The 50,714-nt window shown below is 43.4% G+C and carries 47 protein-coding genes; 19 read left to right on the top strand and 28 right to left on the bottom strand.

The genetic code is table 11. The features are described 5' to 3' along the window. Positions 1–70: 70 nt before the first annotated feature. Entirely contained in the window at positions 71–565 is a 495-nt protein-coding gene (locus PN499_RS13875; RefSeq protein WP_272032553.1) for a DUF427 domain-containing protein, read from the bottom strand. Positions 566–857: 292 nt separating this feature from the next. On the opposite strand from PN499_RS13875, the gene PN499_RS13870 reads away from it, so the two are divergent. Beyond that, complete coding sequence (locus PN499_RS13870; protein ID WP_272032551.1) at positions 858–2,180, top strand: GH25 family lysozyme; 1,323 nt, start codon at positions 858–860, stop codon at positions 2,178–2,180. Between the two features lie 366 nt (positions 2,181–2,546). On the opposite strand, the gene PN499_RS13865 is transcribed toward PN499_RS13870, so the two are convergent. From PN499_RS13865 to PN499_RS13835, 7 genes are all read right to left on the bottom strand, one after another. Next, positions 2,547–3,494: a PleD family two-component system response regulator gene (locus tag PN499_RS13865; protein ID WP_272032550.1), complete on the bottom strand. Its 948-nt coding sequence runs from the start codon at positions 3,492–3,494 to the stop codon at positions 2,547–2,549. Continuing rightward, positions 3,491–9,451, bottom strand: a complete 5,961-nt coding sequence (locus PN499_RS13860) for a PAS domain S-box protein (protein ID WP_272032549.1) — start codon at positions 9,449–9,451, stop codon at positions 3,491–3,493. Before PN499_RS13860 ends, PN499_RS13865 begins: the two co-directional genes overlap by 4 nt. Positions 9,452–9,478: 27 nt before the next feature. Next, entirely contained in the window at positions 9,479–9,850 is a 372-nt protein-coding gene (locus tag PN499_RS13855; RefSeq protein WP_272032548.1) for a circadian clock KaiB family protein, read from the bottom strand. Positions 9,851–9,889: 39 nt separating this feature from the next. Continuing rightward, positions 9,890–10,204, bottom strand: a complete 315-nt coding sequence (locus tag PN499_RS13850; protein ID WP_272032546.1) for a circadian clock KaiB family protein — start codon at positions 10,202–10,204, stop codon at positions 9,890–9,892. Between the two features lie 37 nt (positions 10,205–10,241). Further along, a complete protein-coding gene (kaiC, locus tag PN499_RS13845) occupies positions 10,242–11,954 on the bottom strand; it encodes a circadian clock protein KaiC (protein WP_272032545.1) in 1,713 nt (570 codons plus the stop codon). 44 nt (positions 11,955–11,998) lie between these two features. Then, the gene (gene asnS, locus PN499_RS13840) at positions 11,999–13,390 is read right to left on the bottom strand and encodes an asparagine--tRNA ligase (RefSeq protein ID WP_272032544.1); all 1,392 of its coding nucleotides are present in this window, start codon (positions 13,388–13,390) and stop codon (positions 11,999–12,001) included. A 304-nt stretch (positions 13,391–13,694) separates the two neighbouring features. Continuing rightward, positions 13,695–14,300, bottom strand: coding sequence for a Uma2 family endonuclease (locus tag PN499_RS13835; protein WP_272032543.1), 606 nt, complete (start codon positions 14,298–14,300; stop codon positions 13,695–13,697). A gap of 257 nt (positions 14,301–14,557) precedes the next feature. Between PN499_RS13835 and PN499_RS13830 the strand changes: the two genes are divergently transcribed. The 4 genes from PN499_RS13830 (at position 14,558) to PN499_RS13815 (ending at position 15,785) form a co-directional block, all read left to right on the top strand. After that, positions 14,558–14,926: a XisI protein gene (locus PN499_RS13830; RefSeq protein WP_272032542.1), complete on the top strand. Its 369-nt coding sequence runs from the start codon at positions 14,558–14,560 to the stop codon at positions 14,924–14,926. A 116-nt stretch (positions 14,927–15,042) separates the two neighbouring features. Further along, on the top strand, positions 15,043–15,255 hold the full coding sequence (locus tag PN499_RS13825; protein ID WP_272032541.1) for a hypothetical protein: 213 nt from the start codon (positions 15,043–15,045) through the stop codon (positions 15,253–15,255). 90 nt (positions 15,256–15,345) lie between these two features. Further along, positions 15,346–15,570, top strand: a complete 225-nt coding sequence (locus PN499_RS13820; RefSeq protein ID WP_272032540.1) for a type II toxin-antitoxin system HicA family toxin — start codon at positions 15,346–15,348, stop codon at positions 15,568–15,570. Beyond that, the gene (locus tag PN499_RS13815) at positions 15,567–15,785 is read left to right on the top strand and encodes a type II toxin-antitoxin system HicB family antitoxin (RefSeq protein ID WP_272032539.1); all 219 of its coding nucleotides are present in this window, start codon (positions 15,567–15,569) and stop codon (positions 15,783–15,785) included. Before PN499_RS13820 ends, PN499_RS13815 begins: the two co-directional genes overlap by 4 nt. 138 nt (positions 15,786–15,923) lie before the next feature. On the opposite strand, the gene PN499_RS13810 is transcribed toward PN499_RS13815, so the two are convergent. The 6 genes from PN499_RS13810 to PN499_RS13785 form a co-directional block, all read right to left on the bottom strand. Beyond that, entirely contained in the window at positions 15,924–16,202 is a 279-nt protein-coding gene (locus tag PN499_RS13810) for a type II toxin-antitoxin system RelE family toxin (RefSeq protein WP_272032538.1), read from the bottom strand. After that, positions 16,189–16,458 carry a type II toxin-antitoxin system prevent-host-death family antitoxin gene (locus PN499_RS13805; RefSeq protein ID WP_272032536.1) on the bottom strand — a complete coding sequence of 90 codons (270 nt, stop codon included), beginning with the start codon at positions 16,456–16,458 and terminating at the stop codon, positions 16,189–16,191. The genes PN499_RS13810 and PN499_RS13805 overlap by 14 nt, the downstream gene beginning before the upstream one ends. 183 nt (positions 16,459–16,641) lie before the next feature. Beyond that, complete coding sequence (locus tag PN499_RS13800; protein WP_272032535.1) at positions 16,642–17,892, bottom strand: hypothetical protein; 1,251 nt, start codon at positions 17,890–17,892, stop codon at positions 16,642–16,644. A gap of 65 nt (positions 17,893–17,957) precedes the next feature. Beyond that, entirely contained in the window at positions 17,958–19,703 is a 1,746-nt protein-coding gene (locus tag PN499_RS13795; RefSeq protein ID WP_272032534.1) for an ATP-binding protein, read from the bottom strand. Next, on the bottom strand, positions 19,700–20,791 hold the full coding sequence (locus PN499_RS13790; RefSeq protein ID WP_272032533.1) for a hypothetical protein: 1,092 nt from the start codon (positions 20,789–20,791) through the stop codon (positions 19,700–19,702). The genes PN499_RS13795 and PN499_RS13790 overlap by 4 nt, the downstream gene beginning before the upstream one ends. A 101-nt stretch (positions 20,792–20,892) precedes the next feature. Beyond that, positions 20,893–21,252, bottom strand: a complete 360-nt coding sequence (locus PN499_RS13785; protein WP_272032532.1) for a sll0565 family protein — start codon at positions 21,250–21,252, stop codon at positions 20,893–20,895. 138 nt (positions 21,253–21,390) lie between these two features. Between PN499_RS13785 and PN499_RS13780 the strand changes: the two genes are divergently transcribed. Next, complete coding sequence (locus PN499_RS13780) at positions 21,391–21,672, top strand: DUF6439 family protein (RefSeq protein WP_007357444.1); 282 nt, start codon at positions 21,391–21,393, stop codon at positions 21,670–21,672. 105 nt (positions 21,673–21,777) lie between these two features. On the opposite strand, the gene PN499_RS13775 is transcribed toward PN499_RS13780, so the two are convergent. Next, the gene (locus PN499_RS13775) at positions 21,778–22,251 is read right to left on the bottom strand and encodes an ATP-binding protein (protein ID WP_007357443.1); all 474 of its coding nucleotides are present in this window, start codon (positions 22,249–22,251) and stop codon (positions 21,778–21,780) included. Positions 22,252–22,501: 250 nt separating this feature from the next. On the opposite strand from PN499_RS13775, the gene PN499_RS13770 reads away from it, so the two are divergent. After that, positions 22,502–23,404, top strand: coding sequence for an alpha/beta fold hydrolase (locus PN499_RS13770; protein ID WP_272032555.1), 903 nt, complete (start codon positions 22,502–22,504; stop codon positions 23,402–23,404). Between the two features lie 272 nt (positions 23,405–23,676). On the opposite strand, the gene pyrR is transcribed toward PN499_RS13770, so the two are convergent. Genes pyrR through PN499_RS13755 form a run of 3 tightly spaced genes read right to left on the bottom strand, consistent with a single transcriptional unit; the run spans position 23,677 to position 25,814 of the window. Continuing rightward, positions 23,677–24,210 (bottom strand): bifunctional pyr operon transcriptional regulator/uracil phosphoribosyltransferase PyrR, encoded by a 534-nt coding sequence (gene pyrR, locus PN499_RS13765; protein ID WP_019487233.1) that lies wholly within the window; start codon positions 24,208–24,210, stop codon positions 23,677–23,679. A 43-nt stretch (positions 24,211–24,253) separates the two neighbouring features. Then, positions 24,254–25,315 (bottom strand): adenosylcobinamide-phosphate synthase CbiB, encoded by a 1,062-nt coding sequence (cbiB, locus tag PN499_RS13760; RefSeq protein ID WP_272032530.1) that lies wholly within the window; start codon positions 25,313–25,315, stop codon positions 24,254–24,256. A gap of 55 nt (positions 25,316–25,370) precedes the next feature. Further along, the gene (locus PN499_RS13755) at positions 25,371–25,814 is read right to left on the bottom strand and encodes an Rrf2 family transcriptional regulator (RefSeq protein ID WP_272032529.1); all 444 of its coding nucleotides are present in this window, start codon (positions 25,812–25,814) and stop codon (positions 25,371–25,373) included. 264 nt (positions 25,815–26,078) lie between these two features. Between PN499_RS13755 and PN499_RS13750 the strand changes: the two genes are divergently transcribed. Both PN499_RS13750 and PN499_RS13745 read left to right on the top strand, forming a co-directional pair. Then, complete coding sequence (locus tag PN499_RS13750; protein ID WP_007354722.1) at positions 26,079–26,471, top strand: AbrB family transcriptional regulator; 393 nt, start codon at positions 26,079–26,081, stop codon at positions 26,469–26,471. Positions 26,472–26,917: 446 nt separating this feature from the next. After that, complete coding sequence (locus tag PN499_RS13745; protein ID WP_272032528.1) at positions 26,918–27,055, top strand: hypothetical protein; 138 nt, start codon at positions 26,918–26,920, stop codon at positions 27,053–27,055. A gap of 171 nt (positions 27,056–27,226) precedes the next feature. On the opposite strand, the gene PN499_RS13740 is transcribed toward PN499_RS13745, so the two are convergent. The 4 genes from PN499_RS13740 to PN499_RS13725 all read right to left on the bottom strand — a co-directional run bounded on the left by PN499_RS13740 (position 27,227) and on the right by PN499_RS13725 (position 32,213). Continuing rightward, a complete protein-coding gene (locus PN499_RS13740) occupies positions 27,227–28,135 on the bottom strand; it encodes an AAA family ATPase (protein WP_272032527.1) in 909 nt (302 codons plus the stop codon). A 95-nt stretch (positions 28,136–28,230) separates the two neighbouring features. Beyond that, complete coding sequence (locus PN499_RS13735; RefSeq protein WP_417063879.1) at positions 28,231–29,421, bottom strand: bifunctional riboflavin kinase/FAD synthetase; 1,191 nt, start codon at positions 29,419–29,421, stop codon at positions 28,231–28,233. 171 nt (positions 29,422–29,592) lie between these two features. After that, a complete protein-coding gene (locus PN499_RS13730; RefSeq protein ID WP_272032525.1) occupies positions 29,593–30,498 on the bottom strand; it encodes an MBL fold metallo-hydrolase in 906 nt (301 codons plus the stop codon). A 632-nt stretch (positions 30,499–31,130) separates the two neighbouring features. Continuing rightward, positions 31,131–32,213: a class I fructose-bisphosphate aldolase gene (locus tag PN499_RS13725; protein WP_272032524.1), complete on the bottom strand. Its 1,083-nt coding sequence runs from the start codon at positions 32,211–32,213 to the stop codon at positions 31,131–31,133. A 419-nt stretch (positions 32,214–32,632) separates the two neighbouring features. On the opposite strand from PN499_RS13725, the gene PN499_RS13720 reads away from it, so the two are divergent. Both PN499_RS13720 and PN499_RS13715 read left to right on the top strand, forming a co-directional pair. Next, positions 32,633–35,266, top strand: a complete 2,634-nt coding sequence (locus PN499_RS13720) for a M1 family metallopeptidase (RefSeq protein ID WP_272032554.1) — start codon at positions 32,633–32,635, stop codon at positions 35,264–35,266. A 92-nt stretch (positions 35,267–35,358) separates the two neighbouring features. Further along, entirely contained in the window at positions 35,359–35,778 is a 420-nt protein-coding gene (locus PN499_RS13715; protein ID WP_007354714.1) for an NUDIX hydrolase, read from the top strand. 79 nt (positions 35,779–35,857) lie between these two features. On the opposite strand, the gene PN499_RS13710 is transcribed toward PN499_RS13715, so the two are convergent. After that, the gene (locus PN499_RS13710; protein ID WP_272032523.1) at positions 35,858–37,516 is read right to left on the bottom strand and encodes an adenylate/guanylate cyclase domain-containing protein; all 1,659 of its coding nucleotides are present in this window, start codon (positions 37,514–37,516) and stop codon (positions 35,858–35,860) included. A 145-nt stretch (positions 37,517–37,661) separates the two neighbouring features. On the opposite strand from PN499_RS13710, the gene rpmI reads away from it, so the two are divergent. The 3 genes from rpmI to PN499_RS13695 all read left to right on the top strand — a co-directional run bounded on the left by rpmI (position 37,662) and on the right by PN499_RS13695 (position 39,093). Continuing rightward, on the top strand, positions 37,662–37,859 hold the full coding sequence (gene rpmI / locus PN499_RS13705; protein ID WP_007354712.1) for a 50S ribosomal protein L35: 198 nt from the start codon (positions 37,662–37,664) through the stop codon (positions 37,857–37,859). 19 nt (positions 37,860–37,878) lie between these two features. Then, the gene (rplT, locus tag PN499_RS13700) at positions 37,879–38,235 is read left to right on the top strand and encodes a 50S ribosomal protein L20 (RefSeq protein WP_007354711.1); all 357 of its coding nucleotides are present in this window, start codon (positions 37,879–37,881) and stop codon (positions 38,233–38,235) included. 327 nt (positions 38,236–38,562) lie between these two features. Then, positions 38,563–39,093: a tetratricopeptide repeat protein gene (locus PN499_RS13695; protein WP_007354710.1), complete on the top strand. Its 531-nt coding sequence runs from the start codon at positions 38,563–38,565 to the stop codon at positions 39,091–39,093. 215 nt (positions 39,094–39,308) lie between these two features. Here the strand turns inward: PN499_RS13695 and PN499_RS13690 are convergent, their stop codons facing one another. Further along, the gene (locus PN499_RS13690; protein WP_272032522.1) at positions 39,309–40,439 is read right to left on the bottom strand and encodes a hypothetical protein; all 1,131 of its coding nucleotides are present in this window, start codon (positions 40,437–40,439) and stop codon (positions 39,309–39,311) included. A 610-nt stretch (positions 40,440–41,049) separates the two neighbouring features. After that, the gene (gene holA / locus PN499_RS13685; RefSeq protein ID WP_272032521.1) at positions 41,050–42,027 is read right to left on the bottom strand and encodes a DNA polymerase III subunit delta; all 978 of its coding nucleotides are present in this window, start codon (positions 42,025–42,027) and stop codon (positions 41,050–41,052) included. A 231-nt stretch (positions 42,028–42,258) separates the two neighbouring features. On the opposite strand from holA, the gene PN499_RS13680 reads away from it, so the two are divergent. After that, positions 42,259–43,041, top strand: a complete 783-nt coding sequence (locus PN499_RS13680) for a DUF1868 domain-containing protein (protein ID WP_272032520.1) — start codon at positions 42,259–42,261, stop codon at positions 43,039–43,041. A gap of 266 nt (positions 43,042–43,307) precedes the next feature. Continuing rightward, a complete protein-coding gene (gene cbiE / locus PN499_RS13675; protein ID WP_272032519.1) occupies positions 43,308–44,567 on the top strand; it encodes a precorrin-6y C5,15-methyltransferase (decarboxylating) subunit CbiE in 1,260 nt (419 codons plus the stop codon). 149 nt (positions 44,568–44,716) lie between these two features. On the opposite strand, the gene PN499_RS13670 is transcribed toward cbiE, so the two are convergent. Beyond that, the gene (locus PN499_RS13670) at positions 44,717–45,418 is read right to left on the bottom strand and encodes a glycoside hydrolase family 24 protein (RefSeq protein ID WP_272032518.1); all 702 of its coding nucleotides are present in this window, start codon (positions 45,416–45,418) and stop codon (positions 44,717–44,719) included. A 127-nt stretch (positions 45,419–45,545) separates the two neighbouring features. After that, the gene (locus PN499_RS13665; RefSeq protein WP_272032517.1) at positions 45,546–46,205 is read right to left on the bottom strand and encodes an SDR family oxidoreductase; all 660 of its coding nucleotides are present in this window, start codon (positions 46,203–46,205) and stop codon (positions 45,546–45,548) included. A 254-nt stretch (positions 46,206–46,459) separates the two neighbouring features. Between PN499_RS13665 and PN499_RS13660 the strand changes: the two genes are divergently transcribed. Then, entirely contained in the window at positions 46,460–47,179 is a 720-nt protein-coding gene (locus PN499_RS13660; RefSeq protein ID WP_272032516.1) for a DUF1997 domain-containing protein, read from the top strand. Positions 47,180–47,331: 152 nt separating this feature from the next. Next, complete coding sequence (locus PN499_RS13655; protein ID WP_272032515.1) at positions 47,332–48,288, top strand: glycosyltransferase family 2 protein; 957 nt, start codon at positions 47,332–47,334, stop codon at positions 48,286–48,288. A 326-nt stretch (positions 48,289–48,614) separates the two neighbouring features. Here PN499_RS13655 and PN499_RS13650 read toward each other — a convergent pair whose 3' ends face one another. Further along, complete coding sequence (locus PN499_RS13650) at positions 48,615–49,085, bottom strand: DUF4079 domain-containing protein (protein ID WP_272032514.1); 471 nt, start codon at positions 49,083–49,085, stop codon at positions 48,615–48,617. Positions 49,086–49,180: 95 nt separating this feature from the next. Between PN499_RS13650 and PN499_RS13645 the strand changes: the two genes are divergently transcribed. After that, complete coding sequence (locus tag PN499_RS13645) at positions 49,181–50,665, top strand: ankyrin repeat domain-containing protein (protein WP_272032513.1); 1,485 nt, start codon at positions 49,181–49,183, stop codon at positions 50,663–50,665. The last annotated feature ends 49 nt before the right edge of the window (positions 50,666–50,714 follow it).

Here is a 50,714-nt window from a genome sequence, read left to right as displayed (position 1 = left end):
TACCAATTACCAATTACCAATTACCATGATGTATCCCTAATTCAAGCGCAAGTTGCGATATTTTTATTACCTACCAACCCCAAGTACCAAGCCCGCCTTTAAACGGCCCCACAATATCCTTAGTAATCCAACCACCATAAAAATCGCCCAACTGCCCTTGTACCAATTCCCCATCCACATAACAGGCATCCATCAAACCGGGGTAAAAAGCTACATAATCCTGAATAGACTCAAAAGCTGGAATTGGATTAGGATAAAACCAAGCAGCATCAGGAACCTGCTTATCCCCCACACTAATAGTGTAATATCCCGCTTGTCCCTTCCACTCGCACCAAGATGTCCTCGAAGTTCTGAGCAAATAACTCATCTGAATGTCACTAGGAGGGATATAGTAAATAGGAGGATGACTCGTTTCTAGTATCCGCCTGCTGGAATGAGTATCAGCAATAACCATACCATTAAAAATTACCTGGACGTGCTTGCTTGAGTCATCAATCCGAGGTGGACGCGGATAATCCCAGACAGACTCTTGACCAGGCCCCGGTTCAATACGACTGATGTTCACTTTTACAAACTCCTGTAAAATCACAATATTGGTTGTTAATCCTATTCTGTGAGCCCTAACACTTTATAGTACAGAATTTAGTGGTTTAGTGGGGGGATGCCACAGTTCAGGGAGCAGGTTTAACATAGAATTTAGCAAAACTCAAAACCGTATTAGGTAGCGTACTTGCCGGGTTTAGCGTTGAGAGGAACGAAGCAATCTCAAAACTCAAAACTTTCCGTCCCCTTCAATGTACCCTTAATCTTGTGTCACCTTCAGACAAACAAACTTTTAAAACATTTCTGCAAACTTTATGAGCATTCGCGGTATAGATGTTTCCGACTACCAACCAAACGTAAACTGGCAAGCAGTTGCCAACAGCGGCATCACCTTCGCCTTTGTCAAATCAACAGAAGGTACAACCTTCGTAGCCGAAACCTTCGCCCGGAATTGGGCGGCGATGAAAGCAGCGGGTATTCAGCGCGGCGCTTACCACTTCTTTCGACCGGCCAGCAGCATTCAAGGGCAAATTGATTTGTTCCTAAAAACAGTCAAGCTAGAACCGGGGGATATGCCCGCAGTTTTAGACGTAGAGAGTACAGGCGGTTTGGGGGCAACGGAGATTTGCGATCGCATGGCAATTTGGCTCGAAGCAGTCGAAAAAGCCACCAAAATGCGACCGATCATCTACACCTACCCTGGTTTCTGGGACAACTTAGGCACCAAACGTTTTGGCGATTACCCTCTATGGATAGCCCATTACACTACGGCCCAAGAACCTTGGGTTCCTGGCGGTTGGAATACCTGGACATTCTGGCAATATACAGACAAAGGCAGTGTCGGCGGAGTAGCGGGGTCGGTAGACGTTAACATCTTTGAAAGCTTGCGAGAAGGTAGCCCCGCCCCCAAAGTCCAAGAAATCCAGAAACACTTAAAAAATAAAGGATTCTATCAGGGGACTATAGATGGTAACTACAGTACCAGCACCAAATCCGCTGCGATCGCCTTTCAAAAATCTCAGGGACTAGAAGCCGACGGCATCGTTGGCCTGAAAACACTAACAGCCCTCCTGAGTAAATTTCCCAGCGGTACCTTCCCCACTCCCTCACCATCCCCAGCCCCGTCACCCGTACCCGCCCCCAAACCCACACCATTACCCACCCCCACTCCCACCCCATTACCCATGGGGGGAATCCGCCTAATTGACGTATGCCTGAGTTATAAAGCCAACACCAACCAAGATATTGCCCTGATCTGGTTACAAAGCCAAATTGCCCCCTCACTCATGGCCGAATTTACTCAAAGGTGGCGCAATCAATCCTTACCCCAAGTTACTTTCGTGCGGCTTTTGGACGTTTGCAAGTATTATCGCGGCTTACCCAACCAAGACCAGTCCTTAGACTGGCTGCAATCGCAACTTTCCGCCAAAATTTTGACTGAATTTGCCCAAAGGTGGCGGGGTCAAGTACCCGTACCCGAAACCACAGCTAGCATCCGACTGATCGACGTTTGCAAATATTATCGCGGCTTAGCCAACCAAGATCAGTCCTTAGACTGGCTACAATCGCAACTTTCTCCAACGGTGCTCGCAGACTTTGACCGCAGGTGGCGGGCGGCCACTGGCAGTAATCCTTGAGGAGTTTGAAGTTATGAGTTATGAATTTGAAGTTATGAGTTACAACGGATTACATAACCAGGACTTACGCACCCAACCAAAGAAGCCGGGTTTTTTACAAAAATACTTCGTTCTCAGCTACAGATTCTCTCAAAAACCCGGCTTCTGGGGCCATAAGCGTAAGTCCTAATGGCTAAGGGCTTATGGCTCATGGCTAATTACCCATCCTCCCCTCCGATTAATTAAAAGTTAAAAATTAAAAATTAAAAATTCAATCTCACAATTTTTAATTTTGCATTTTTTTTAATTTTGCATTTTTAATTTTTAATTGATTAAGTTGCTCCCCCTCTCTTCCCCTAGCCCCTAGCCCCTAACCGCCGAAAGCGGTTACTGATCGGCAACAACTCGGTTGCGCCCTTGATTTTTGGCTTGATAAAGGGCCTTGTCAGCTCGTTGAAGTACCAGATCGATCTTTTGATCCTCCAATTGATAGGTAGAGACTCCAATACTAACTGTAATTTTCACCTGTTTTTCTTGAATCGGAAACTCTGCCTTTTCCAGGGTTTCGCGGATACGTTCAGCCACGCCTACGGCCGAATCCAGATTAGTCTCTGGTAGAATTACGACAAATTCTTCTCCCCCAAAGCGTCCCCAAAAATCTACTTTTCGTAAAGAATTTTTGACAATATTTGTCATCCCGATCAGCACTTCATCTCCTACAGCGTGTCCGTAAATATCATTAACTTGTTTGAATCTATCCAGATCCAGCATTAATACAGAAAACAAATGATTGTATCGGCAAGCTCGGTCGATCTCTGCCTCACATAAAGTTAACAAATAACGACGGTTCCACACTCCCGTTAATGGATCTGTATTAGCTAAATTTTGTAACTCTTTAGTTAATTGTGCTTGCTCCTGTAACGACTTTTTCAATTGCTCTCGCATATATTTTAACTCTAAGTGCGTTCGCACCCGGACGAGTAGCTCTGCTTTACTAAAGGGTTTGGTAATGTAATCAACTGCCCCTTTTTCAAAGGCTTGGATTAAATGCTCTTGCTCGTGGCTAGCAGTGAGAAAAATGATCGGTATTTCTGCTACATCAGGATTAGCTTTCAGTTGTTCGCAAACTTCCAAGCCATTCATATGTGGCATCATAAAATCTAATAAAATTAGATCGGGATGGGCAGTTTGAACGCGCTCTAAAGCTTGCTGTCCGCTAGTAGCAAAAGTGGTTTCATAACCTCTTTTTTCTAGGATTAAAGCAATTAGTTGCAGATTCTCGCTAACATCATCTACGACTAAAATTAAGCAGTTTTCTGGTTTGAATGATGTCATAATAATTGAAGTCTCACTTCGGGAAATTTTTCTATGGTCTTAGGCAATAGCTCCCAGTCAAAGGTTTCTAGCTGACTTTCTAAGGTAGTCGTATAATCGAGGAGTGCTTGACATTGGTATTCGTGCCCCCACTCTCGCAAACGTTCCATAAAGGTCTGGATATCTCGCCGTTTCATGGTTTTACACAATTCTAACCAAGTGCTTTCTTCTTCTTGGTGGAGTTTTTCGACTAATTCTGGAAGCTTTGCTAAGGCTTTGGGATCTGCTTGAATTCGCTCGATTTGGTTAGGATTTATGGGCGCTTCATCAAGAGTAAAATAATTAGTTTCCTGGGGTAAAATTTGCTTTAACGCGGAGACAAGTTGCGAACGGCTAACGGGTTTGCGTAAGAATCCTTGGGAGAGAGGGCGCACGGTAATTTCGTCCTCTAGTCGCAAAACGGCAGTTACGATCAAAATGGGAATATTTTGAGTTCTTTTGTTTTGTTTCAGCAATTGTATCGCTTGTAGTCCGTCCATGTTCGGCATCCACAAGTCCATGAGAATCGCATCGGGGCAATTTGTTTGCGCGACTTCGATCGCTTCTTGTCCATCTTGTGCAAACAACAGGCGGTGTTTGCTACCTGCAAAATATCCCGCAATCAAATCGAGGTTATATTGAACATCATCCACCACTAGCACCGTTGCAGTTCCAAATTGATTTAAATCTTCATCTAATTTTGAAGGCACAACCGATCGCGTTTCTATCGCTGTAATTATAAGATTGGGGAAGATAAAAGTAAAGGCACTCCCTTTGCCCAGTTCGCTTTCGAGCCTGACTGTGCCACCGAGCATTTCTGTAAGACGTTTAGTAATTGCTAAACCTAAACCTGTACCTCCATATTTACGAGTGCTTTGTCCTTCGCTTTGTTTAAAGGCTTCAAAAATACTCTGTTGTTGCTCTAAGCAAATGCCAATCCCGCTATCTGCGATGGTAATTTCTATCTGTACTCGATTCGATCCAGGGGATAAATCTAGTTGCGCGCGTACAGATATTTTGACAAATCCTGCTTCTGTAAACTTCAGGGCATTACCAACTGTGTTGAACAGAATTTGGCGCAGGCGTATGGGGTCAAATAGAATGGCTGTGGGTACGTTTTCATCGATTTCTACTAGGAGAGACAAACTTTTTTTAAGGGCTTTCTGGTCTAAAATTTCCTGAATTTCCCGAACTAGCGATCGCACATCAACTGGTTCGTATTGGAGTTGTAGCTTACCTGCTTCGATTTTGGAAAGATCGAGTATATCATTAATCAGGGCAAGTAACGTTCTGCCACTGGCAGTAATTGAGTTAAGATAAGCACGAGGTTGGGGGTCAGAGATCGATCCTTGTAACAATTCACTAAAACCTAGAATAGCATTCATGGGGGTGCGAATTTCGTGGCTCATGTTGGCAAGAAATTCACTTTTAGCACGGTTGGCCCGAACGGCTGCTTCTTTAGCAGCAGCGAGTTCTGCCTCAGCTTGTTTGCGTTCGGTGATATCCTTCATAAAACAGTAATGACCCACAAACTTATTTTGTCTATCGTAGGCACAGATCATTACTAATTCCTTGTAAAAAGTAGATCCGTCTTTGCGTAAGCCTTTGGCTTCAGTTTCTACCTTACCTTTAGTTAGCATCTCTTGATAAGCAGCTAACATTTTGGGTCGATCTTCAGGGTGTACAGTTGGCGACCATTGCATACCAAGCATTTCATTAACTTGATAACCGCATTTCTCTGCATAAGCTCGGTTGACGGAGATGTAGCATCCACGATCGTCTAATCGTGCAATTCCTTCTACCGCATTTTCCAAAGCAAGATTGAGTTCGCGCAGTTCTGCCTCAGTTTGCTTGCGATCGCTAATGTCTTCGGCAATACCAGTCATCCGTATGATGTTGCCGGCTTCGTCTCTAATCGGAAATCCGCGATCGCGAATCCAGCGGATGGAATTGTCTGGTCGCACAATCCGATATTCTCGATCGTAAATTCCTGTTTTTTGCTGTTCAATATACGCAGCTTCGACTTGTGGGCGATCGTCTGGGTGAATAGTCGCTAACCAATTTAATGGGTTTGAATAGAGGGTTTCACAACTACGTTGCCAAATAATTTCATAAGCAGGGCTCACATAAAGAAGTTGTTGCGTTTGGTTGTCTGTCATCCAGAACACATCCTGAATATTCTCTGCAAACTGACGAAACTTTTCTTCACTATCGCGCAAAGCTGCTTCTGCTTGTTTGCGATCGGTGATATCTTGATGGACTGCGACCATAACATTGCCATATTCAGGATGCTTAAATACAGAGCAAGTTGCACTACACCAAAATGGAGTACCATCTTTCTTGACATTATGAACTTGATATGAAAATTCCCCATTTTGTAAAACAGCAGTGCGAATGGCTTGATTTACCTCTTCGGGATCTATCTGTTCATTCCCATAGTTCACGATCGAAACGTGCTGACCGTTCATTTCCCCAGCATCATAACCAAACATCTGCTCAAATTTAGGATTAGTATAGACAAATAATCCATTATCGGCTCTTACTAAACAAATACCTTCTCCCATGCTGCGGGTAATTACAGCCTGAAGTTCTAACCTTTGTTCTGCAAGTTTGCGATCGCTGACATCGAAAATTACCCCCAGCATTCTCAGCGGTTCACCCGCTTCGTTATAGATCCCGCGTCCTTTCCCCACCAGCCAGCGAACTGTACCATCGGGATAGACAACCCGGTATTCAGCTTCATAATCAGTATGCTGGAATAGCGCATTTGATAACGCCTGTTCGATTCTGTCGAGATCCTCTGGATGAATTGCTTTGCGCCATAGCTGATAAGGATCGCTTGCTTGTTGTCGTTCTACTCCTAGCAAACGAAAATGGTTGTCATTCCAGTTCACTTCATTTGTAGGCACATTCCAGTCCCAAGTGCCGATATGGGTAAAATCCAACGTCAACCGCAGTTGTTCCTCACTTTTGGCTAAAGCAGCTTCGGTGCGTTTGCGATCGGTAATATCTTTAGCCACATAGCAAAATCGGGGATATCCACTGGGACTAACTTCGATCGGGCAAACACTCATAGAAAGCCATCCTTGCTTTGTCGAAGTCTCATAGAAATGTTCAAATCGAACTGGAGCTTGAATTTGTTGAGATTGTTGGTAATAGGTAGTCCATTCCTCTATAGTGGTTGATGGCGATCCCAGCGCACTAGCAAACTGATTTTGCATAGCTTCTGGGGTACTCTCAAAAAACTGAGCCGCCGCCCAATTATCGGAAATGTGCAAGATATCTCCATTATGAAGTTCAACAATACCCATCGGCATTGCACCACTGTTGAAGAAACTTCGCAGCGTTGATTCGCTCTCCTGTAAAGAATTCTCTGCTTCTTTAAGTTTAGTAAGGTCGCGCAGGCTAACTAACACTCCTGAAATATCTTGTTCTGCTGCAAAATAAGGTGTAAAAGTAACGCTCAGAAATTTTTTGCCCCCTGGCAAATGCTCAAACCATTTTTCAAACTGAATAGTTTCTCCCGCTAAAGCTCGATCTAGCGAAGGCCTCAAAGTTTCAAATATCTGTTGACCCGCGATCTCTATCACTGAATGTCCGATAATTTCGTGAGAGGATTTGTTGTACCAAGACAGGTAAGCTGGATTAGCAATTTGATAAATGTAATTGCGATTAAGCAGTGCTATTCCATCAAGGGTTGTGGATACTATGCGCTCATATTGTCGCAAAGATTTTTCAGCGCGTTTGCGAGCGGTGATATCCTCAATCATCGCCAGATAGTAAATAGGCTGGGCATCTTCATCGCGAACGATAGAACCTGTTAGCGAAATCCAAAGAATTTCTTGGTTCTTTTTAAAGTAACGTTTTTCAATTTGGTAAAACGGTATCTCTCCTTGAAATAACTGCTGTGCTAATTGCACATCTTTTTCTAAATCATCGGGATGGGTAATATCGGTAAACGTCAGTGGGAGCAGTTCTGACTCTGAGTACCCCACCATCTGACACAGCATTGGATTAACTTTAATAAACCGATAATCCAAACCAACAATTGCCATGCCAATTGGCCCTTCTTCAAAAACTTTGCGGAAGCGTTCTTCTCGCTCTCTCAGTGATGTTTCAGCAATCTTGCGTTCTGTAATATCGTGCAGAATGGCAGTGTATATTTTTTCTCCATTTAATTCCAGCTTAGAAATAGAAGCTTCAGCCGGGAATACAGTACCATCTTTGCGGCGACCAAAAACTTCATTCCGCTCTTCCATCCTGCGGGTTCTCTCACCAGACTGAGGAACATTAGTAAATTTCTCGCTATAAACAGAGTCAAACCGAGAAGGTAATAACAAAGTCAGGGATTTTCCCAATACCTCAGCAGCCCTATAGCCAAAAATCTTTTCTGCTCCTTTATTAAATAGAGTAATTGTTTGAAGATTGTCAACTGAAATAATCGCATCTTTAGCAATATCTAAAATTTTAGATAGCCGTAAACTAGAATAAATTAACGCTTTTTCTGCTTGCTTACTTTTAGTAATATCTGCGTTAATTTTCATGATTCCTTTCGGTTTACCTGCTAAATCCCGTTGCACTGTCCAACGGCTAGCGACAAATATTAATGTACCATCTCCTCTCTGTTGAATAAGTTCGCCTTCCCAACGCCCATACTCAAATAGTTCTTTCTTGATTTCTGTTAAGGGCTTAGGAAAGTTGGTTGACAGCAATTGCGCTAGAGTTTTTCCCAAAGCTTCGGTTTTAGAAAAGCCATACAATACCGTCGCACCGTAATTCCAAAAAGTAATGACATCGTTCAAATCGACAGTGAGAATGGCATCGTGAGCTAAATCGATTAATTGTGCTTGGTCTTGAAGGATTTTCTCTCGTCTTTCCCGTTCCAAGAGTTCGAGTTGTAAGCGATAGTTTGCTACCTGCAATTCCTGGGTACGCTCTACAACTTTTATTTCTAGATTGTTCTTGACTGCTTGCAAGGCATTCTCAGCCTGTTTGCGTTGGGTAATATTAGTAAGAATTACAACTGCTCCTCTAAAGTTATTGTCCTGGTCAGCTAGAGGGCGAGCATTTAAGACCAGATTTAAAACTTGTCCATCCCGGCGTTCAAATTCAACCTCAAGCCCCTTATAGGTTTCTCCATGCAGCACCGGTGTAATTGAAAAGGGAACTTTAACCGGGGAATTACGGGCAATATCTGCCGCTGATAAGATTTTTTCCTGACTTATAACTAAGGAAAAATTGGATTGAAAAAAACTGAAAATTCCCAGTCTATCAAAGGGTTGAAATAGTAGATTTTCTCCCCAGAGTTGTTGGGCGATTGCACTAGCACGAATAATTTGTCCGGTATCGTCACAAACGAGAATGGCTTCTCCCGCCTGTTCTAGAATTAAACGCGCCAATCTTTCGGCAGCAAGAGTCTTTTCATGGTGCTTTTGTTCGGTTAAATCAGTAATCACAAGACAGTCGATTGGGGTGTCATCAAGGAGCAGATGATTGATGGATAAATAAACAGGAATTTCAACGCCATCGCGGGTATTTAGAAACAGCTCTACAGGATGCCGTTCGCCCTTTTCTGCTTGTTGAACTCGTGCCTGGAATAGAGGGGTGTCATGGGGGGAAATTAACAATTGAAAATATGAACCTATCAGCTTCTCTAACGGTTGTTTCAATAAATTGGAAAAACTTTTATTGCAGTACAAAATTAGCCCATCGGTCGAAAGGACTACAGCCCCTTGTTGCATCTCCTCAACTAACAATCGGTAGGACAGGTCAGCACTCTGAAGGGTAAAAACTTTTCGACCCTGGGGAGTAGAAATAACCAAGGCATCCACTTCACCTTGCTGAATCGCTCGCACGATATCCTCGCTTGCGGTCAGCCGTTCGCGCAAAGATTGAATTTCAGCTAATAGTTCTGTTCGGGATTTATTGGTGTTTTCCATTGTCAGTACCAGGGTTAAGAGAGTATTTTATTTAGGTACAATATCTAATCCAAACAACACTTTTTCGGTATCAGACAGATCCCCAATCATGCGTTGCAGGGGGAGAGGCAGTTGCTTGATTAAGGTGGGGATGGCAACGATGTTATCTAGGTGCATCTGTTCCGAGGACTGATAAACATCAATCACTTCTAAGTCATAGCGTCCTTGTAAATAAGTTTCACAGATAGATTTGATGCGTTGTAGCGCCCTCGTCGAACGGGGAGTTGTGCCCGCAATATATAAGCGGAGACAGTAATGTTGCTGTTCCAGTTCCGCGATCGCTTGTTCAAAATTTGCCATCAAATTATTGTTGTCTTCTTCCACTAGCTGATTGTCTTCCGGCGGTACTTCATTCACCATTACTGTTTCCTATCAATTGTCTGTGTTCAGAGTGTTTTTTCATTCCTCAACCTTTGCGATATCAAGTCCTAGTAAAACTTTTTCCTGATTAGATAAATCCCCAATGATTTGCCGAATCGGTTGCGGCAGTTTTCGCACTAGGGTGGGAATTGCCAGAATTTGATCTTGCTTTGCTAACTCCGGGTTCTGTAATAAATCAATGACTTCAATTCGATATTGAGCGTGGAGGTATTCTTCACAGAGCTTTTTCAGGTTGGCAAAAGCTCTCACTGATTTGGGAGTCTGGCCAGCAATGTACAATCGCAGTTCCCATCTCTCTAATTTAGGTGAATTCAGTTCACTCTGTTGATTCATGATTGCTATTTCCCTGTTTTCTAAATGTAGTAACTGGTTAATCAGCCCGACGGAGTTGCGCGATGATCTTTTGATCCTGAAGAAACCCGACTTTATTCATATTCTCCTCTTGATTTAGGCGATCGAGTTCTGCTTTTTCTGCCTCCATCTGCATTTGTAGTGTAACAATTTGAGTTTGAATGACTTGCCGTTGCTGTTCTAAATCTCGCCGTCGGTTAGCAATCTCTTGCTGCCGTCGTATATTTGCTTGTTTGTCGGCTAACTCCTGAATTGCCCTGGCGGTTCCAGTTAGTACCTTGTCCTGTCCTAAGTAAACATCTACCAATTCCACGCCTTGAGCGGTCAACCGGAATTCTCTCACCTGGTTTGAGTGTTCCATCCCGCGAGACTTGATCACTTGCAGGATGCGATTCCGCTCGCCGTTGCTTTCAATTACGCGCACCTCTAGCCAGGTATCCATCAGCGAAGAAATCCCGATCTCTGTATTTTCAAGGGGAGTTCCGCCACTAATTAAGTTGTTCATTAAGACTGTGATTTGTTGCGATTTTAAGTAGTCAATTACGCGCATAAAGAAGGCTTTGACTTGCAGAAGACTGCCAGTTAAAGTTAGGTTGCTGATCGGATCGATGATGACGGTAGTAGGCTGAAAATAGTTGATCCATCGATGAATTTGTACTAAATGTACTTCTAAACCATGAGCGGTGGGACGTAATGCTTGAATCTGTAGCAATCCCTGTTGAATATAAAGCTCTAAATCCATACCGATCGATCTCATGTTACGGAGAATTTGTTGGGGGGCTTCCTCAAAGGCGAGATACAAGCACTTTTCTCCGCGCTGACAGGTGGCGGCGGCGAAAGCAGCGGCGATCGTACTTTTGCCTGTCCCAGCCATCCCCGTGATCAAAATGCTACTACCGCGAAAGTAGCCCTCTCCTCCCAGCATGGCATCTAGACGCGGGATGCCACTGGAGATGCGATCGCTAGAAACGTTATGATTTAGTCCAATGGAGGTAATTGGTAAGACAGAAATACCATTTTCTTCTATTAAGAAAGGATATTCGTTACTACCATGTTGAGAACCTCGATATTTAAAAATTTGCAGCCGCCGAGTAGAGAGTTCTTCATAAACTCGCTGATCTAAACGAATGACGCAATCAGAGACGTATTCTTCTATGCCTTGACGAGTTAGGCTATTATCACCTCGTTCACCTGTGATAATAGCAGTAACACCTTTGGTTTTGAGCCAACGAAACAGACGACGCAATTCGGCCCGGACAATGCCAGTATTGGATAAACCGGAAAATAATACTTCAATTGTATCTAGAACTACCCGTTTCGCACCAATGCTATCGATCGCATAGCCCAAGCGAATGAATATCCCTTCTAAATCGTATTCACCAGTTTCTTGAATTTCGGAAGGATCGATATACAAACAGTCAATACTGAGCTTTTTTTCGGCTACCAATCGATCTAAATCCCATCCCAAAGAAGTGACATTTTGGGTGAGTTCTTCTACGGTTTCTTCAAAGGATATAAATACCCCTGCTTCGTTGTATTCTGTCGCGCCACGAACTAGAAACTCCATTGCTAGTAGAGTTTTACCGCAGCCAGCAGAACCACAAACCAAGGTAGGTCGTCCTTTTGGTAGTCCACCTCCAGTAATTTCGTCTAGTCCCTGAATTCCCGTGGGACATTTGGGTAATTGGATATTGGTGGACTTGCTTGTTTTTTTATGATTGAGTTGAGTCATTTTGGTTGATTGAATTAAGTCATCAAGTATTGTAAATCCCGAATCTAAAAATCGATCGTCAAAGGTGCTCTAGGAAAAGGAATTACATCTCTAATATTCCCCATTCCTGTCATAAACTGCACCACCCTTTCAAATCCTAAACCAAAGCCTGCATGAGGCACTGTGCCATAGCGCCGCAAATCTAAGTACCACCACAAATCCTCTTTATTCATTCCCTGCGCTTCGATGCGTCGTTCGAGTACATCTAATCTTTCTTCCCGCTGGGAACCGCCGATGATTTCTCCAATTTTCGGCGCTAAAACATCCATTGCCCGCACTGTTTTTTCATCGTCGCTCAAGCGCATATAAAATGCTTTGATTTCTACTGGATAGTCGGTGACAATTGTAGGCTTTTTAAACAGGTCTTCTGCTAAATAGCGCTCGTGTTCTGACTGCAAATCTAAACCCCATTTTACAGGAAATTCAAATTGCTTATCTGCTTGCTCCAAAAGCCTGACTGCTTCGGTATAAGTGAGCCGCTCAAACTGATTGTTGATAATATTTTCAGCCGTTGCCAAAACTGTCTTGTCAATCCTCTCGTTGAAAAATTCGATATCTTCCTGGCAAGTTTCCAACACATATTTAAAAATGTGTTTTAGGAAGGCTTCTGCTAAATCCATATCGCCTTCTAAGTCGCAGAATGCCATTTCTGGCTCTATCATCCAAAACTCGGCTAGATGGCGGGAAGTATTGGAATTTTCCGCTCGGAAAGTCGGGCCAAAGGTGTAGACATTCCCGAAGGCCATCGCCATGACTTCTGCTTCTAATTGACCGCTAACTGTGAGATAAGCTGGTTTTCCAAAAAAGTCTTTGGTAAAATCAATTTGTTCTCGATCGTTGCGGGGAATATTTTTCAAATCGAAGTTAGTAACGCTGAACATTTCCCCGGCACCTTCGCAGTCGCTAGCGGTGATAATGGGAGTGTGAACCCAGAGGAAACCGCGTTCTTGAAAAAATTGGTGGACGGCATGAGCGCAGGCGTTACGGACGCGAAATACGGCACTGTAGGTATTTGTGCGCGATCGCAAGTGCGCGATCGTCCGCAAAAATTCAAAGGAATGACGCTTTTTCTGCAAGGGATAAGTTTGCGGATCTGCATCGCCGTAAACTGTCACCGCCGAGGCTTTCAATTCTATTCTTTGTCCCTTGGCTGGGGAAGCAACTAATACTCCCGTGACTTCGACGGATGCACCTGTATTTAATTGCTTGACAATGTGCTCATAGTTTGGTAAATTTAGATTGATTACGACTTGTAAATTAGCCATTGCTGAGCCGTCGTTAACTTCGACAAAGGCAAATTCTTTCAATTCCCGCTTGGTGCGAACCCAACCTTGAACTGTTACATTTTCGTCAGGTTGACCATTTCGCAGAATGACTGCAATCCGTTGTGTTGTCATATTTTTTAAGAGTGGGATCGATTGAGGTTGTATCTGTTTATTCTATTATAAAACTTTCCTAACCCAATGAAGCCATAACTTCGATTTTGGATAGGTGTTATAGTTCAATTGCCAAACTCTTTGACCACTTGCCAGATTTTTGACCCTGTTATGTGGAATCGCTAAGGCTAAAAAACCCCAAGATTTTCAACTCTTTTAACTCATCCAAGTATTCGTTGGTAACTTTCATAAATTAACGTAACGGAAAATCGCAATTTTATTATTCAAATGTCTTTTAGTATAATCAGGTTGATATCCTCAAGACTTACCCACCATTAAAAATTTGCTCCGCTGTCAAATTCAACTCAGGAAATACCGCCGACTCAACTCTTTCATCTCCCCGAAACAGCCTAATCTGATATTCATCCTCTATTAAATGACAAACGGATAAAGTAGGCTGTTTAGGAGAACCAATATAACGGCTACCGCCTAAACCTAAATAATCGACAATCCAGTATTCAGGAATGCCTAATGCTTCATAATCTATCATTTTATGTGCATAATCGTCGCGCCAATTTGTGCTAACAACTTCAACTACTAACTTAACAGAATCTCCCTGAGTAATGACTGATTCTCGTTCCCATCGAGACTCATTGGCAGCTACAGCTTGTTTATCTAATACAACCACGTCCGGGTCGTAGCCAGTTTCGCTTAATTTAATTGTACATTCCTTGGGAATAAAGTAAGGAAGTTGTAATCGCCTAATTTCAAAGCCAAATTCGATTGTTTGAAAACCTGCGATCGCTGAATGTTTACCAGTTGGATTAGGCATCTCAACAATAACTCCGTTATGTAGTTCAAAGCGTCCGTTTTCTGGTTTCCATTCCAGAAACTCCTCGAAAGTTATCAACTTAGATATCGCTTGAATCATGGGAAAACCTCCAATGTTCTAACATCATTTTAACATAAGATAGAGCGATAATCTTTTTTCCCTGACCCCATTTCTACTACTGTTCGTACTTGATAGTCAGTAAGTTCTCGCTTGAGAGGACGTGGTACACATTATCTTGCACTTCCACTAAATGCTTTTACCGAGCTTTTTGAAGGAGAAATGTTTGGTCAGATATTGTTAGACAATAACCGCCTAAATCTTGTGGTTTTCAATCCCAAAACGGAGGAAATAGTACAATGGATAGCTTAAATAATTATCGCCAACTGGTTAAGCAGATGCTTACTGAATACGCTGAGATTCCAGGTTTTGACAGTGGGACGCAAAATGAAACAATTTTTGATGGGGAAAATGACCGCTATCTGTTACTAAATATAGGTTGGTTTAATGACCAACGCATTCACCATTGCGTAATTCATATTGATATTATTGACGGTCAGGTGTGGATTCAAGCAAATAATACCGATCGCCTGATTGCTGAGGAGTTAGTTGCAGGGGGTATTCCTCCTGAATCAATTGTTTTGGGACTTCAACCACCTGATGTTAGACCTTATACTGCTTATGGAGTGCCTTCTAAACAGCATCAGCGAGAATCCTTGAAAGTATGATAGAGTGCGATTTGAGTGGGAAGGCGATCGCTTTTTTCATTGTCTAGTCTTCAGCAAATTAGATTAAAATCTAGTAAAATAAGACAGATCATCATCGCCGCCAAAGCTAACTCACTATGCAAGCCGTAACATTTGACAGTATTTTAGACGCGATTGAAACCTTGTCTATTGACGAGCAAACTACTCTACTTTTCATCATGCAGCGGAGACTTCGCGATCGCCGTCGCACCGAAATTGCTGCTAATATTGCACAAGGAAAACAAGACTATCAATCGGGAAATGTCTTTCGAGGTACTGTTAATGAAGCGATCGCACAGCTAAATCGTTGAAAGTTATCACTTTTGCTCAATCGTTTAAACTTGCCTATTTGGAGGGGTGGAAAAAAAGTGATACAATAGAGTAGAGAAGTAGACAAAACCATGCCCAGGAAAATTAGAGAGTTGAAAGGTCAAATTGCGCGTGAAGGTTTTGTTTATCTACCCAAGCGCGGCAAAGGTAGCCATGAACGTTGGCGACATCCACTGCTGAGAAAAACATTGACAATTCCCGGCAAAGATGGAGATGATGTGCCACTCTACCTAGAAAAGCAGTTAGCGCAGTTATTAACTGAAATCAATGAGTTAAGGGAGGGCGAGGGTTTATGAGTCGATACAGTATGATTGTTCAATGGTCTGATGAAGATGGACTTTTCCTAGTCACAATTCCAGAGTTTTCCGATCGCGTGGTGATGCCTTGTACTCACGGTCAAAGTCGTGAGGAAGCAATTCATAATGGCGAAGAAGTGATTGAAATGTATTTGGAAGCTTGGGAAGCCGAAGGTGAATCTATCCCTGAACCTAGCACGCTTCAAATTGCTTGAATTGTTTAAAATTCTGATTAGAGATGGGGTGTCTGTTGATGTACTTGAAAGTGGGGAAGTGATACCATTGACAGTTTTGGGTAAATATGAAACTGTTGACAAATCTTTTTTTCTATGGTCTTAAAAAGGGGCGATAGTTTAGAAAAGGCGTTCTAGTTTTTTGTAAACTTCATCGTCGTTACGTTTGCCAACCAAAATAACTTCTACCAAATCTTCCTCTGGACTAAACTTATAAACGATGCGATATTCACCACTGTCTACCCGATAATAACCTGAATAGCCAATTAGTTCCTTACTGTCATTAGGCAAGGGATTAACGTTCAGGGCTAAGACTTTTTTCGCAATTTGAGCGGCAATTTTAGGTTGCAAACCGTTGAGAAAATCGAGAACTGTTTGTAGACCATCAAGTTTCGCCATTAGCCAATTGTTTGAGTGTTTCTACAAAGGTTTCTGTACCTACAATTTGAGAGTTATTCCATGCTGCTTCTGCTGCTTTACCTAAAGCCATATCTTCAAGTTGTGTCAGTCTCTCTATCAAAAGTTTATAGGTATCAACAGACATAACTACGTGGCTTGGCTGCGATTGCTTGGTGAGTAGAACAGGCTCTAAAGCAGCTTTGTCAAATATTTCCTCGTGTCGGTTCTGAGCTTCTATAAGAGTGTAACTACGCATGACCCTTGTTTAGTTTGGTGATTTTGTACATTATGTCTATTCTATCGGAAATAGGCAAAAGTGTAAAGGTCTATTGCATAAAAGTGAGGGTGAGATGGTGCGATCGCTTTTAGGAGTGAAGGCGCGATCGCAAGTCTAACAATTTACTGCACGGAACTTAACGGAGCGCGATCGCATTTCCAATTAAACTCTCCGAAATGTTAGAATTTCTGTAATATCAGTCAGCATAATTTGATTGGCTTTAGCTTGATTATTCATTCTAGCCATTTGGGGAGTTTGACTTTGCTGAATTCTACGGCTTGAATAAGCTTTATCGTAAAGAATATACCCAGCCAACTCCCACAAAGAGCGGATTATGTCTGTAACCATAAAAATTTGCTTTTTAGCGACATCTCGATAGTTCGGCGAAATTACAGTGCAAAGGGTTCCTGTTTGTTGTGCTGCGGCACAATTTTTTGCAATTGTAGTCATTGCTATTTGCCAATCTTCTAACGACATATTAGCTAAATCTGCCGAATTATTAGAATATTGTTGGACAACCATTCCATAGTAGGGAATGTCCATAACAATGTAATCAGGGTTTTCAACCGGAAATTTTTTTATCAAATCATGTTGAGTAATTAAATCTTTGTACTGCCCGTGTGGAGTTAAATCAAACATCTTGAGTTCAAAATCGTAAACGTGCTGACCCATCCACTCTTGACGAGCTTCATATACTCGCCAAGCCTGACCAGAGCCTGCCATTGGTGCAATGACTAAATCCCCTGGCTTGACGTAGTACCAGAAGCAGTTAGCATAAATTTCACCAGGAATGTAACCTCTGTATTCCCCCAATTTTTCATCTATTCGACCGTATTGAACAGTGCTAAAATTCCAATTATCAGAAGGCTTAATGATAGGGGTAAATAGTGGTTCACTATCTTTTTTTTGTTGATGGCGAAGAGCACGCAGTATAGTAGTTGTGGATAAATTCGTCTGTCTTTTGGTGATCGCTTCAGTCCTCAGATCAGTAATTACAGCTTCAAAAATTTCTGCTGGAGCGCTTGCAAGTTGCTGAAATTTCAACCATTCGTTTTTAGTTAAGCCAAGGTCTGAGAGAGTAGGATTAGAAGAAGAAAGCTTGTCACTTAAACTGTCTGTTTTTTGTGTTCTCCCTCCTTTATCTTTATCTATAGCTTTCAACATTTCCCCTAGCCGTCGCTCTATTCTGATCCTCAATTCAGTAGCATCTAGCTGTACCTCTTTGCTTAATCTAAATTTTTTTGAAATAGCCTCTAGTGCATTGACTTTTTGTAAAACATCTTGTACCTCTTCTAAGCTCTTGGCTTCGGTTATATCACCTCTTGTAGCTTCCAAATACTCAATCACAGCAGTTTCCTGATTGCCACTAATAACAGTGGGAATGATAGCTGAGCGATTTTTTTCCAATTTCACGATATCTTTCACTTATAAGTTTTCTTTGGCATCAATTGAGAAGATGTGCGGCGCTGTTTTTGCAATTAGAATCCTATTATATCTTCTTCTTGGGTTTGTTGTAGTGCCTGGGCTGGTTGTTCTTGCTGCTGCAATAACTCCTCAGTAGTAAGCTGAAAAGGCGATAAACGCATTCTGGCATTAACTACTGCTGAAGCACCAAATAGATCGACAAGTGCCTCACCAGGCCCAAAATTCTTAGTCATGGAAATTTGGGCATCTGCGGCTTTCTCTAATGCTCTTTGCGCTTCACTGGCTCGGTTATGCCGATGAATAATGCGAGTGTTTAAATTATTCAAAATATCATCAGGTATCTGAGCAGCACTCTGAACAGCAATCGTAAAAGCAATTTGTCGGCTTCTGCCTTTACGCACTCCTTCACTAAGTACATTACCTATTGCAGAGGCAAACTGCTTACTACCATTGAAGAGGTCTTGAGCTTCATCAATATGGTGCAGCACGGGGAAAGTAATCTGGCGTTGCTCCTTAAGATCGTAAACTCGCTTAAGCATATAGTTAAGGAACAATCCATAGTCACGTCCTCCACTGGCCTGTCCCACACGGATAACTAACGCTCTTCCAGGTTGTAATAGATTAGTAGGATCGAACCATTGTGGTTGTTGAGGGGTTTGATCTTGACCAAATACAGCCGCACTCGGACTGGATCTTCTGCCTCTAGTACCGCTAGAATTTGCCGTTGGACGGATTGGTAGTCCACCGTCAACCCAAGCGGGACGACGATTACGGCGAAGCATCTTACTGACCATCGCTTTGTAAGTTGATGCTTGTTTTCCTCCCAGTCGCTCTCTGGCGTGTTCAGGTGGCTGCCAAGGATTTTGGTTGCTAGTTACCCATTGAAAAAAGTCTCCTAGCGTCCAAATTAATGGCTCGTTACCATTCTGATCTGCGTGTCGCTCATCGTCGAATTCTTCTAATAAAGTCTCAAATTCTTCACGGGAGTTAGTTTCATTAGGAGGATAGTACATTACTGCTGCCAGAACTGCTGGATCGAACTCTGAGGCTGGAATAGCAATTGGAGTACCTTGAAAGGCAGTTGATTCATCACCCAAGTAGTAAAAATTAGCGTTTATTCCTTCAATCCAGTTTGTGTCTTGGTCTGTTTGACCATTCCCATTTAAAATGTCTGTTGCTTCTTGATTAGGTCTATTAATATGCTGATAATCAGGCTTGTGATCGTAAATAATCACTGCAAAACCCATTTGTAATGCTGCCCGAATGTAATTAGCACAAGAATTAGTTTTTCCGCTCCCAGTTGCACCAGCAATCAAGCTTTGATAGAAAAGTGTTCTTGAATTAAGATAAATACCAATATTTGTATCGATAATTTTTCCAATTCGATAACGTTCATCCACAGGAGGCAAGCTTAAGTATCTGATAATCTCATTTTCTGTTGCTTGTCTTGCAATAGATCCAATTTGGGGTCGCCGACGAACGCTACTTGGTGGATATTGTGAAATGTCTTTAATTAAGTTTACCTGATAAAAATAAACCTCTCGAACTACAACTTCACGAGCATAGTTATTCTGCTCTAACTGCTCAAAAGCATTGATTGTGGAATTATCTTGTGGGCCAAGTGCCGAGCGATTTAAGTTCGCTTGTGGCCCAACAACTTGTCCAAAATAGTTCCTGCGACTTGCGCGATCTTCAACGATTACAAAATCGTTAGCTGATAACTCAGGCTGATTAAAAGTGTAGCCACAAATTAAACTTAAGTCAGAATTGATCGTGTCAGGAATTTGAATGAGTGTCATCGGTAGTTACCTTCATTTGTAATATCTACTCCCATACGATAGTTATTGCGCTGGATTTCGCTAATAAAGGAGTGTTTAATTGCCTGGGAGTTGTTGCTTCCTCTGAGATGCCAATCAACCGTTTCCAGCAAAAGCGGGATTTCGTGGTTAATTGTTGGACTAGCATCTTGGCGCAATAAGCTGACTGCGTATGATAAGTCAGCTAGAGCGCATTCAAAGGCAAATGCTTTCTCAGCAGGACGATACACGACCCGGACATACTGCCCAGGTAATGCACCAATCCAGTTATTAATGCTTCTGTTATCTCTAAAGCGTCGTTGATACTGGTCTTGGATAGGACACAGGACAAATCCTTCTCCTCTTTCTAAACTCATGGCTGTCCACTTACTAATTGCCCATGAACTCCCCAAATCTTTGATTACACCAATAAAACGCTTCCCTGTTTGCATCATCTCAGAATAAAGTTCTCGTCCTGAATGCTGGGTAATCAGGTTTTGAGTAAAAATAGGTCCATCTAGTAGCACGATATCTTGTTTACACTTATCATCATCAATTGCGACTTTTCGTTCTTGGTGTTCTCGAAATGTAGTTGCCCAAGATCCTTTCGTCTGCCGAGCATTATCTAAGTCGTCGCATAAATTCCACAAGTCGTTATCATTCGCGGTAATCTTATCAGGTGTTGCATATTTAGCATTTGTCCAAGTCAAAACAAACTCTGGTTTATGGCGATTCTGGCTTGTAATACATCCAACTCCAACACCATAAAAAGATGTGGTCATTAAGTCAGTAATAGGTAAAACATCTGTAGAGTCAATGGCTGCAATTGCCCCAGTGCTTAAATCTGCTGCGACTTCTTCATCGAAATTATTTCCGTATGTATTGAAATCAAATAAAAACTGAGTTGGACTGTTAGCATCTTGCATGAATTGGCGTATCCGACGCTGCACAGCTTCATCAGATTGGTGAAGATTCTGGGCAATTGTTTGGTCTGCCGAAAAATCAAGAAAGAAGGTTTCTGATACTGAACGTTGGTGAGCCAGGGCAGAATCGAATATCCCCTCATCAGACTGTGTATTTTTCTTGGTCATCAAGCATTACTTCCCATACAGACTAAGCACATTTGCCCAACTCCTTAAGCATTCTACCTTAAATGAATCGCTATCACATCTCAGCAAAACATCAATCGCACCTACCCCACAAAAGACTTCAACATCCAACCAATAATAATTCCCACACCCCCAAACCGTACAGCCTGCCAAAAAGGTTGCTTCAAACTTCCCCAGCTAAACAAACTACTTTCCAAATTAAGTTCTATAGTTTCCAATTCCTGCTGAATTTGTCGCAATTCTGCCTTAAACTCAGGTAAAGGATTTCGACGCTGTTGCTGACGAATATCCTCCCGTCGATGTCCCAGTTCAACCTGTCGATCGCGATCGCGCTTCACCTGTTCGTAACGTTCCTTAACATCCGCAAGCGATCGCTCCACTTCCTGCAATGCTTGTTCCAACTCCGCTTCACTATCACCCGACGAATCTTGAGCAGTTTTCATCCTTAATACCCTGACAATAATTAAGAAAAAATATCGGCAAATTACTTATTACTCTTCTCTGCGGTATACTAAAAACCTTAAGTGAATTAATTTTAAATCTCTCTCAGTGATATAAACCAAACTATCTCCCTAGTAACTATGCTAAAAACTACCCAATCATCACCCAGCATCAACCTCAACGAACTTAGCACAATCGAACTCGCCCAAGCACTAGCCCAGCGCCTAGCCATCTCCGAAAAAGATTGGCATAGACTCAAAGCTAACCGCTCAGCTCGCGCCAGCGAACAAGCAGCAGCCGCCTTAGTATTTTTGCTCAAAAACCAAACAGAGGAAGCTCTACCCCGCCTCAGTCAAGCAGTAGGCTGGCTAGATAAGTCAATCTCTGCTCCCCCTTGTCCCACTCACGGACACGGTAAATAGTTCCGCATTGTGAGATTGTAGGAGTATAAAAGTAAGCGATCGCTCACCTTCAGCTTTGAGCTAATAAACTTCTTCATTAACTCAAAACTCAAAATTGATTAAACCCTAACGCACATAAGGCAACCGAGAACGGCGGTCAACTTCTTTGCACAGAGTTAACTCTGTACCCTGAGAGTTCCACTCCACCCGATCGAAAATTTGATAAAGAATAAATAACCCCCTGCCACATTCTTGTTCAACATGGGGGGGGGTAAAGTTATCTGTATGTGGATCGCACATAGATGGGGGGATACTACATTCACAAGGGGCGCAAAAGCCTGAGCCCTCATCTGATATCACCCACAACAATTGATTTGACATAAAGGAAAAACGTACTGCAACTGTTTTGCTGGGATCTAATTTGTTCCCATGCTTAGCAGCATTCACCAAAGCTTCCTGAAGTCCCAACCGGAGTTCCGCTTTCCACGGAGCCGGAACCTCTGCTAAAAGCAGATCCAAAATAGGACAAAGGTAGAGGGTAGAAGCGAATCTAACCGTAACCCACTTGCGCCCTACGGGGCGCGGAGATAAAGCAATCACTCAGAAAACTCCCTAACTGTCAGGTGGATAACATTCACGCCCTGCATAGTTGGCTCCCCTACTTATTGAATATGTCCACTTAACTGAACATTGCAATTCTACTTATATTCCTAGATTATCAAAATACTTAACAAAAGAGAATAGCTTGGGAAAATATTCTTCAGCAGACCGAACACTAGGCGATCGCCATCCCTCCCCCCTCCCGATTTTTCGATACAATGGTTCAAATAACTTATTAAATCTTTACATCATGCAGGCAACCCCAGCCATTACCACAGCATCTATACCCGGCACTTACTGGCAGTGGCGGGGACAGTCAATTTACTACATCCGTGCCGGAGAAACGCACCCCCAACGCCCTCCCCTGCTATTAATTCACGGGTTTGGCGCATCTTGCGACCACTGGCGAAAGAATATCGCCGAACTGAGCAAAGATTTTGAAGTGTGGGCGATCGATCTCTTAGGATTTGGGCGTTCAGCTAAACCAGAATGGCAGTATGGCGGCGATCTTTGGCGCGACCAACTTGATGATTTCATCACCAATGTTATTGGTCGGCCAGCAGTATTAGCTGGGAATTCCCTGGGAGGTTATGCAGCTTTGTGTGTCGCCGCTCAACGTCCAGCCTCAGCCGCAGGATTAATTTTAATCAACAGCGCCGGGCCATTTAGCGAGCCACAACCTGCCCCCGACGCGCCTCCCTTGCAAAAAGCCCTTGCCTCCCTAGCTAAGGTCTTATTTCAACAAGATTGGGCAAGTTTTCTATTATTTCAGTATATTAGGCAGCGATCGGTAATTCGGAAAACCCTAGAAAAAGTTTATCTCGACCAAAGTGCGGTGACAGATCGGTTGGTGGAAGAGATTTATCTTCCTTCCTGCGATCGCGGTGCAGTTAAAGTATTTGCTTCTGTCTTTAGGACACCTCAAGGGGAAAAAATAGATGTATTGCTCAGTCAAATGAGCTGTCCCTTGTTAATGTTGTGGGGAGAAGCCGATCCTTGGATGAATTCACAAGAAAGAAGCGCCAAGTTTCGCCAACATTATCCTCAGTTAACAGAACATTTTATCCGCGCCGGCCACTGTCCCCACGACGAAGTACCAGAACAGGTAAACGCTCTGATCGGTTCCTGGGTGCGATCGCTCTTTAATAGTTAACTGTTAACTGTTAACTGTTAACTGAACGTAAGGTGGGCGATCGTTGCAATAACAGGACTTACGTACCCAACCAAAGAAACCGGGTTTTTTACGAAAATACTTCTTTGTGACCCACAGGTGTTCTCCAAAACCCGGTTTCTGAGACTCCATGCGTAAGTCTTACAAAAGCGATCTTTCTCATAGCCTCAGATGGTAGTCAGCGATCGCCCACCCTACAACTTGGGTGCGATCGCTCTTTACACAGTTAACGGTTAACGGTTAACGGTTAACAGTTAACCCTTAATTAATTCCACTCCATCGCGTCCATCCAAATCTTGAATGTAAACCTTAACTTGTTCCTCCTTAGCAGTCGGCAACTTTTTACCCGTAAAATCAGGGTGAATTGGTAACTCTCGATGACCGCGATCGACTAACACAGCTAACCAAATTATTTCCGGCCGACCATACTCTGTCACTGCATTCAAAGCCGCGCGAATTGTCCTACCTTTATATATAACGTCATCAACCAGCACCACAATTTTGCCACTGAGATCGAAAGGAATATCAGTTCTTGCCGGCGTGCGGATCGCAATCTGATCTAAGTCATCCCGGTAAAAAGTAATATCTAGAGCCCCCACAAGCACTTGCACTTGTTCGAGCATCTCAATTTGGGTCGCCAACATCTGCGCCAAGGCTACACCTCTAGTATAAATTCCTAACAATGCCAAATCCTTGGGATTGCCAGATTTTTCTACAATCTGGGAAGCGAGGCGATTGACAGTGCGGCGCAGTTCTTCCGAAGATAAAATTTGAACAATTTTAGTCATTGCTTGCTGGGAGTTGGCGATTGACTGCAAAACTGGCCAGCAGTCAAAACACAAAGAAGAAAGTATAAAGCAAAAATGATAATCCCAACCAGATCAGAAAGCAATATCTGGTCAGTTGTAAAGCTTGATTAATTTTTTCCGCCGCGATCGGATCGATCGCTTCGCCTAAAAGCGGTTTATTTTTGAGAACCCCCCGATAGGAATTAGTACCTCCCACCTGGACACCCAAAGTTGCTGCATAAACGCATTCACTCCAGCCAGAGTTAGGACTAGCATCTTTAATGGCATCTCTTTGACATATTCGCCAAACATAGCCCGGTTTGCCAGATAGAAAAGCTAACGTAATTACAGTTAAACGGCAGGGAACCCAGGTAAGTAGATCGTCAAGTTTGGCACTGAACCAGCCTAAATCAGTTAAGGGTGCTTCTTTATAGCCAACCATAGAATCTAATGTACTCGCTGCTTTATAGGCGATCGCAAAAGCCACCCCCAAACAGAGACACCCTTCACTCGCTGCAAACATCCCACCGCTAACAGATAATATATAACTCGCTGCAACCCCAACTACCCCATAAAATAGCGGAGCCATTACCCCATCGACAGCATTTTCCGTTACAGTTTCTAGTACCGCCCGTAGAATTTCTGGCTCAGATAAATTTTCTGTATCCCTGCCGACATAAAAGCTCAACCTTTGGCGTGCCTTGACTAAATCCCCCTCATTTAAAGGATGTAGCACATCTTGTGCGGCAGCCCTTAAACTTTTCCCAGCAAAACAGCTTGCTAAAAGGATACTTTCGAGTGCGATCGCGAAAATAGGGTCAACCCAGTTAGCAACTTGCACCGCTAACCAAACCAAAGTTCCGCTACCAATAACCAGCAAGATCGAGCCTATTGTACCTACCAAGCGGAGCGGTAGGATAGACATCTCATCTGTCGGATTATTCCATATATTAAACACAACTTGAGTGTAGCGATCGATTAGCCAACCCATCACCCGCACCGGATGCGGCCAACCCCAAGGATCGCCAATTAAATAATCCAAGATAGCAGCCAAAAGTAAAACAGCAGCAGGCACAGCATCAGGCAGCAACATCGATAAATTCATCCTCGATCTTCATTTCCGGCATTAAGAATCTTTAACCCTTTTTGTAAGCGATCGTTTAAATGATAAAGCTCGTTTCTTCCCCTTGTACGGCTTGCCAACTGCGAACGTCATAGTATAAGTCTTCAAGGGAAATACTGTAAAGAGCTTCTGTAATCTTTTTGTGCAAACGGTTCCACAGAGAGAATGTCACCCAATCTTCTGCAACACTAGCATCTGGGGAATGACCAGCTAAAGGTTCAATTGTTTCACCTACAGCCTCTAAGATTTGTCCAAGAGAGATCGAAGCAGGTCGTCTTGCCAATTGATATCCTCCTTGAGTGCCACGAACTGATAGAACTAAACCAGAACGCCGCATCTCAATCAGCAATTTTTCTAGATAAGGTGCAGGTAACTCTTGTCGGCTTGCGATCGCTTTCACAGAAGCCGGCCCGTAACCAGGTTGCGAGCTTAGATCGAGTAGCGCCTTCACACTATAGTGTCCGCGAGTGGTTAACTTCATTGACAGTCAGATATGGGGCAAATATTTAGCTAGCTGATAGCTCATAGCTTACGCTACATAGTTGAGAGATTGCTTCGACTCGGCAGCTACTCCTTAAGAAAGACTCGATATTATCTAAAATATTTTTAATCAAGTGGTTAACTATTTAGCAGATCGGTGTAATATAGTTTTACGACCAGCTATAAAGCTAAAGTTTCTTGGTCATAGCAAAAGTAAGCCAAGAAAAAAATCGTACACCTGTAGTTGACTATTTCGGAACAGAAGATGGCTAAAAAGAAAAGTATCGAGCCCCTAGAAGGCGAAGCTCTCATCAAGAAAGTTAAAGAGCTAGAGAACCTTACCAAGGAAGAAAAGGCAAGAGCCTGTGGCTACTACACCGTTACCAAAAACGGCGTAGAACGGGTCAACATGATGAAGTTCCTCAATGCTCTCATTGATGCTGAGGGTATTCAGCTTGATGGTAAGCAAAATGGTAATGGACGCGGCGGACGATCTGCTAGCTATCGCATCAGCGTTCAGTCTAACGGTAACTTACTGATTGGCGCAGCCTATACTAAACAGATGGAACTCCAGCCTGGAGATGAGTTTGAAATCTCTTTGGGACGTAAGCACATTCACCTGCGGCAAATCGATCGAGAAGAAGAAGAAGCAGTCTAAGCTTCATTCTCTAAAACTTCCCTCATCGCCCCTGAAAGTGTACGGCTTGTATAAATGGTGGCAATGGCTGGATAACGGCCACTGCCAGCGCTTATATTATTGTCCTAAAATACTTAATTTTATTTCTCCGCTACATCGTTACTAGGTGAGCAGGGAAGTTTTCATACAACTGTTAGGAATGCCTGCCAAGGTTAGCCTATGCTTAGCAATGGCTATCTTTTCACAGGCTTTATAGCAGAACTTGAGAGGCAGCTATACTCAAATATTTAGCAATCTATAGTATTTCTCACGTAGATCGGCTAAACTTGCTAATTGTTAATTGCTAGGGGCGGATCTCACTTGCTTGAGAAGCGCTATAGAAAGAGACAAGGATTTAACGATAAAGAAGAGATTAAGCCTCTGGGAATGTTAGCGGTTGCATTTTTACCGACTGGCACAATATTTATATGTCATTGGGTGTGAAACGAAGCGATCGCAGTATTTGGAGATGGCTTTACAAAGTCAAGCGCTACACGCAGGCACTTGTCTTGGCAATGACAACCCAACACAATGACAATGGCGATCGCCATCACAGCAGAAATTAGCAGCCACTAAGTAAATCTATCTAATGGGACTTAAACAATAAGTTAGCGATCGGCATGGTAAAATCAACTTAGTTGCCGCTTTATTTTAATTACGCTCAATATACAAGTAAGGTGAGCATTGCCCACCCTACAAAAACTTCTATTTCAGATCGAATTTAAAATTGCTACCATCTAAGGAATCGCCACAGAACGCAAAAGGCGATCGATAATAGTCTTAGAACGCCGTCCTCCCGCCGGAATCAAGCGGTGTGAAAGTACATGAGGTGCGAGTTCCTTCACATCGTCAGGAATAACATAGTCCCGTCCCGATAGAAACGCCAAAGCTTGCACCGCCCGATGTAAAGCCACAGCACCGCGAGGACTTACACCTAAAGTAATTTCCTCATCTTCCCGCGTCGATCGCACCAAATTGACAATATACTCCTTCAACGAATCCTCAACCTTCACACTCGCGCACAGACGGCGCAATTCTTGAATTTCATCCAAACCAAGACAAGGTTGTAACTCCTCAACCGCAACAGCGTCAGAAAGCCGTTGTAGCATTTGCAACTCTTCTGAAGACTTAGGATAGCCCAAAGTCAAAGACAACATAAAACGATCCATCTGCGCCTCTGGCAGGGGAAAAGTCCCTTGATACTCAATCGGGTTCTGAGTAGCAATTACAAAAAACGGGCTAGGAACAGCGCGAGAAACTCCATCTACCGTTACCTGCCGCTCTTCCATCACTTCTAGCAAAGCAGACTGCGTTCGCGGCGTAGCGCGGTTAATTTCATCCGCTAACAGCACGTTTGCAAACACTGGCCCAGGCAAAAATTCAAATTCACCGCTGCGGGGATTCCAAATATTAGTCCCAGTTATATCCGTCGGCAATAAATCGGGAGTACACTGAATCCGCTGAAACTTGCCAGCGATCGATCGCGCCAGAGACTTAGCTAATAGGGTTTTACCCACACCAGGAACGTCTTCTAACAAAGCATGACCCCCGGAAAGCATCGCCACCAATACCAACCGAATACTATCCGCTTTACCGACAATAGTTTGACTCAGATTTTGCTTGAGCCGTTCAATACGATCTTTCATAATTGCTAATTGCTAAGTACTAATTTTTATTGCTCATTCCCCTAAACTTATGCAGCCTAGCCCCTAACTATAAGTGCTAAGCAATTAAAAACCTCCTAATCACCTTGTGGGTTACTATACAGCAACTTTCTGGCAAATGCACAGTCAGACTGAATTTGAGCCTTTAGCGCTTCCAGAGAAGGAAACTTTTGTTCAGGCCTCAAAAAATTTTCCAGGCTTACATTTAAGGTTTTGCCATACAAATCCCCAGAATAATCTAACAGGTGAACTTCCACAGTGGGACTAACACCTTCCACAGTGGGACGGCAGCCAATATTCATCACTCCCAATATTGGAGGATTAAAACTTTTAGGCGTGAGGTTTATTGTCTTAGGTCTAAGCTTAAATTTTCCTGCGCCTGAAGCCTCTTCCTCAGTCTCTTCTTCGATCGCAACTCGCACAGCGTACACGCCAAAACGGGGCAAAAACTTTTCTGGGGGTAACTGGAGATTAGCAGTGGGAAATCCGATAGTTCGACCAATTTTTTGACCCTCAACAACTACTCCACCTACGCTATATGGACGGCCTAACAATTGGTTTGCCTTCTGGAGATTGCCATTTTGGAGAGCTTCCCGGATTGCAGAACTGCTGATCCTTTCTCCTGCGTAAGTGTAGAGTGGTACGAGGGTAACGTCAATGCCATAAGTAGCAGCGATCGCAGCTAAATCTTTAGCTGTCCCGGTTCGTCCGCGCCCGAAGCAAAAATCCAACCCTACACTAATTCGGGTTGCTTCCAATTGCTGCACTAAAATTTGTTCAACAAACTGTTTTGGAGTTAGCGCCGCCAATTCTTTATTAAAGGGCAACAATACCAGTTGCTCAACACCCATAGACCTCAGCAGAGCTATTTTTTCTCTTAACGGCGTTAACATTTTTCTGGGTTTGCCGCTAAAAAACTCTTGGGGGTGGGGGCTAAACGTCACCACTGTTGCACAAGCAGGTTCTAGGCGGTCGGATTTGTAGCCTTTGTAGTTGACTTCAGCTACAGGTGGCGAAATAGCTAAACGCTCGTCATGAAACGTCCGAGAAAGAGGTCTAGCCAACTCCCACATAGGCACTAAGCCTTCATCAAGGTCAGGGCTCGATCGTACTGACTCTTGTGGGGGAATAAGCATCGGGGCAAGCATTTGTGCCCGATTCAGGATTGGCAGCACGACTTGTTGGTGCCCCAGATGCAAACCGTCAAAATTTCCCAAGGCAACGGTAGTAGGAGTCAAAGCAGCGGTAGAAGAATAAGTTACCCACACGCTTAACATTTTGACATATTTAGCCGTTACGCGATCGCTACGCCTCTAAATCAATTTAAAATTGACATTGGTAGACGAAGGATAATAACTTTACCCATCAAAGCCATACGGCATTTAGATTTTTGAGCGGCGGATTTTAGCTGCGACACCCGATTTAAAATTTAAAATCCGCTATGCAGACACCTTAACTTCCGATTGTACGGACTCCTCAACAGCACCATTAGTCGGAGGCACCAACTGGATAGACAAACCTTCCCGTGCCATCAGGCTATCAGGGAATTTTTGGGCAACCTGCTCTCCGATGCGATCGAGAAAATCGTCATTATGTAAAGGGTCATGGTGGAAAATCACCAGCTTTTTAACATTTGCGGCCTTAGCTACCTTCACCGCTTCTTGCCAAGTCGAATGTCCCCAACCAACTTTTGGCGACTTTTCGGAGTAATATTCTTCATCCGTATAGGTAGCGTCGTAGATCAGCACATCAGCATTCCTAGCCAAAAACAGCACATTTTCATCCAAGCGATCGGGAAAATGTTCTGTATCCGTGACATAAGCTGCTGCATATCCTTGCCAGTTCACGCGGTAGCCCACAGCTTCCCCAGGATGGTTTAACAGAGCATTTTCGACTTTAATATCGCCGATTTCCACTGGCTGGCCAATTTCGATATCGTTGAACTTGAGGTCAGCCCCCATAATTTGCAACGGTACTGGAAAATTGGGGTGAAGCATTTGGTCATTAAGCCGCTGCTGAATAGTTGCCCCATTGGGAGCTATAGCTCCGTGAATGCGAAAAGAATTGCATTTGACAAAAGCAGGGACGAAAAACGGAAACCCCTGGATGTGATCCCAGTGGGAGTGAGTGAAGAACATATAAGCTTCTACGGGCATTTGGGACAGGAGACTTTGCCCCAGTACCCGCAATCCCGTACCGCCATCAAAAATCAGGCGGTGACTCCCCACTCGCATTTCTACACAGGGTGTATTGCCGCCGTAGCGCACTGTTTCTGCCCCTGGAGAGGCTATGCTGCCTCTAACGCCCCAGAAGTGAACCGTGAATTGGTTTTGCATACTAGACATGGGTTTTCCTGCAAGATTTCTTAGGCGATCTATCGGTAAAGTGTTTACATCTCGGTAAGGTATGAGCCATCAAACCCAGGATCTCTGGCGTTAGAGTGAAGCGCAACCTTGCAATGTGCGCTTGTCTCGGCTGCAAGACGCAAGCAAAACTATTGGGCTTGATAACTGAGTTAAGAAATTACAAGGTAGACTGTTGAAGTCTGGAGCGCAAGTATTTTCCCGACTCTTCACTAGCCTAACCTCCCTAGATACACTTTGGGGAAGAGTGTGGCAAGAAAGGCTGTTCTTCTGCTTTTGTCTCCCCCAGAGAGATGCACTTGCTACCAGCTCTCAAACGAGATCCCTGTTGTGAGCAACTGAAATTTTGGTTAATTTAAAAAGCTTAGCAGTTCAGAGCTATTCTTTCACTGTAGTAACTTTATCATCAAATTTAATGACCCGCAGGCAGACTAATCCTGTGGTTGACACTCCCACCCCTCAAGGGGATGGGATTCTTTGATGCTCGCGGTGCGGTCAAATTCTGTCACCAAATTCTGTGACAGAGCTTTAGGGCAAAACGCGCTGTCGGACTGCTTACTCTTGTTCTGGGGTAAGGAAGCTGAATTTGATATTAACAGAGCGTTACCGAAGATTTAAGCAACCGTCACATCCGGTGACAAGTAAATATCCTGAATCGCGTGGAACAATTTCACCCCTTCTTCAAATGGTCGTTGAAAAGTTTTGCGACCCGAAATTAATCCGCAACCTCCAGCGCGTTTATTAATCACCGCCGTGCGAATTACTTCGGCAAAATCATTCTTACCAGAAGCACCCCCAGAATTAATTAAACCCATGCGACCAGCATAACAATTGAGCACTTGATAGCGGGTTAGATCGATGGGATGATCGCTGGTTAAATCTGAGTAAACGCGCTTGTCTGTTTTCCCGTAACTCTGACCGCTGGCTTTAGCAACAGCCTCATAGCCGCGATTGCACTCTGGCAATTTCTGCTTAATAATATCAGCTTGAATCGTCACCCCCAAATGATTTGCTTGACCAGTTAAATCTGCCGCAAGGTGATAATCTTTATCTTGTTTGAAGATATCGTTGCGGAGATAGCACCACAAAATTGTCGCCATTCCATATTCGTGAGCGAGTGCAAAAGCTTGGCTGACTTCTTGAATTTGCCTGGTGGATTCCGGCGAACCAAAATAAATTGTAGCACCTACAGCTACAGCTCCTAAATTCCAAGCTTGTTCTACAGAAGCAAACATCACTTGGTCGAATTGATTAGGATAAGTTAGCAATTCATTGTGATTAAGCTTGAGAATAAAGGGAATTTTGTGAGCGTATTTGCGAGAAACACTGCCTAAAACTCCTAGAGTTGTTGCTACAGCATTGCAGCCAGCAGATATTGCCAACTTGATGATATTTTCGCTGTCAAAATAGATCGGGTTCGGTGCAAAGGAAGCTGCCGCAGAATGCTCAATTCCTTGGTCTACAGGTAAAATGGACAAGTAGCCAGTGTTAGCTAGACGGCCGCTAGAATAGAGTTGCTGAAGAGATCGTAGAACTTGCGGAGAGCGATCGCTCTGACCAAAAATCCGCTCTACCCAGTCGGGACTCGGAAGGTGTAACAAATCTTTGGAAACTTTCGCCTTATAGCTGAGTAAGTATTCAGCTTCATCGCCTAGTGAAGTCTCGATTAAATTAGGAACTGATAGTGTAGCGGTCATAAGGTTTGCCCTAAATACTTCAGTTTCAGGCTTTGCCTTTAAAGACACTGCCCTAGTAAAAATTCTAACGAAAATTCCTCGATTTTCCCATTCCTTACCTTGAAAATTCCTAAAAAACTATATAACCTTAATTTAATTTTTACGTTGATTGTTTTGGTAGAGGTAAATATTAAAGCACAATTGGATATTAAAAATACTATGCACCCTCAAGTAAGGTAGTAACAAAAAAGATACGAATATAACTAAAAGTGACTGCGTTCGTAAACTCTCTTCCCTAGAAACTACTTTTACAGTTTACAAGCGATCGCCCTCCAAACCTCCTTACTAAGGCTAAGACGCGCTACCCTGTAATAAGCAGTGCGCTCTCTGGCAGCTCAAGCACTAGCTATCCTTTATTGTCTCATACCCTGACAGTCCCGATGTTGCATTTTTTCTCCGATTCCGAAACCAACGGCCACAAATCCTTCGAGTTACCTGGTGCCCGCCCCCACTATAACCCCGATCGCCCTGGCCAAGTTGAGCATATTTTCTTAGACTTGGTGCTTGATATTCCCAAACATAGCTTTCATGGCACTTGCAGCATCCGCCTTAACCCAGTACGCAGCGGTATTGACAAATTGACTTTAGATGCTGTCAACTTAAAAATTAAATCGGTGAAAGTTGCTGAAAAAGCACAAAATTTCGATTACGATGGCGAACAGTTAGAGGTGCAATTACAATCGCCAACAGCAGCAAATATTCCCCTAACAATTGATATCGCCTACTCAGTCGAAAAACCCCAACGCGGACTCTATTTTGTCGGGCCAGACAAGCACTACCCAGACAAACCCTGTCAAGTTTGGACTCAAGGCGAAGACGAAGACTCCCGCTTTTGGTTTCCCTGCTTTGACTACCCTGGACAACTCGCTACATCAGAAATCCGGGTACAAGTTCCCAAGGAATTTATAGCTATTTCCAACGGCGAATTAATCGACACAAAAACGGAAGGTAGCGATAAAATTTATCACTGGTCGCAACAACAAGTTCACCCCACTTACCTAATGACTTTAGCTGTGGGAGATTTTGCGGAAATTAAAGATGAATGGCAAGGAAAACCCGTAACTTACTACGTCGAAAAAGGTCGCGAAGCAGATGGTCAGCGTAGCATGGGTAAAACGCCCAAAATGATTGAGTATTTCTCTCAAACTTACGGCTATCCTTACCCTTATCCTAAATACGCTCAAGTCTGTGTAGATGATTTCATTTTTGGCGGAATGGAGAATACTTCTACCACATTGCTAACAGATAGATGCTTGCTAGATGAACGAGCCGCGCTCGATAATCGCAACACAGAAAGTTTAGTTGCTCACGAACTTTGTCATCAATGGTTTGGCGATCTAGTGGTAATTAAACATTGGTCGCACGCTTGGATCAAAGAGGGCATGGCTTCCTATTCTGAGGTAATGTGGACGGAATATGAATATAGCAAAGATGATGCTGCTTACTACCTATTAATGGAAGCCCGCAACTATTTGGCTGAGGATAGTTCACGCTATCGTCGCCCCATTGTTACTCACGTTTATCGAGAGGCAATTGAGCTTTATGACCGACATTTGTATGAAAAAGGCGCTTGCGTCTATCACATGATTCGGGCTGAATTGGGAGATGAATTATTCCTGCAAGCTGTTCAAACGTTCGTGCAGGATAACGCTCATAAAACTGTAGAAACAATAGACTTGCTAAGAGCAATAGAAAAAGCTACTGGTCGCAATCTGTTATTTTTGTTTGACCAATACGTTTATCGCGGCGGTCATCCTGACTATAAAGTTAGTTATGCTTGGGATAATGACAGCAAGTTAGCGAAAGTTACGGTGACGCAAACGCAAGTAAAAGAGGGAAAAAATGGCAAGGCTAATGGCAATGGCAATAGCAATAGCAAAGATTTATTCGATTTGAAACTACCTCTAGGATTTGGGTACACCCAGCAAGAAGGTGAAACAACTAATACATCCGTAAAAACTTTCACTATTCGCGTCCACGAACGGGAACAAAGTTTTTACTTTCCCTTAGAAGCCAAACCAGCTTTTATCAGTTTTGATGCTGGTAATAACTTCTTAAAAACTGTTAGTTTGGAGTATCCAGTTGCTGAACTAAAAGCTCAGTTGAAATTCGATCCAGACCCAATTTCGCGTATTTATGCAGTTCATGCTTTGGCGAAAAAGGGAGGTTTAGAGGTCGTGAAAGCGCTATCAGAAGCTCTCAAGAACGATCGGTTCTGGGCTGTGAGGTTTGAAGTAGCTAATCAATTAGTAGAGATTAAACTTGACCAAGCATTTGAAGCTTTAGCAATTGGTCTGAAAGATAAAGATGCTCGCGTTCGCCGTGCTACGGTGAGTGCTCTTGGTAAAATTAAAACTCACGAGAGCTATAAGCTGCTAAAACCGATAGTAGAAAAGGGCGATCCTAGCTACTATGTGGAAGCCGCTGCTGCTAGTGCTCTGGGGGGAATCGCTGCGGCAAATGCCGATGAAAAGCCCTCAGATGAACAGGTAATTAAAGAGTTAAAATCTGTTCTGAAGGAACGCGAAGGCTGGAATGAGGTAGTACGATCTGGTGCGATCGCAGGTTTGGCACAAATGAAAACCTCTGAAGATGCACTAAATCTGATTTTGAAATATACTGCTGCTGGTACTCCTCAAGCTTTACGCTTGGCAGCTATTCGCTCAATTGGTTCTATTTCTAGTGGTCAAACTCCTGCCAATTTAGAGCGGATTTTGCAGCGGTTGGGAGAACTTTCTAAGGAGACTTTTTTCCTGACGCAAGTAGCTGTAGCTGTAGCATTGGGGCAAATGGAAACCCGCAAAGCGATACGCATTCTACGTTCTTTAGCAAATCAAACTCCTGATGGTCGAGTGCGTCGGATTGCGGAGGAAGCAATTCAAAAGGTGCAGAAAAATGTAGGTTCTGATGAAGCTGTTAAACAGTTACGGGAGGAACTAGATCAGGTGAAGAAAGAAAATCAAGAATTGCGGAGTCGTTTAGAGAATTTAGAGGCGAAAGCTAAAAAAGATTAGTTGTGTAATTTGTAACGCCCCCTCTAGGTTGTTATTTACCGCCCAGAGGGCGGCGTTACGAAATAATTAGTGATTTCAATCGGTCAATAGTTATGGCTATAAATCGGAAACCACCTCTATTTATTCAACAATCAGGCGTTATTCCCTATCGTATCCTAGATGGGGAAATAGAAATCATGGTGATTACTTCTTCGACAGGGAAACGGTGGGTGATACCGAAAGGATTAGTTGAACCTGACATGACACCGCAAGACTCTGCTGCAAAAGAAGCTTGGGAGGAAGCCGGACTAATCGGTAATGTTTTGCCTACTTTACTGGGAACTTACGAATATCAGAAGTGGGGACGTATTTGCCGAGTTGAGGTATTTTTATTGCAAGTAGAAATAGTTTTAGAAAGTTGGCCGGAAGCTAAAAAGAGAAAGCGAGAATGGGTCAGCCTTGCTAAGGCAGTAAAACGAGTTGAGGAAGCAGAACTTAAGCGAATTCTTACAGATTTAACGAGTATGTTATGAATTTTATTAAGTGTGGGCGGAGATGTAGTAAATTCCCGCAGAGTGAGATGCACAGAAGGTTGCTATACTTCCTGCTTTTTTATTTCTTCCCCGTCAATAAGTATGTAATCATTTCCCCTTTGCCTTTAATATTAATAACACCTCGCTCCTCAAATAGATACTTGTCTCGCAATAACTCATAAGTATCTACACTAACTTGAATACTGCCGACAATTCCATGAGATTCCATACGCGAAGCCGTATTTACAGCATCCCCCCATAGATCGTAAATAAACTTCTTAGTACCAATTACCCCTGCTACCACTGGCCCGCTATTAATCCCAATACGGATCTTAAAGTCCTCTCCCCGTTTGCTGCTAAATTCATTAATTGCTTCTAACATCTCTAGAGCCATTTCGGCAATTGCCTCTGCATGATCTTTTCTAGGAGTGGGAATGCCACCAGCTACCATATAAGCATCCCCAATCGTTTTAATTTTCTCCAAATCGTACTTTTCAGTCAGTCTATCAAAAGCGGAAAACATTTCATTTAGCAAATAAACTAGCTCCGTCGCCGTCTTCCGCGTTGACAACTGTGTAAAATTAACTAAATCCGCGAACAGAATTGTCGCTTCATCAAACCTATCCGCAATCAGCACGGGTTCCTGTCTCAACCTATCTGCAATCACTTTGGGTAAAATATTAAGTAGTAAAACCTCTGTTTTTTTCTGTTCTATATTAAGAGCCGCTTGCATTCGCTTGCGAGAGGAAATGTCGTGTAAGAAAATAGAAATACCATCGTAAGAAGCAAAAGCTCGGACTTCAAACCATCGTTTTAAATGAGGGTGAAACTCTTCAAAAGTCACGCCAACTTGCTGAGATACAGCTTTGTGTGCCTCTCTATAAAAGGATGATTCTAAAAATTCAGGAAACTCTTCCCAGATATTTTTACCAAAAATTTCTTCCGGTGCTCTTTCAAAAATTTGGGCCGCTTTATAATTCACGTAAGTAAATCGCCACTGCCGATCTAAGGCAAAAAAAGCATCGGCGATGCCTTCTAAGAGATTGACAATTTGTTCGTCATTAGCCCGCAATTTATCCTCGGCTTGCTTATGTCTGACGCGAGTGCGCTCTAAGTTAGCCAAATTAATTCGCAATTCCATCTGATTAATCACTTGACGACCTAAAATTTGTAGTGCATCAAGTTGTTTTTGAGTTAATTGGCGAGGAATTGTATCGAGCGCGCACAAAGTGCCAATGGGAAAACCATCAGAAGTTACTAATGGAGTTCCAGCATAAAATCTAATATTAGGTTCAGAAGTTACTAGCGGGTTGCCAGCAAAGCGCTCGTCTTCTGTCGCATTGGGTACAACTAGCAATTCATTCGGTTGTAAAATAGCATGAGCACAGAATGCAATATCTCTGGGAGTTTCCTCAACTTCGATACCTATCTTTGATTTAAACCACTGCCTGTTAGCATCAACTAGACTAACTAAAGCAATTGGAGTGCCACAAATGTGAGATGCTAAAGCTGTTAGATCGTCAAAGGCTTCTTCAGCCGCAGTATCGAGAACATTATAGTGATAAAGAGCTTTTAGTCTATCTTCTTCATTAGTAGGTAAAGGTGCCGATCGCATTGGCGGCGGTGAAGAGAGGCGCTTCTGAAAAATCCGCGAAACTATCAGCACCTTTAGCCGTTGGAGTTTCTCCCACAGAATTTTTAGCAGTTCCAAAATTCTTTTTTTCAAACTTTTGTGCATATTTTTAGTATATCTTTTCACATCAGAGCTTGGTATCTCTTGCTGATGTCGCCTCAGATGCACCTGCGATCGCTAAAAAAATCTCTTGTACACAATAGCAGAAACGTGGTATCCTTAAGGCTTGTGTCCAAATTAAGGCCGGTTCATGCCGAAATTAAAAACTCGCAAATCGGCTGCTAGGCGCTTTAGAGCCACTGGCAGCGGTAAAATTGTGCGGCGGAAAGCTTACAAAAGCCACTTACTACAGCACAAAAGCTCCAATCGTAAACGCACGCTCTCTCAAATGGTCGTCCTCGATCCGACTAATGAAGAGAATGTACGTCTGATGCTTCCATACTTGTAAAGTTTAACGGAAATAAACGATGACACGGGTAAAACGCGGCAACGTCGCTAGAGAACGCCGCAAAAAAATTCTCAAACTAGCCAAGGGATTCCGAGGCTCGCAGTCCAAGCAGTTTCGCACAGCTAACCAACGGGTGATGCAGGCGCTTCGCAACGCCTATCGCGATCGCCGCAAACGGAAGCGCGACTTCCGCCGCCTGTGGATTGCTCGGATCAATGCAGCAGCTCGCATACACGGTACGAGCTACAGCCGACTCATCGGCAACATGAAAAAAGCCAATATTGAAATCAACCGCAAAATGCTGGCACAAATGGCAGTCATTGACCCGGCAACTTTTGGCAAAGTGGTGGAATTGGCAAATCAAGCACAAGAGTAAAACTGGGATGAGCCTTCATTCATCTGTTAACGGTTAACTGTTAACGGTTAACTGTTAACGGTTAACTGTTAACTGTTACGAATTTAAATTGTATAGCAACCTTCTTGGTAGTTAAGACGTTCTGAGTTCCACCAAACTCCTGATTCTTCCCTTCTTCCCCTTGTTCCCCTTCTTTCCCTTCTTTCCCTAGCCCTGAGCATCCTAGTCCCTAGCCCCTAACCGCCCTGGCGGTTGCTATACGATTCAGATAACTAAATCCCTATTCCCTCTTTCCTCTTCCTTCTACTTATCAAACTTTCAATCTTTCAATCTACCTATTTAAACAGCATGGATAGCGGTTTGCCGATTGTTTATCTATCAGTATTGCTAGCTATACTAGCTAGCGCTGGCTGGTTTATTCTGCGCCAGATCATCAAAACTCGTAAGATCGAAACTACTCTCTTTCGGTTAGAAGCCAAACTCGGTAACGAAAAGGGAACAGCACAGGAATATTACGAATTGGGCAGTATCTATGTAGAGAAAAAACTCTATGCTCAAGCAACGTCACTGTTTCAAAAAGCTCTGAAATCCAAAGACTTACAAGTTGAAGAAGATGCAGCCATCATCTACAACGCCCTTGGTTTCGCACACTTCGGTCAAGAACAATACGATATAGCCATCCGCCAATACAAAGAAGCGATTAGGTTAAAACCCGATTATGTGACGGCCCTTAATAACCTCGCTCACACTTATGAGCGCAAAAAATTAACAACTCAAGCTTTAGAAATGTACGAAGAATCTCTCAAGTTGGAGCCTAACAATCCTACTGCTAAACGCCGTAGCGAATCTCTGCGGAAACGGTTGGTTCCTTCTGCATAGGAAGGGGCAGTTTTGAATTTTGAGATTGCTGCTACAACAGGTAAATTTGTACCCAGCAACACTAGAACCTGCGGGTAGGCTTAGCCAGCGCAGGATTTTCGCTAAATAAAGCAGATTTGCAGTTGTAATATCATGTTTAGCACGAAGCCCTTCTTACAACTGCAAGCTTTCCTCTGCACAGCAGATGACGATCGCCCTATAAACTAACTCAAAAATCACTGCGCTGCCGCTGCCCGCTGCTGAGCTACACCAAGATTTGACTGATACTCTGCTGCCTTCTCCTGAGCTTTTTGATAATTTGGGCTAGAGGGCGGAACAGCCTTCATTAGCTGAACTGCTTTTTCCCACTCACTCGCCACTTCTTCCCACTCACCTTTTGATATAGATGTCTGGGCGAGGTTTGCCGCACTTTGAGCCTTATTAACCCCTAATCTCCAAGAATCAGGTTTAGGTGTCGCAGGTTTAGGTGCGGGTGCGACTGGTTTTGGTGTCGCAGAAGCCACTGGAGAAGGTGCGACTGGCTTCGGTGTCGCAGAAGCCACTGGAGAAGGTGCAACTGGTTTCGGTGTTGCAGAAGCCACCGGAGAAGGTGCGACTGGTTTCGGTGTCGCAGAAGCCACCGGAGAAGGTGCGACTGGTTTTGGTGTTGCAGAAGCCACCGGAGAAGGTGCGGTTGCTTTCACAGTCTTGGGAGCACCGGCCGCAGTCGGAGAAGCAGCCTGTTTTGGCTTCGGAGAGCCCGCTTTAGGTGCTGCTGGTGAAGGAGTTGTAGGCTGAGGAGCCGAACTGTTTAGGAATGGCAAATTACCCGTAAAGAAAAGCCCCGCGAGTGCGGCCACCGGCACAAAGATAATCCCTGCAATTATTGCTAATTTAGGGATCTTCTTCTTTTGAGGGGGATCTTCATCTAGCTCTTCGTCATCCTCATCCTCTTCCTCATCCTCATCAGAGTTGTATTCTTCCTCCCGATCGTAGTCTTCGGGTTCAAGATCGGGATCGTCTACAGGTTTTTTAGGCATTGCATCATCTGCATAAAACATTGGATCGGCGGCTGGCATCAGCTCAATCTCGTCTTCCCACGCCGGTAAGTCTTCACCTACCTGACGACCGTAGACCTTCACAGTGTGAATTGATTCGACTCCCAAGTTAATCATCCCCTTACGGATAAAGTCCATAAGGGCAGTTTGGTTCGGAACTTGATCTGACTCCAGCATAACCTGGAGGTTGTCATTGTCACGTCCCACTTGGGCATTGATGCCTTTAGGTTGGAGTGTGCGGTTAATTACAGACGCGATCACCTTGGGATCGCCCTGCTTAGCAAGTTCCCGCAGGTTCTGTTGTGTCATAGCTAGCACTTCTTAGAGGGCTGCGAGCAGGTTATTGACACTCTCCGGTCTAAAGACGCGGGGATTTTTAAGCACAACTTTTTAAGGGTGAATCCACAATCAAAAAGTTGATACTTAAAGGGTTTGTCATCAGCCCACTATCCACTCGCTCAAATATTGAGTCTGTGGTTACTTTTTTAGCACGGAGCATCCTGATTTTTAATTCACTGCTTAGCTGCTCATCATTTTACCCCTGACGATACCCAGCGGTATGACGCGGATGTGTTGCGGGATTTCAACCGTTTGCTAGCTAAAGTCACCGTGTCTTGGATGCGCTCTTCAAGTGTATCTTTGTGTTCCTTGTTTTAAGCTGCACGCGCCTAAAAATCAAGTGCTCTTAAAACCAAGAAGTTTGAGACTAAAGTCTCTTGTTGCCTTTGAGCCCTTAGACTGTCGTCCTAGAGTTTGGAGGCTATTTTCATCAAAAACTCCAAAATGGAAATCTATCGCCTTTAGGCATGATATTGCTTCGTACCTCGCAACGCTTCGCGATTTTTGCAGTTTTAGTGGGTGCTAAATAAATCTTTATCTACCACCTTAGCTCTTTCTGGCATTTTCTTACCATTTGCTGCTAGTAGAATAGCGTGCAGAGTTCTATGACCTTGGTTTGTAGAGTTGAAACTTCTTGTGCGCCCCGCTTGAGAGATGATTCTAACTCTAGCAGTAGGGGTAGGGTTTGTTGCAATTTTTCGACAGTCAGGCTCTTGACTTCTTGCCGGAAAAAGTAGATTCGTTTGGGATTGCTGATTTCTGCGGCTTGAGCTATTTTTTCATCGGGCTCGCCGGCTTGCACCCCCAATTTCACCCACAGCCAAATCCGAAATTGAGTTGTTAAGGTGGCTACAATCTTTAAGGCGGGTTCGTTATGTCCGATTAGCTCGGCGACTAGCTGCAAAGCTTGGGCTGTATTGCCTTGGCGGATAGCGGCGGCAAGTTGCAAGCTGTTTTGGGTATTTGACCTGACTAAGGCGGCGATCGCTTCATCGCCCAAAGGTTTGTTACTGTTACCTGCGTAGAGCTCTAATTTATCCAATTCGCTATTTAACTGCCTGGTATCGTTGCCGACGCATTCAGCTAAAAGTGCGATCGCTGCTGGGGTTAATTTTACTCCCCTTCCCTCCGCGACTTGGCGCACCCGCTTTGCCAACTCTTCTGTTTTCCAGGGAGGAATCGGAGAAAATTCGCGAACTTCAGCAGATTTGAGCAGAAACTTAGTAGACTTGAGCCGACTATCCGGTTTATTACGAGTTGTCAACAACAACACGGTGGTGGATGGAATCACTGGCAGAGTCCGTTCTAATTCGGCGAATAGTTCCTGGGAACATTGCTGAGTTATGGGGGTATCCGCTAACCAGACAAAGCGGCTGCCAGCACCGAATGGCGGTGTCATCGCTTGGTTGAGGGCAGAAATAACGGCATCCCCTTGGTCGGGGAGAATTTTATCATAGTTGAAACTAGCCCAGTTGGGGTCAAGGACTTTTTGGCGCAGGGTATCAACTGCTTGTGTCAGAGAGAAGTCATCCTCCCCCCAGAAGAGGTAAATTTGCATAAGAGACTATCAGTTGCCCAATTTTAGGATTTGAGAGCGGGGATCGGCAGCGAATAATTAAAAATTAAAAATTAAAAATTAAAAATTTATTATTTTTTTTAATTTTGCATTTTTAATTTTTAATTAGTGAGTCGTCCATTTAGGCGATTTGCAATTTTGACCTCTACCCCAATCTACAATCTAAAATCGGCTGGGTGCTGAAAGCTATTACTTAGCGCGAGGCAATCGAGATTGGACGATACTTATCAAGCTTACGTGAATCGGGCGGCGCGGCTGACGCTGCTGGACACCTACAAGTCCCAGGTGGAGCACATTCAGGAATCTCCCAAATTTAAGCCCCAACCAGAGGGCCAGAGAACGCCCGTAGCTTTTCCCGGCTATACGGTGACGACACCGCCTTGGGGGGAAGAGTCGGAAAATGCTGCTTTTTATGCGAGTTTGGACGAGTGCCAACAAACCCTCGTGAAGCAGCTAGAGGCAGGGGCGATCGTGCCTGTGCCGAAGGACAGCTTCCATTTAACTTTGGCTGATTTGATTTGGGACAGTGCTTTCCTTGATGCCAGTCAAAATCCTGAATTTGAAGAGAAACTGCGATCGCGCATTGGCGAATGTTTTGCTGACTACAAACTAAATGTAGCCTCGACTCTTCCTATTCGCTGGATGGTGTTGGGACTAATGGTGCGAACTCGGGCGATCGCTGTCTGTTTAGCCCCGATGGATGAAAATTCTTACAAGCAGATTTTGGAGTTCCGCCGCTCTATTTATCAAAATCCTGATTTAATTGCTTTGGGAATTGAACAGCAATATCATTTTACTGCTCACGTTACTCTGGCTTATTTTGGCGATATCGGGTCGGGGCTAGACCGCGATCGCTTTTGCTCTCTGTTGTCTGAGTTAAATGACGAATGGCTGGATGCACCTCAAGAAATTGGGATACATCGGGTCGAACTTCGGAAGTTTGACGATATGACTCACTATTATCGGCAACCAAACTGGCCAGTTTTAGAATTTTAAAATGGTTAACGGTTAACGGTTAACTGTTAACCGTTAACTGTTAACTGTTAACTGTTTAAATTCTAAATAAGTAAATCCACCTAATTAAACATAAAATAAGGATGGTTAAAAAGCTGACTGTATAAACATTCTTCCTTCTCTGCTAGATAACTAAATTTTTCTTCCTTCTTCCTTCTCTCCTAGATAACTAAATTTTTCCTTCTTCCTTCTTCCTTCTTCCTTCTTCCTTCTATTTATCGGTTGACGGCGCACAATTGAGTAAACAATTGACTGTACATATTGTTGGCATTGGTTTAGATGGTGCTGCGGGACTGAGTAAGTCGGTGCAGCAAATTGTAGAAAAGGCGACTCTGCTGGTGGGGAGCGATCGCCACTTAGGCTATTTCTCTAAGCATCGGGCAGAACGCTTGGTTTTGGGAGATTTGACGGGTGCAATTAAAGAAATTCGGCAGCGGTTGGCGACTTCGTTTCCGGGTGCAATTGTAGTTTTAGTTTCGGGCGACCCGCTATTTTACGGTTGGGGACGGCTATTGGTGGCAGAATTGCCTCCCGAACAGTTAATTTTTCATCCGCATTTGAGCTCTGTACAGTTGGCTTTTAACCGCCTGAAACTTCCTTGGCAAGATGCCCACTTTATTAGCGCTCACAGGCGGTCTTTTGAGGAGTTGACTGCTAAGTTACAGCAAGGTGTGGATAAGATTGCTGTACTGACTGATGAGACTTATTCTCCAGGGGCGATCGCACATTTGATTAAGGCTTTAGATTTGCCCAGTCGTTATCAGTTTTGGCTATGCGAAAATTTGGGGGCTGCTGATGAACGAGTCAGGCAATGGTCGTTAGATGCTTTGCAGGGGGAGACTTTTGCACCGCTCAATTTGGTTGTGCTGTTGCGGGAGTCTAGGGCGACAACGGAGCCTCTGGATTTAGGCAGTTTGCCGATGCTAGGGATACCGGATGGTAATTTTCTCAGTTTTAGCGATCGCCCTGGGGTGATGACTCAGAGAGAAGTGCGGGTGTTGATTTTGGGGGAATTGTCCTTACAACCAGGTCAAGCGATCTGGGATGTGGGTGCGGGTACTGGGGCAGTTTCGATTGAAATTGCCCGGTTGTTCCCGGATTCTCAGGTTTATGCGATCGAGAAAATGGAGGAAGGTACGTCTTTAATTGAGCAAAATTGTCGCCGTTTTCAGGTACACAATGTAATTTCAATTCACGGCAATGCTCCTGAAATTCTACATCGTTTGCGACCGCCTAATCGAATTTTTGTTGGTGGTAGTGGAGGAGAAATTACTAAAATTTTAGGTGTTTGTGCTTTGCGAATGTTACCAGGAGGAGTAATAGTATTGGCAATGTCTACTGTAGAAGATTTAGCTGCTGTTTTGAGTTGGAAGGAGGAAAGAGTGCGGCGGGAACCGAATTGGAATTGTAAAATTATGCAGGTACAATTATCCCGCTCGGTGCCTGTGGGAAATTCAACCAGATTTGACTCATTAAATCCCGTTACTATTGTGACGATGAAGAGGTGAGATAATTTAGCTAGGGGCTAGGGAATAGGAAAAGAATGGAAGAATGGAAGAATGGAAGAAGGAATAAGCGAGTGTCTTAAACACCTTAGTAAAAATGCTGCTTACAAGAAAATTTAGATTTTGTGGTACGGGCATCTTGCCCGTCCAGATTAACTTTCTTTCCGCAATTCTTCTTGTAGCATTTCCTGATATATTTCTGGCAATTCTCCGGTCATAGAGTTATCTTCTATACCATATCCTAAACTTGTCCAAGTCCCCGATAACAACCGCTGCACTTTATTGAATTTGCCCTGTTGTAACAATGCGGAAATATCGGCTTTCCAAAACTTGGTATCGCTCAGCCAAGCATAAACAACAGCATCCTGAAATTTTGGCTCAAAACTGTACTCTTTCCAGAAGATAAACTGAGCAGGATGGGGATGATATCGTTTAGCTTTTTCCTCCCAAGTAGAACTCAAAAATTGATATCGCCCCGCCGCTGTAGTACACTTTCCCCGATTGGGGCCGGAGACAATTTTTACGCATAAATCGGGATGACGGCTTAAATCAGATACAAGTTCGCCACCGTAAATAACAGAGTATGGTTTGCTAACATTCGACTCGCTTGCTGATATCGTTCGCATCAGGGCTCGAATGTAAGGATCGCCGCCTTTCATTGCTAAAGGAGGCAATTGATTGCCATCATTTTGAACTACAAAAGATTCTTGATTTCCGTGCCAATTCCCAATCAAGAATGCTAGAATAAAGATAGTTACGCTGCTGAAAATCAGGCGTTTCAAGATTTGGATTTCCGAGCGGCGAAATAAGCCTAGTTTTCTGCGGCCAACTTCTCTAACTCTAATTCTTGTCATTCCTTGTAATTCCTTTGATTTTCCTATGTAGTTGCGCTGTCTGGGCTAAAGCGCAACTATATAGGGAGTTAACTGCGTGCAATTTGACTAAAGCCTTACTACAAAATGCGATCGCACAGTTCCCGATTTAAGCCGCACCAGCAAACAACTGGTCAAAAGTCTTCGTCTGTGCCTCAGACTTCGCCACAATCTCCACAATTTTATTACGAGATGCAGGCTGAAACAACGCCTCAACGCAAACCTGCGCCACCTTAGTTCGCGGAATACTCCCATCAAAAAGTTTATCCGCAGACTCCATCACGATCGCATCGGTGTTATCCTCATTCTTCAGACCCCCAGGCCGGACAATCGTGTAAGTCAAACCACTTTTTTGCAAATATTCCTCCGCTTGCTTCTTCCACACCAAAATCAGCCAAAACAAATTCAGCGGGTGGAAAAAATTAGAAACGCACAAAGAAGTCACGAGCACAAAATGCTCAATTCCCTTAATTTTGGCAGCATCTACCAGATTTTTAGTACCTTCATAGTCCACCTTATAAGGCCCTGTCGGGTCAAAGCTAGGCTTAGCACCAGTGGCACAAAGTAGCACTGTGCAGTCACCTATGAGCTCCGGGAGAGACGCTGTATTTAATACATCACCTGTCACCAATTCCGCCTCTGGAGGTAGAATCTCCCTAGCTGTCTCTAAATTCCGAACTAAAGCACGGACAGGAATATTGCGCTTTATGAGTTCTTCGACAATCCGACGACCAGTTTGACCAGTTGCCCCTGCTACAAATGCTTTCATAAAAACTCCGTTGGAAACCCTGCGGCATTTAGACCCAGAGAGAAAAAAGGTTGCAGACTTTAGCCTACCTTGAATATCAAGCTCAAGCCCCCTGTCTAAAGACTGGGGTTGCTTACAATCTCGCGTTATGCTGAGTTAAGATCAAATTTTTCTTGCTGCTAAGCACAACTTTCCCCATTATCAATTCTAGAGATTAAATCTTCAACTGGTATCCTTAAGCCGAGAAAACCGCATCTATCACAGGAGAGCATATCATGCAGCAGGATTCGTCTGAATATCAAGCTGTTCAAGTTTCCGAAGAACTTTGGAATGAACCGTCTAACATCCCGCAACCGGAAGCTACAGAGGTATCGGCAGAAACTGAACAGACTTGGTTTCACAGCCATTTTGAAGACAGTATGGAGATGTATGCCGATGCTCAGACGGTAGCTAAACATTTTGATAACCACCATACTTGGTTCATCCCTTGTGCTCACCCGATGAAAGCTGAACCCCTTGGGGAGAATGGCTACGATATGTTAATTGGGCGTTTTGGCGCTTTTGGGTATATCGTAGAAGCGCGGATTGGTTTGGAATTGCTACCCCGCGATGAGCAAGGATTTTACCGCATTCGGACTATTCCTATTCCCGATTATACCGCTCCTGGATATGATGTTGATTTTTGCTCAGTTATGGAGTTAGTAGAAGTACCGACAGAAGAATTTTCTGCAAAATTAAATGCGTCTGAGCTTGCTCAGTTGCCACCAGTAATCACCAGTGTTAAATGGCAGCTAGATTTAGCAGTGGGGCTATATTTTCCTAAGTTTATTCGAGGTAAATCTAGTGCTTTAATTCAGAAGACGGGGGAGGGTGTTTTAGATAAAATTGTAGGTCAAGTTAATCGGCGATTAACTTACAAAACTCAGCAAGTTTTTCACGATTCATTAGGGATACCGTTTCCGAAAAAGCTTCATAAAAAATTTGTTAACAGTTAGTTTGTTTGTAAGGTGGGCGCTCGCTGCAAAAAGCTGATAAATTATAGCTATAGATGGTTGTCAGCGAGCGCCCACCCTACTACTACGTTTAAACTAGATAACTAAAGCCTTCTTCCTTCTACTTAGCCATTAGCAATTTTTCAGAGATTTTTATGAGTTCAAAGGTCTGCATTGTAACTACTGTCAAAGACCCCGGAAATATTCTTGAATCTTTTATTCGCTACCATTTAAAAATAGGGATAGTCCACATATTTATCTTTTTTGATAACCCAGAAGATGAGGCAATAAAAATTGCTCAAAGATTCTCCAATGTCAGCGCAATTCCTTGCGATGAACGCTTGAAATTTCAGCAAAAGGGAAATACTCTTTACAACAATATGGCTCAGCACGTCACTAGCGAAGTGATGGCTAGACAGATTTTAAATGCTGAAACTGCCATCAAATTAGCCTGGGAAATGCAGATAGATTGGATTATCCATATTGATTGCGATGAACTCTTTTACACCCAAGAGTCAATCTCGGATCATTTTGATTTTATTCCGTACAGTATAGGTCAAGTTCTCTATCGAAATTTTGAAGGTGTGCCAGAGAAATTGGCAATAGATGATTACTTTAAAGAGGTGACGCTGTTTAAAAAACATGGGCATTTAATGCCTTATCCTTTACCTGATGACTACAATAAGTTTTTTAGGAGAGAAGAGTATTTTATTGGTTATGGAAATGGTAAGGCGGCGGCGCGAGTTTTGCCCGGTGTTTTGCCAAGTGGAGTTCACGAATTTACTACAGTTGAAAAGCATCCAGAAACGGCTCAGTGTACGAGTTGTCCGCTGATACTTCATTATATCAGTTGCGGATTTGGATTTTATTATCGCAAGTATCAGCAGTTAGGTAATTTTTCAGATTATTGGTTTGGCGAGACTAAAATTCCCGTTACGTTTCATACTAAATCTAGAGATCTTTTCTGTTCTGGTGACATTGATAAACTAGCAGATTTTTATCGCGAACAGGTTGTGTTTGAAAATCAGGAGGAGACTGATTATTTAATTGAGAAAGGCATTCTTGCTCGAATTTGGAAACCTGCATCGCTGCTTTCTCCTCTAATAATTTAGAATTGTTAGTGGTTAGTGGTTAGTGGTTAGTTGTTAATTGTTAGTTGTTAGTTGTTGGTTGTTGGTTTTTAGTTGTTGGTTTTTAGTTGTCATTGCGAACGCAGTGAAGCAATCCCAAAACCTTGCCACAAAGTTACAATTCATGAGTTCTGCCTTTAGTAACCTCAAGGCGATATCAACCTATTGTGATTGCTTCCTCAATCTATTGCGATTGCTTCCTCAACCTATTGCGATTGCTTCGCTACGCTCGCAATGACAACTAACAATCAACAATCAACAACTAACAACTAACAACTAACAACTAACAACTAACAACCAACAAATTACTACATTTTGCTAATAATTCGCAGCACGATTTCTACTCCCGTAACTGCTTGCCAAGCAAATAGTCCTAAAAGAATGACATTGAGAGCAATATGACTGTATCTTGCCCAATCATTCCCTTTCTGCATATAGGGAGATAAGGCGGCAGATGTGGCAATTATTCCTGTCATACCTAAGCCTGCTAAGAGGTGTGGGCCAACAAACAGTTTGCCGTTGTTGATGTAGGTGACACCCATGCCAAGGAGGGTATTGATTACCATTATGGCTAAAAGTATAGAGCCGATTTGGTAGTGCTTGATGTTAAACTTACCTTTGATCAGCTCTTTTTTGACTTCGCCTTCGCTTGCTCTGGTACGCCGGATTTGGATGCCGAGGTAAAGGGCGTAAAATGCGATCGCAAACAACACCCACATTAAAGCAGGGTGGATGAATTGGCTCCAAATTTTAACCGATTCAGGAATTACAAGATTCATAGCGTTCTCAGGATGGGCAAAAAACTTTATAAAACTTAGCATACCATTTAGACAGTCTCATGTGATGGTACAAACAGATGGGATGAGGCGGAATTATGGGGTCTACCAAACACGACGGTTTACTAATCCAGGCAGCTAAAAGCGGCAACATCATTAATGTACAAACCTTACTCGCTAAGGGTGTCAGCGCCAATGCCCAGGATCGAGATGGCACTACGGCTTTGATGTTTGCAGCGCAGAAAGGGTATACGGAAATTGTGCGACTTCTACTTGATAAAGGCGCTGATGTCAACTTTGCCAGAAGACAATTTGGCATCACTGCTTTGATGTTGGCGGCGGCTCACAAACAGGTTGATGCTGTGCGGCTGTTGATAAGTAGGGGGGCTGATGTCAATGCCCAAAATGATGATGGCAGCACTGCATTGATGGCGGCATCTTTGAAAGGGGATATCTCTATTGTGCAACTTCTACTGGATGGGGGAGCTGATGTCAATGTTGAAGATAAAGATGGAGATACTGCTTTAAAAGTAGCCGTTTTACAAGGTGAAAAGACTGTTGTAAAAGCTTTACTAGATGCTAAAGCTAATGTTGATAATTCTACAGTATTATTAGCAGGCAGTCAAGGTCACGCTGAAATTATCGGAATTTTGCTTAATTATGGATTAGATGCAAATTTCAAAAATCGGGAGGGCAAAACACCTTTAATTTTAGGTGCTAAATCCGGGAATTTAGCAATTGTAGAAGTATTGTTGGCGGGTGGTGCTGATGTTAATTTTCAAGATCGAGATGGTGAAACTGCTTTAACTTTAGCGGCTGATTTTGGTCATGTTGATGTGGTAAAAGCTTTGCTGAATGCAGGCGCGGATGTAAATGCTAAAAATGGGGAGGGTGCTACGGCTTTGATGGCAGCGGCGGCGGGAGGAAATGTTGAGATTGCAACTCTTTTGCTTGACGCTGGTGCTGATATTAATGCTAAAGATAACGATGATGAAACTGCTTTAAATTTTGCTGTTGTCGAAGGGAATGCCGAGGTAGTGGAATTGCTTTTGAACCGAGGCGCTAATTTCCAAGTAAGAAATAAGCTAGGTGATACGCCTTTGCTGGTGGCAACTTTTCACGGTTACACTTCAATTGTAGCAGCTTTGTTGCAAAAGATTAAACCGGAGAATAGTTCCTATTTCTTAAATGCCAAAAACTTTGAGGAAACAGCTTTAACTTTAGCAGCATTTCACGGACACGCGGAAGTAGTAAAACTTTTGGTGAACGCTGGTGCTGATGTTAATGTAGTTGCTGACAAAGGTAAGACAGCTTTAATGAAAGCAGCAGATCGGGGTAATATTTCTATGGTACAACTGTTACTAGAAAATGGTGCTAATGTCAATTTAAAAGATGAGGCAGATGCCACAGCTTTAATGTGGGCCGCACATCGGGGTTATGCCGATATTGTACAAATTTTAATTGAAGCAGGAGCGGATTTAAACCCGAAAAATAAGGGCGGTTATACCGCTTTAATGCTAGCGGAATATAACAATTACGCGGATGCAGCAAAACTGCTGAAAAAGACGGGTGCTGCCGATTAAACTTTAACGCAAAATCATAGTACGGCCGCCTTCTAGGCGGTTTCTTTAC

The sequence above is a fragment of the Kamptonema animale CS-326 genome, from assembly GCF_028330895.1.
GTDB classification, from domain to species: Bacteria; Cyanobacteriota; Cyanobacteriia; order Cyanobacteriales; family Microcoleaceae; genus Kamptonema; species Kamptonema formosum.
This window is presented reverse-complemented; position numbering and strand designations above follow the sequence as displayed.

Excerpts from the sequence above, each read along its gene's own strand:
- PN499_RS13870 (WP_272032551.1), top strand. The coding sequence starts at position 858 with ATGAGCATTCGCGGTATAGATGTTTCCGACTACCAACCAAACGTAAAC.
- PN499_RS13865 (WP_272032550.1), bottom strand. The coding sequence starts at position 3,494 with ATGACATCATTCAAACCAGAAAACTGCTTAATTTTAGTCGTAGATGAT.
- PN499_RS13860 (WP_272032549.1), bottom strand. The coding sequence starts at position 9,451 with ATGGAAAACACCAATAAATCCCGAACAGAACTATTAGCTGAAATTCAA.
- PN499_RS13855 (WP_272032548.1), bottom strand. The coding sequence starts at position 9,850 with ATGGTGAATGAAGTACCGCCGGAAGACAATCAGCTAGTGGAAGAAGAC.
- PN499_RS13850 (WP_272032546.1), bottom strand. The coding sequence starts at position 10,204 with ATGAATCAACAGAGTGAACTGAATTCACCTAAATTAGAGAGATGGGAA.
- kaiC (WP_272032545.1), bottom strand. The coding sequence starts at position 11,954 with ATGACTCAACTCAATCATAAAAAAACAAGCAAGTCCACCAATATCCAA.
- asnS (WP_272032544.1), bottom strand. The coding sequence starts at position 13,390 with ATGACAACACAACGGATTGCAGTCATTCTGCGAAATGGTCAACCTGAC.
- PN499_RS13835 (WP_272032543.1), bottom strand. The coding sequence starts at position 14,300 with ATGATTCAAGCGATATCTAAGTTGATAACTTTCGAGGAGTTTCTGGAA.
- PN499_RS13830 (WP_272032542.1), top strand. The coding sequence starts at position 14,558 with ATGGATAGCTTAAATAATTATCGCCAACTGGTTAAGCAGATGCTTACT.
- PN499_RS13825 (WP_272032541.1), top strand. The coding sequence starts at position 15,043 with ATGCAAGCCGTAACATTTGACAGTATTTTAGACGCGATTGAAACCTTG.
- PN499_RS13820 (WP_272032540.1), top strand. The coding sequence starts at position 15,346 with ATGCCCAGGAAAATTAGAGAGTTGAAAGGTCAAATTGCGCGTGAAGGT.
- PN499_RS13815 (WP_272032539.1), top strand. The coding sequence starts at position 15,567 with ATGAGTCGATACAGTATGATTGTTCAATGGTCTGATGAAGATGGACTT.
- PN499_RS13810 (WP_272032538.1), bottom strand. The coding sequence starts at position 16,202 with ATGGCGAAACTTGATGGTCTACAAACAGTTCTCGATTTTCTCAACGGT.
- PN499_RS13805 (WP_272032536.1), bottom strand. The coding sequence starts at position 16,458 with ATGCGTAGTTACACTCTTATAGAAGCTCAGAACCGACACGAGGAAATA.
- PN499_RS13795 (WP_272032534.1), bottom strand. The coding sequence starts at position 19,703 with ATGACACTCATTCAAATTCCTGACACGATCAATTCTGACTTAAGTTTA.
- PN499_RS13790 (WP_272032533.1), bottom strand. The coding sequence starts at position 20,791 with ATGACCAAGAAAAATACACAGTCTGATGAGGGGATATTCGATTCTGCC.
- PN499_RS13785 (WP_272032532.1), bottom strand. The coding sequence starts at position 21,252 with ATGAAAACTGCTCAAGATTCGTCGGGTGATAGTGAAGCGGAGTTGGAA.
- PN499_RS13780 (WP_007357444.1), top strand. The coding sequence starts at position 21,391 with ATGCTAAAAACTACCCAATCATCACCCAGCATCAACCTCAACGAACTT.
- PN499_RS13770 (WP_272032555.1), top strand. The coding sequence starts at position 22,502 with ATGCAGGCAACCCCAGCCATTACCACAGCATCTATACCCGGCACTTAC.
- pyrR (WP_019487233.1), bottom strand. The coding sequence starts at position 24,210 with ATGACTAAAATTGTTCAAATTTTATCTTCGGAAGAACTGCGCCGCACT.
- cbiB (WP_272032530.1), bottom strand. The coding sequence starts at position 25,315 with ATGAATTTATCGATGTTGCTGCCTGATGCTGTGCCTGCTGCTGTTTTA.
- PN499_RS13755 (WP_272032529.1), bottom strand. The coding sequence starts at position 25,814 with ATGAAGTTAACCACTCGCGGACACTATAGTGTGAAGGCGCTACTCGAT.
- PN499_RS13750 (WP_007354722.1), top strand. The coding sequence starts at position 26,079 with ATGGCTAAAAAGAAAAGTATCGAGCCCCTAGAAGGCGAAGCTCTCATC.
- PN499_RS13745 (WP_272032528.1), top strand. The coding sequence starts at position 26,918 with ATGTCATTGGGTGTGAAACGAAGCGATCGCAGTATTTGGAGATGGCTT.
- PN499_RS13740 (WP_272032527.1), bottom strand. The coding sequence starts at position 28,135 with ATGAAAGATCGTATTGAACGGCTCAAGCAAAATCTGAGTCAAACTATT.
- PN499_RS13730 (WP_272032525.1), bottom strand. The coding sequence starts at position 30,498 with ATGTCTAGTATGCAAAACCAATTCACGGTTCACTTCTGGGGCGTTAGA.
- PN499_RS13725 (WP_272032524.1), bottom strand. The coding sequence starts at position 32,213 with ATGACCGCTACACTATCAGTTCCTAATTTAATCGAGACTTCACTAGGC.
- PN499_RS13720 (WP_272032554.1), top strand. The coding sequence starts at position 32,633 with ATGTTGCATTTTTTCTCCGATTCCGAAACCAACGGCCACAAATCCTTC.
- PN499_RS13715 (WP_007354714.1), top strand. The coding sequence starts at position 35,359 with ATGGCTATAAATCGGAAACCACCTCTATTTATTCAACAATCAGGCGTT.
- PN499_RS13710 (WP_272032523.1), bottom strand. The coding sequence starts at position 37,516 with ATGCACAAAAGTTTGAAAAAAAGAATTTTGGAACTGCTAAAAATTCTG.
- rpmI (WP_007354712.1), top strand. The coding sequence starts at position 37,662 with ATGCCGAAATTAAAAACTCGCAAATCGGCTGCTAGGCGCTTTAGAGCC.
- rplT (WP_007354711.1), top strand. The coding sequence starts at position 37,879 with ATGACACGGGTAAAACGCGGCAACGTCGCTAGAGAACGCCGCAAAAAA.
- PN499_RS13695 (WP_007354710.1), top strand. The coding sequence starts at position 38,563 with ATGGATAGCGGTTTGCCGATTGTTTATCTATCAGTATTGCTAGCTATA.
- PN499_RS13690 (WP_272032522.1), bottom strand. The coding sequence starts at position 40,439 with ATGACACAACAGAACCTGCGGGAACTTGCTAAGCAGGGCGATCCCAAG.
- holA (WP_272032521.1), bottom strand. The coding sequence starts at position 42,027 with ATGCAAATTTACCTCTTCTGGGGGGAGGATGACTTCTCTCTGACACAA.
- PN499_RS13670 (WP_272032518.1), bottom strand. The coding sequence starts at position 45,418 with ATGACAAGAATTAGAGTTAGAGAAGTTGGCCGCAGAAAACTAGGCTTA.
- PN499_RS13665 (WP_272032517.1), bottom strand. The coding sequence starts at position 46,205 with ATGAAAGCATTTGTAGCAGGGGCAACTGGTCAAACTGGTCGTCGGATT.
- PN499_RS13660 (WP_272032516.1), top strand. The coding sequence starts at position 46,460 with ATGCAGCAGGATTCGTCTGAATATCAAGCTGTTCAAGTTTCCGAAGAA.
- PN499_RS13655 (WP_272032515.1), top strand. The coding sequence starts at position 47,332 with ATGAGTTCAAAGGTCTGCATTGTAACTACTGTCAAAGACCCCGGAAAT.
- PN499_RS13650 (WP_272032514.1), bottom strand. The coding sequence starts at position 49,085 with ATGAATCTTGTAATTCCTGAATCGGTTAAAATTTGGAGCCAATTCATC.
- PN499_RS13645 (WP_272032513.1), top strand. The coding sequence starts at position 49,181 with ATGGGGTCTACCAAACACGACGGTTTACTAATCCAGGCAGCTAAAAGC.